The sequence below is a fragment of the Microvirga pakistanensis genome (assembly GCF_004458765.1).
GTDB classification, from domain to species: Bacteria; Pseudomonadota; Alphaproteobacteria; order Rhizobiales; family Beijerinckiaceae; genus Microvirga; species Microvirga pakistanensis.
The window spans coordinates 54,724-110,597 of sequence record NZ_SPJX01000186.1 but is presented as its reverse complement, the minus strand read 5'-3'; the positions used below and the strand labels follow the sequence as shown (position 1 = coordinate 110,597).

Genomic DNA, 55,874 nt, shown 5'->3' with positions numbered 1-55,874 from the left:
AAGCCGCCCCTGATCGACCAGGTCACGGACCGCCTCGACCATGTCCGTCGCAACCGTCAGATCGCCACGACGCACGGCATCGTACGGCAGGACAAGATCGATCTCGTTCGCGCCATCGGAGAGCGCCTCCTGCACGTCGTCGGTGACACGCTCCACATCCTCGCCGCCTGCGGGAAAGTTCACCACCGTGGCGATGCGCACGGGCGAGCCTCTCAAGGCCTCCTGCGCTTGCTTGACGAATTGCGGCCACACGCAGACGGCGGCGACCGGCCCACGCGGATCGAGCGCTTTCCTGCACAAGACATCGATCGCCTGATCGGTGCAATTGTCGCTCAGATCGGTGAGATCGAGACAACGCAAGGCATGCTGGGCAATCTGCGCATCGGACATATCTTAAAGCTCCGCAACGAAGGAACGGATGAGACGCTTGAACTTCTCGGAGGCTTCCGCCGCCGTATCCTTGGTTTCCTGGTGCGAGGGCGAGGCCCCCTCGATGCCCGCCGCCAGATTGGTGACGACCGAGATCGCGGCGACACGCAGGCCGTAATACCGCGCGAGAATCACCTCCGGCACGGTCGACATGCCGACGAGATCGCCGCCGAGAATCTGCACCATTCTGATCTCGGCAGGCGTCTCGAAGCTCGGGCCGGACAGCCAGGCGTAGACGCCCTCCGGCAGATCGATTCCGCTTATCTTCGCGGCCCGCTGCAGAACCTCGCGCAGTTCAGGATCGTAGGCGTCGGTCAACGAGACGAAGCGACCTTCCGTATGATCGCGGAGGAGCGGGTTTGCGCCGGAGAGATTGAGGTGATCGCTGATGGCGACCAGGCTGCCGGGGCGGATCGAGGCGCGCACGGAACCTGCCGCATTGGTGGCAACCAGCACCGGAATGCCGAGCTCCCTCACGAAGGCCACGGGAAGCCGCATGGCGCCCGCATCGCCGGTTTCGTAATAATGCGCGCGGCCCTGGAACAGGAGGACGCGCTTTCCTTCGAGCTGACCGGCAACGAGCTTGCCCGCATGTCCGGAGACGCCGCTTGTCGGAAAATGCGGAATGTCCGCATAGGCCAAGCTCACCGCGTCCTTCACCTCGTCGACCAGGGTGCCCAGACCCGTGCCGAGCACGAAGGCGGCATCGAAGCGGCCGTCGAAGCCGCGGGCGCGCACGAACTCGGCCGCCTGTTGAGCGTTCTGCTGCATGATCGCCTCTTATCTGTCGGTCAGATTGTCGGGCCCGAACGAGAAGGGCAACAGCTCATCCAGGGTAAAGCTCCTGCGGATGCCCTCCGGGCCCGCGATATGGATCCTGACATCGGGCGCGGCGAATTCGCGGATGCGCTGACGGCACCCGCCGCAGGGTGTCACGAGATGCTCGCCCTCCCCCATCACCACGATCTCGCCGATGCGGCTTGCACCGCCCGCGATCATCGCGGAGATCGCGCCGGCCTCCGCGCAGGACCCGACCGGATAGGCGGCATTCTCCACATTGCATCCGGTGAACACGCGACCCTCCGGCGTGGCGATGGCGGCCCCCACCTTGAAGCGCGAATAGGGCACATAGGCTTTCGCCTGAACAGCCCTGGCGGCCTCGAAGAGAGTTTCGAGAGAAGACATGTCAGCGCTCCTTCACGTAGGGCACGCCAGCCGCGCGCGGTGGAATGGCCTTGCCGATGACGCCCGCGAGCAGGATGACCGTCATCAGATAGGGCAATGCCTGTATGGCCTGCACCGGAACCTCGCCGATGCCCGGGATGAAGAGCCCCTGCAGCTGATTGGCGATGGCATCGAGCAGACCGAATAGGAAGCAGGCCCCGAGCGCCGGCCATGCCCGCCATTTGGCGAAGATGAGGGCCGCGAGCGCGATGAAGCCGCGTCCCGCCGTCATGTTCGGCAGGAAGCCCGCCGCCTGGCCGACCGAGAGATAGGTGCCGCCGATTCCGCAGAGGATCCCGCCGATGATCACGGCCGCGTAGCGCAGGCCCGTCACCGAGATTCCGGCGGTATCGACCGCGGCCGGGTTTTCGCCCACGGCCCGCAGACGCAGGCCGAAGCGCGTGCGGCCGAGCACGAACCAGGTGAGCGGCACCGCGAGCAGCACGATGTACACCAGAGCCGAGTGGCCGAGGAGAATGCCGTCGAACCGCTGCACGCCTTCCAGGGGAGGCGTGCGTCCGCCCTGCCCGTACCACGCATTGCCCACGATGGCGGTCAGTCCCGCCGCCAGCATGTTGATGGCGACGCCCGACACGATCTGGTTGCCGCGCTGGCTGATGGAAGCAAAGCCGTGAACGAGGCCGAACGCCACGGATGCGATGATCCCGGAGGCCAGGCCGATCCAGGCGGAGCCGAAGGCGTAAGCGGCAGCCGCGGCCGCAAAGGCAGAGACGAGCATCTTGCCCTCGAGGCCGATGTCCACCACGCCCGAGCGTTCCGACCAGAGGCCCGCCAGGCAGGCGGCGAGCAGCGGAATGGAGAGACGCAGCGCCGAATCGAGGACGGTTGCGATGATGCCGAGATCCATGCTCACGCTCCGGCCAGTTTGGGACGCGACAGCAGATGCGCGACGAGCCGCCGGAAGAGGCCGTCCAGCGCGCCCGCGAACAGAATGATGATGCCGCCGATCACCACCACCATGTCGCGGGTGATGTTGGGCTGCTCGAAGGCCAGCTCCGCGCCGCCCTGATAGAGAATGCCGAACAGGAGCGACGCAAGGATGATCCCCACCGGATGCGCGCGGCCCATGAGCGCGACGGCGATGCCCACGAAACCGTAGCCGGAGGTGAATTCCAGGAGCAGGCGGTGCTGGTAGCCCATGAGCTCGTTGACCGCGAGCCCGCCGGCGAGAGCGCCCGACAGCACCATGGCGATGACGGTGATGCGCGCCGGCGAAATGCCCGCATAGACCGCGGCCGCGGGGTTGGACCCGACCACCCGGATCGCATAGCCGAGGCGCGAGCGGTAGATGAGAAGCCAGATGAGATACGCGGAGACCAGCGCCAGGATCAGCGTGAGGTTGAGCTGCGAGGACGGAATCGCGATGCCGAACCAGGCGAACACCTCGTGCATGAACGGGATATGGGAGGCCTCGGGGAAGGCGCGGGTTTCCGGGTTCATGGATTGCGGCTCGCGCAGGACGTTCACGAGCAGATAGACGATCAGCACGCTGGCGAGCCAGTTGAACATGATCGTGGTGATCACGATGTGACTGCCGCGCTTGGCCTGCAGATAGCCCGGCACCGCGGCCCATGCGGCCCCGAATGCGGCGGCGGCCAATATGCCGACGGGAATGAGCAGGAAGCCCGGCAGGAAGGTGAGATTGTTGAGCGCAAGCGCGATCCCCAGCCCCGCCAGCGTGGCTTGTCCTTCACCGCCGATGTTGAACAGGCCCGCGTGGTAGGCCACCGCGACCGCGAGCCCCACGAAGATGAAGTCGGTGGCGTAGAACAGGGTGAAGCCGAGCCCCTCGCCCGTGCCGAGGCTTCCCTGCAGCAGGTAGCGGGTCGCCGTCAGCGGGTTCTCGCCGATGCTGAGCACCACGAGTCCGGCGATCAGAAAGGCTGCCACGACGGAGATGGCGGGCACGAGAATCGTGTCGGCCCATTTGGGCATTTCGATGGGAGCGCTCACGTCGGATGGTCCGTCAGGAACAGGTCACCCTGTTCGTCGAGAGGGAGGAAGGGTTTCCGGGCCGGCTCCCACGGGTGCCTGTCGGGATCCGCGTCATAGCCCGAGAAGCTCAAGGTGACGAGCGACGATCGCGGCTGCATCAGGCGGCCTCGTCGGTGACGCCGGCCATGAGCAGGCCCAGATCCTGCTCGCTCGTCTCGTCGGGCTTGCGCTCGCCCGTGATCCTGCCGCCGCACATGGTGAGGATGCGGTCGGAGAGATGCATGATCTCGTCGAGTTCCACCGACACCAGAAGGATGCCCACGCCCGCATCGCGCAGGCCGATGAGGCGGCGGTGGATGAACTCGATGGCGCCGATATCCACGCCGCGCGTCGGCTGCCCGACGAGCAGCACTTTCGGGTTGCGTTCGATCTCGCGCGCCAGCACGATCTTCTGCTGATTGCCGCCGGAGAAGTTCGACGTCTTCAGGCGCGGCGCGGGCGGGCGCACGTCGTATTGCTCCATCTTCTTCGCCAAATCCGCGATGAGGCGGTCGTGATCGAGAAGCGGTCCGGGGCCGAGATGCGGCTCGTCGCTGAATCCGAGGATCGCGCTCTCGAACGCCGAAAAAGCCGGAACGAGCCCCATGCGCAGGCGATCCTCCGGCACATGGAGAAGGCCAAGCTCGCGCATGCGGTGCGGATTGTGCTGGGACAATGGGATGTCGCGCCCCCCGAGGCGGATGGAGCCGAGCGAGAGCGGACGCATTCCGGCAATCGCTTCGAGCAGTTCGCTCTGCCCGTTGCCCGCTACGCCGGCGACGCCCACGATCTCGCCCGCATGGACGGTGAACGTGGCATCGGCCACGCGCCGCACGCCGCGCGTATCCACGACGGAAAGGTTTCGCACGTCGAGCACGGGCGCGCCGGGCGCCCTGGCGGTTTTCTCCACGCGCAGCAGCACGCGGCGCCCCACCATCAGCTCCGCGAGTTCCGGCGGCGAGGTGTCCGCCGTCTCGACCGTCGCCACCATCTCGCCGCGCCGCATGACGGAGACGCGATCCGTGACCGCCATGATCTCCCGCAGCTTGTGGGTGATGAGAATGACGGTCTTGCCCTGTGCTTTCAGCGAGCGGAGCAGTTCGAACAGGGCATCCGCCTCGGCAGGCGTGAGCACGGCCGTCGGCTCGTCGAGAATGAGGATATCGGCGCCGCGATAGAGGGCTTTCAAGATCTCGACGCGCTGCTGGAGACCGACGGAGAGATCCCCGACGGTGGCGTCCACATCGATATCGAGGCCGTAATCCTGCGCCAGCCGCGCGAGTTCCTTGCGAACCTTGGCCTCGCCTGCGCGCAGCATGGCGCCGCCCTCGGCGCCGAGCATGACGTTCTCGACCACGGTGAGCGGCTCGACCAGCATGAAATGCTGGTGAACCATGCCGATGCCCGCCTGGATCGCATCGTTGGAGGAGCGGATCCGGACAGGCGCGCCATTCACGCGGATCTCGCCGGAATCGGCTTCGTAGAAGCCGTAGAGGATCGACATGAGGGTCGACTTGCCGGCGCCGTTCTCCCCGACGATGCCGTGGATGGTGCCGCGCTCGACGCGGAGGTTCACGTCCCTGTTGGCATGAACGGTGCCGAAGCTCTTGTTGATGGCGATGAGTTCAATGGCGGGGGACATCGGCCTCTCGGGTTGTCCGGCGAGGAAAAGCGGGCGGATCTTATCGGAAAACGCACGAACCTAAAAACGGATACGGCCGCAGGCCTCCTGTCAGAGAGCCTGCGGCCGGATCGGAGCCTCAGCTTACATCGGGCACTTGGAATCCGACATGTAGTCGTGGACCTTGATGGCGCCCGACTTGATGTCGGCGGCGGCCTTGTCGGCGGCGGCCTTCATGTCGTCCGTGATCAGCGACTTGTTGTGGTCGTCGAGAGCCCAGGCCACGCCGTCCTCGGCGAGGCCGAGAGCCTGCATGCCGGCCTTGAAGGTGCCCTTCTTGGCCTGGTCGAAGGCGTTGTAGGTGGCCACGTCCACGCGCTTGACCATGGAGGTCAGCACCTTGCCCGGATGCAGGTTGTTCTGGTTGGAATCGACCCCGATGCCGAGCTTGCCCGCGTCGGCGGCCGCGCGCAGCACGCCCACGCCGGTGCCGCCGGCCGCATGGTAGATCACGTCTGCGCCGCGGCTGATCTGGCCCTTGGCGAGTTCGCCGCCCTTCACCGGATCGTTCCAGGCCGCACCCGTGGTGCCGGTCATGTTCTGGAACACCTCGGCATCCTTGCTGGCGTATTTGACGCCCTGGACATAGCCGCAGGCGAACTTGCGGATGAGCGGGATGTCCATGCCGCCCACGAAACCGACCTTGCCGGTCTTCGAGGCCTTGGCGGCGAGAAGGCCCACCAGGAACGAGCCCTCATGCTCCTTGAACACGACGGACTGCACGTTCGGCTTGTCGATCACGGCGTCGATGATGGCGAACTTGATGTTCGGGAATTCCTCGGCAACCTTCTTCAAGGCCGTCTCCTGGCTGAAGCCGACCGCCACGATCGGCGAATAGCCGTCCCGAGCGAAGCGGCGCAGCGCCTGCTCGCGCTGAGCATCGTTCTGAGGCTCGAAGTCGCGGTATTCGACGCCCGTGTCCTTCTTGAAATTCTCGGCGCCCATATGGACGCCCTCGTTGAAGGATTTGTCGAACTTGCCGCCCAGATCGTAGACGATGGCGGGCTTGAAATCCGCCTGCTGCGCGAAGGCAGCCGAAGCGGAGAAGGCGAGGCCCGCGAGCGCGAGGCCGAACTTGGTTACTGTCATCGGCATTGTTCCCTGTCTGTCGCCGGATTTTTAGTGTCCGGTTGCCCGTTGACGATGGCACGGGAAGGGTCACGACGCCAAGGTCTCTGTCAAGCCATGACGTTACTGCCCCTCACGGAAAGGTTGATCGGCGAAGCCTTGGCGTTAAGGTTGCCCCTATGCCCCTGACATCCGATGAAATCGACCGCTATGCCCGCCACCTGGTCCTGAGGGACGTGGGCGGGCCGGGACAGGCGAAGCTCAAGGGTGCCCGCGTGCTCGTCGTCGGCGCCGGGGGCCTGGGTGCTCCGCTGATCCAGTACCTTGCGGCAGCGGGCGTCGGCACCATCGGCCTCGTGGATCACGACACGGTGTCCCTCTCCAACCTGCAGCGGCAGGTCGTCCATGGAACCCCGGATGTCGGCTCCCTGAAGGTGGAGAGCGCGGCCCGGGCCATCCTGCGGCTGAACCCCCACGTGGCGACGGAACCGAGTGCCGTGCAGGTGACCCCCGGGAATGCCCGCGAACTCGTGCGCCCCTATGACATCGTCGCCGACGGCACGGACAATTTCGACACCCGCTATGCGGTGTCGGATGCCTGCTTCTTCGAGCGGAAACCTTTGGTCACGGCGGCGCTGGGCCAGTTCGACGGCTCGCTGACGACGATCCGGGCCCATGAAACCGGCCCCGACGGGAGGCCGAACCCGACCTATCGCTGCCTGTTCCCCTCCCCGCCCCCGCCGGGCTCCATCCCGACCTGCGCCGAGGCCGGTGTGCTCGGAGCCCTGGCGGGCGTGATGGGGAGCCTGATGGCCATGGAGGTGATCCGCGAGATCGTCGGCTTCGGGGAGAGCCTCGTGGGGCGTCTCCTGATGGTCGACGCGCGCTCCATGCGCTTCGATACGATCCGCTACGGGTGGGACGAGACGAACCCGCTCAGCGGAACCAGATCTGCGCCATCAGCGGACCCGGCCCTGTGATCCACGTCCCGGCCCCACGCCGTTCCTGAGGACGCGAATGCCCGGCACAGGGCCGGGCATGACGGATCGGGATCAGGACCGCAGCACCGCGCCGGTCTTCTTGGAAACCTCGGCGACGATCTTGGCCGAGACGGCCTCGATCTCCACGTCGGTCAGCGTCTTTTCGGTGGGCTGCAGGGTGACGGCAATGGCCACGGACTTCTTGTCCGGGTCGATGCCGGTGCCCTCGTACACGTCGAACACGTCGACTCCCACGATGAGCTGACGCTCGGCTCCTTGAGCCGCCTTCACGATGTCGGCCGCCGCCACGCTGCGGCCGACCACGAAGGCGAAGTCGCGGGTGAGCGGCTGGAAATCGGGCAGGCTCAGCTTCGGCTTCATCTTGGTGGGCTTCGCCTTCGGGGGCACGAGCGCATCGAGATTGAGCTCGAAGGCCACCATCGGACCCTTCAGGTCGAGAGCCTTCAGGATCTTCGGGTGGACCTCGCCGAAGGCGCCGACCACGTTCTTCGGGCCGAACTGGAGCGTGCCCGAGCGGCCCGGATGGAACCAGGCCGGGCCGCCGGCGACGATCTGAAGACCGCCGGCCGGAATGCCGAGCGCCGCGAGCAGGGCCAGCACGTCCGCCTTGGCGTCGAAGGCATCGACGTTCTGGGCACCACCGTCCCAATGACGCCCGACGCCTTCCGCGCGCGCCGTGCCGCGCCGCACGGCGGCCGCCTTGATCGACTGGCCTTCGGGCTCGTCCGACGCGAAGGTCTGGCCGACCTCGAAGAGCGCCACATCGCCGAAGCCCCGATCCGCGTTGCGCTGGGCGGCCTTGAGCAGACCCGGCAGCAGGCTCGGACGCATGTCGGAGAGCTCCGCCGCGATCGGGTTGGCGAGCGCCAGGCGCGCATCGCCGCCGCCGAAGAGCTCGGCCTCCTGGCGGGAGATGAAGGACCACGTGATGGCCTCCACCAACCCGCGCACGGCAAGCGCCCGGCGCGCGAGACGGGTGCGCTTCTGGATCAGCGTGAGGATCGGCTTGGCGACGGCGGCCTCGAGGCGCGGCAGCGGCTGCGGCTCGATGCGGTCGACGCCGGCGATGCGGATCACCTCCTCGACGAGATCCGCCTTGCCCTCGATGTCCGGGCGCCAGGACGGGGGCGTGACGTTCACGCGCTCGCCCGAGCCTTCGACCCGGAAGCCGAGCTTCTTCAGGATCTCTTCGGACTCGGCGGGTTTCACGTCGAGCCCCGACAGGCGCGGCACTTCCGACCATGGGAATGCGATGACGCGCGCGGTGTCGGGCACCTGGCCAGCAACGACGGCCTCGGTCGGCTCACCGCCGCAGAGGTCGATGACCATCTTCGTCGCGAGATCGAGACCGGGCACCGTGAAGGCCGGATCGACACCACGTTCGAAGCGGTAGCGGGCGTCAGTGATGATCCCGAGCTTTCGGCCCGACTGCGCGATGTTCAGCGGATCCCAGAGCGCGGATTCAATCAGCACGTCGGTGGTGCCCTCGTCCGAACCGGAATGCTCGCCGCCCATGATGCCGGCGATGGATTCGACGCCGCTCTCGTCGGCGATCACCACGGTGCCGGAATCGAGCGTGTAGGTACGCCCGTCGAGCGCCAGCACCTCCTCGCCGTCCCGGGCGCGCCGAACGGTGAGGTTCCCCTTCACCTTCTTGAGATCGAACACGTGCAGAGGACGGCCCCGGTCGAAGGTCACGTAATTGGTGATGTCCACGAGCGCGTTGATCGGGCGAAGGCCGATGGCGAGCAGGCGGCGCTGCATCCATTCCGGCGACGGGCCGTTCTTCACGCCGCGCACGAGGCGCAGCGCGAAGGCGGGGCAGAGTTTCGCATCCTCGGGCGAGAGGTCGAGGGTCACCGACACGGGGCACGCACCCTTGCCGGCAACGGAAGGAACGTCGCCGCCCTTCAGCGTGCCGAGACCGGCGGCCGCGAGATCGCGGGCGATGCCGAAGATCGAGGTGCAGTCGGGACGGTTCGGCGTGAGGTTGATCTCGATCACCGGATCGTCGAGGCCGGCATAGGCGGCGTAGGCGGTGCCGACCGGTGCAGTCTCCGGCAGCTCGATGATGCCGTCGTGATCGTCGGAGATTTCGAGCTCGGCCGCCGAGCACAGCATGCCCGCGCTCTCGACGCCGCGAATGGTGCCGACGCCGAGCGTGATGTTCTTGCCCGGGATGTAGGTGCCCGGAGGCGCGAACACGCTCTTCATGCCGGTGCGGGCGTTCGGCGCGCCGCAGACGACCTGGATCGGGCGGCCTTCGCCGGTATCGACCATGCACACGCGAAGCCTATCGGCATTCGGATGCTGCTCGGCGGAGATCACATGGGCGATCATGTAGGGCGCCAGCGTCTTCGCCTTGTCCTCGACGCCTTCGACCTCGAGGCCGATGCGCGTGAGCGTCTCGACGATCTCGTCGAGAGAGGCCGTGGTGTCGAGGTGATCCTTGAGCCAGGAGAGAGTGAATTTCATCGCTAATCTCGTGCGCCTTGAAAGGCTTGTTCAGCTATCCGGCAATGACCCGGACGTAACGGGAATGGATCCAGCCGGCATTACAGGGGCCTGTATAGGGCTGGCGGATAGTCCATGGCGTACTGACGCCGCAGGTACCATCGGAGGATGCTCCATACACAACGGCAAGCCAGGGTCCCTTGTCGCCGCAGATGAACACCTGGTTGCCATTGTAGAGCCGATCAATCTCGCGATACGGCTTGCCGCCAGGCCCGCTGCGAACCGACAGGAAGCCGTCACCTTTCGGATCAAGGCCGACGATCTGCCCCACCGACGAGCACGCATCGAAGTTACGGTCTCCCCCAACAATGACGGGGACGTCGATCCTACGCTCACGTGCCTGTGCGCCGGGGAGAACGAGCAGCGATCCTGCAAGAATGATCGGGAGGTGCCGCATGGACGATCCTTCTTAGCTCGTCAGCCCACTGACGAGGGACGGAATGTCGAGCGGGCGGAAGCCGTAATGGTTCAGCCAGCGCATATCGGCCTCGAAGAAGGGTCGCAGATCCGGCATGCCGTATTTCAGCATGGCGATGCGGTCGATGCCCATGCCCCAGGCAAAGCCCTGGACCTCATCGGGATCGAGGCCGCAGTTCCGCAGCACGTTCGGGTGCACCATGCCGCAGCCGAGGATCTCGAGCCAGTCGTTGCCCTCGCCGAAGCGGATCTCGCCACCTTTTCGCGAGCACTGAATGTCGACTTCCGCCGACGGCTCGGTGAAGGGGAAGAAGGACGGGCGGAAGCGCATCTTCACCCGCTCGACCTCGAAGAAGGCCTTGCAGAACTCCTCGAGGATCCACTTCATGTGCGCGATGTTGGCCGACTTGTCGATGACGAGGCCTTCCACCTGATGGAACATCGGCGTGTGGGTCTGGTCCGAGTCGTGCCGATAGGTGCGGCCGGGAATGATCACCCGGATCGGCGGCGCCTTCGAGGTCATCGTGCGCACCTGCACGGGCGAGGTGTGGGTGCGCAGCACCTTGCGCTCGCCCTTCTCGTCGGGGGCGAGGAAGAAGGTGTCGTGCATCTCGCGGGCCGGATGGCCTTCGGGGAAGTTGAGCGCCGTGAAGTTGAGATAATCCGTCTCGATATCCGGCCCCTCGGCCACGGAGAAGCCCATATCGGCGAAGATCGCCGTCAGCTCCTCGATCACCTGGCTGATCGGGTGGATGCGGCCGCGGGCTTCCGGCGCTTCCGGCACGGGCAGCGTCACGTCGATGCGCTCGGCGGCAAGACGGGCCTCGAGCGCCGCCTCGGCAAGGGTCTCCTTCTTGGCGGCGATCGCGCCCTGCACCTTGTCGCGCAGGCCGTTGATGAGGGGGCCGCGCTCCTTGCGCTCCTCCGGCGTCATCGCGCCGAGGGTTTTCAGGAGATCAGACACGGAGCCCTTCTTGCCGAGGGCGGACACGCGCACGGATTCCAGGGCCGCTTCGTCGCCGGCGGCTTCGACCTGGGAAAGCAGGTCACGTTCGAGTTGGTTGAGATCGGTCATCGGTCCCTAGCCAGATGCTAAGCGCTTCAAGTGAGGCGCGGCGCGGGAACCGTGAAGTCGTCCGAGCCGCGTGGTCGCAACCGACAGCGATCAGCCGTCAGCGCGGATGGTCTCGGAGAAGGGGGAGTAAGGCGGTGCGGCTGAACGAGCCAGCCGCACCGAAAGCTGGTCTATCCGATTAAGCGGCCTGCTGAGGCAGGGCGGCCTTGGCGCGCTCCACGTAGGCGGCGAAAGCCGCCGGCTCGTGGATGGCCAGCTCGGACAGGACCTTGCGATCGACCTCGATCCCAGCCTTGCCGAGACCGTCGATAAATCGGGAATAGGTCAGGCCATGCAGGCGGACCGCAGCGTTGAGGCGCTGGATCCAGAGAGCGCGGAAGGTGCGCTTCTTGTTGCGACGGTCGCGAGTAGCATATTGCATGCTCTTCTCGACCGCCTGCTTGGCGATGCGGATGGTGTTCTTGCGGCGGCCGTAGAAACCTTTGGCGGCCTTGAAAACCTTCTTGTGCTTGGCGTGGGCGGTAACGCCCCGTTTGACGCGGGCCATGGGTAAACTCCTTCAAAATCCGGGATGAGTGGAAGACCGCCTTAGCCGTTCGGCAGGAAGTACTTCTTCACGTTGTAGGCGTCGCCCTCGAACAGCGTCGTGGTGCCGCGCAGGTTGCGGATCTGCTTGTTGCTCCGCTTGATCATCCCGTGGCGCTTGCCGGCCTGGGCGTAAACGACCTTGCCGGTGCCAGTGATCTTGAAGCGCTTCTTCGCGCCCGATTTCGTCTTCAGCTTGGGCATTTGGCTCTCCTTTGGTCAGGCGTCCGGAGCGGCTTGAACCGCCCTTTCAGCCCATTCATTGCTGCTGTGAGCAAAACGAACCGCCACGGCAGCCCTAACGGCCGGGCGGTTCGATGAAGGGCGGCTTATGGCAGAAGCCGCCCGAAAAGGCAATGGCCGCCGGGGTTCCGACGGCCATGATTTTCGCCTGCAACCGGAATCCCTTAACGGGGCGCCAGCACCATCACGACCTGGCGGCCCTCGAAGTTGGGCTCCTGCTCGACCTTGGCGAGATCGCCCACATCGGCCTTCACGCGATCGAGCACTTTGAGGCCCAGATCCTGGTGCGCCATCTCGCGGCCGCGGAAGCGCAGGGTGATCTTCACCTTGTTGCCTTCCTCGAAGAAGCTCTTCATGGCCTTCATCTTGACGTCGTAATCGTGATCGTCGATGCCCGGGCGCAACTTGATTTCCTTGACCTCGACGGTCTTCTGCTTCTTGCGCGCCTCGGCGGCCTTCTTCTGCTCGAGGAAGCGGAATTTGCCGTAATCGAGGATCTTGCAGACAGGAGGAGTCGCGTTCGGCGAGATCTCTACGAGGTCGAGCCCAGCATCCTCGGCAATCCGCAGGGCATCGAAGAAGGGCATCACGCCCCGGTTCTGCCCGGCATCATCGATCAGCTGTACTTCGCGAACACCGCGAATGTCTCGGTTGGCGCGCGGTCCTTCTTTCTGCGGCACCGGCAGGGGTCTCATGGGACGACGAATGGCTCTTATCTCCTGTTTGAGGGCTCAGTCGAGGGGTGGAGACCTTTGATCAAAAGCCTCTGCAGCATGCTCAACGTTGCCGAGAATGAACTGACATTTCGCGCAAAATGGCGGGAAGTCAACTTGTTCTGTGGGCTGACCAGCTCTCCAGAAGCGCGGAATACACATTGAGGGTGCTCGAAACCATGCGTTCGAGCGAGAAGTGGCGCTCCACATGGGCTCTCGCCCGGGTGCCCAGGGCGATTCTTGCGCTGGCGCCCAGGCTCAGGGCGGCCCCGACCGCTTCCGCGAGAGCATCGGCATCGCCGGCCGGAACCCGCCAGCCCGTGCGCTCCTGCGGCGGAACGGCGGGCGGCGCGAGCACCGTCTCCGGCACGGCTCCGAGGTCGGAGACCACCACCGGCGTGCCCATGGCCTGCGCCTCCACCGCCGAGCGGCCGAAGGCCTCGGGCTCCGTCGAGGGCACGGTCACCACGGCCGCCGCCAGGAAAGCCGCCGGCATATCGGTGCAATGTCCGACCCGGCGCACGATCTTCTTGAGCTTCCTGGCCGCGATCAGGCTGTCCAGTTCCTTCACGTAGGATTCCCGCCCCTGGGGATCGCCCGCCAGGATATAGGCCACATCCGTCACGCCCTTGTCGCGCAGCTTGGCGGCCGCCTCGACGAGAACCTTCTGACCCTTCCAGCCGGTCAGCCGGGCGGCGAGAAGCACCACCCGTTCGTGGGGCGCCACGTCCCAGGCCGTTCTCAAGGCCTCGATTCGCTCGGGCGCCACCGCGGAGGGGGAAAACCTCAGAAAGTCCGTTCCCCGGTAGATCACGCCGATCCGGTCGGCGGCCTGGGGGTAGTGAGAACGGATCAGGTTGCTCGTGTACTGCGAGTTCGCGATGACCACGTCGCCCCGGGCCATGACCGAGTTGTAGAGCACCTTCACCGAGGAGCGGCCGGAATAGCTGCCGTGATAGGTGGTCACGAACGGAATGTTGAGGCTGCGCGCCGCGCCCAGGGCCACCCAGGCCGGAGCCCGGGAGCGGGCATGGACGAGCGACACCCCTTCCCTGTGGCAGATCCCGGCGAGCCTGCGCACGTTGAGCAGCATGGAAAAGGGGTTCTTCGACGCCGCCGGGAACGGAATCCAGACGCCGCCCTTGGCCTGGAGCTCACCCACGAGCCGCCCGCCCTCGGTCGCCACCAGCGCCCGGGCGCCCGCATGGACGAGGCCTTCGGCGATGTCCACGGTGGTGCGCTCCGCCCCGCCGGCCTCAAGCTCCGGAATGACCTGCAGGACGGTCCGGCCAGCGAGGGGATGAATATGGGACGACGGGAAAGATGCTCCTCCGCCGGGTCGCGCTGAAAAACTCACCGATGTAAGAGCCTTCTCGAAAGAAATGACAGAATCGCTTCAAACCCTTGCTTCAAAGCAGTTGAGGACAGGTTAACCATGCAGCAAAGCGTCACAGTCGGGTCGGGTTCCGACGAACGCCGGATCGCCGTGCTCCATCGGGAGGGCAAGGGGCCGCCGGTGGTCTGGATCGGCGGCTTCAAGTCCGACATGCGCGCCACGAAGGCGAGCGCCATCGATTCCTGGGCCGAGCGCAAGGGCCGCGCCTTCCTGCGCTTCGATTACAGCGGCCACGGCGAGTCGGGCGGCGATTTCGAGAAGGGCACCATTTCCCGATGGCTGGAGGAGGCGCTTGCCGTCATGGAACGGTTCCTCGAGGAGCGCCCCATTCTCGTCGGGTCCTCCATGGGGGGCTGGATCTCCCTTCTCGCCGCGCGCCATCTGAGGGACGGCCGCCCGGCCCTCGCGCCCGCCGGAATCGTCCTCATCGCGCCCGCCACCGACATGACCGAAAAGCTGATGTGGGACCGTTTTCCGGACGAGCTGAGGCGCACACTCGAGGAGACCGGCGTCTATTACCGCCCGTCCGCGTATTCGGAAGAGCCCTACCCCATCACGAAGAGGCTGATCGAAGACGGACGCCGCCACCTTCTCCTGGGCAAGCCCATCCAGACCGGCTGCCCCGTCCATATCCTCCAGGGCATGGAGGACCCGGACGTGCCGTGGGAGCACGCGCTGGAACTGGTGGAGCACCTGCCGGGAGACAGCGTCTCGCTCACGCTCATCAACGACGGAGACCACCGCCTGTCCCGGGACGAGGACCTGGAGCGCCTGATCGGAGCCATCGAGGCGATTGCGTGAAAAGCTGAGCTTGGGCGGGCCGGCCCTCCGGCCCGCGCTCAGGACGATCGCTAATGCAGGCTCACCGTGGTGAGATCGTGGGCCCAGGCATTGGCCACCGCCGCATCGCGGCTGTCGGTCAGCAGGATGGGCTGGCCGCTGGCGGACAGGAGCGCGAAGAGCTCCATACCCGGCTGGAGCTTGGGAGCCTGCGGGAACAGGCGCGCCACCTCGTCGGAACGCAGCGGCTTGACATAGGCCATCTCGCCGAGGCCAAGGGTCGCCAGCTCAGCCACTTCCAAAGGCCGACCGGCTGGAGTGTTGATGTTGTGGTTCATGGCCATCTCCTTGATGCGGCCCTGCCGTCACACCTTGTCCGAAGCGCTGATGCTGATCTTGCGGATGATCCGCTCCGGCTCGGGCCGGACGAGATCGATCGACAACAGGCCATTGGACAGATCGGCGCCCAGAACCTCCATGCCGTCGACAAGAAGGAAGGTGCGCTGAAACTGACGGGCGGCAATGCCGCGATGAAGGAAGTGCCTGGTCTTGTCGTCGGACTGACGTCCCCGGATGACGAGTTGGTTCTCCTCCAGGGTCACCTCGAGCTGGTCCTGGGTGAAACCAGCGACAGCCAGGGTGATGCGCAGACGCTCCGGAGCATGCTCCGTACGGGGCAAGCGCTCGATGTTGTAGGGCGGATAGCCGTCCCCGGCTGCTTTCGCGACCCGGTCGAGCGCCTGCTCGATCTCGTCGAAGCCCAACAGAAACGGATGCCCAAACGGCGACTGACGCGACATGTTCGAAGCCCAAGGTTGAGAGGCACTTCGGTTGATCGTGAGCCCGCTCATGCGGCACTCACACGGCCCTTGGTTGAGCCGCTGACGGCAATATGGATATGGTTGCCGGCCCGATCAAGACCCAGGCCACGCCTCACCGGAGGGGAACCCGGACAGGGTAAACGCGCCCTGTTCCGTACCCCGCAAGAGTTGTCTGTCGCCATCCGGGCCTGGCGTATGATCGCGCATCGCCTCACGGGAGCGATGGCATGGCCGGGAACCTTCAGCCCCGCTGGGCCAGCGGGGATCTCTACGAATCCTATGTCGGACGCTGGAGCCGTCTGGTGGCCCCGGAATTCCTCGACTGGTTGAACGCGCCCTCCGGCCTGGAATGGCTCGATGTGGGCTGCGGCACGGGCGTCCTCACGGGCGCGATCGCCGAACGATGCGCGCCCGAACGCCTGGCCGGGATCGACCCGTCCGAAGGGTTTCTCGAGGTCGCCCGTCGCCGCCTGGCGGGCAAAGCCGTCGAATTGCGGCCGGGCGATGCGCAGAGTCTGCCCTTCGCCGCCTCGGAATTCGACCGGATCGTCTCCGGCCTCGTGCTGAACTTCGTTCCCGACAAGGAGCGCGCCGCAGCCGAGATGGCGCGCGTGGTCCGGCCGGGCGGGGAAGTGGCGCTCTATGTCTGGGACTACACGGGCGGGATGGAGATGATGCGCCGGTTCTGGGATGCGGCGGCGGACCTGGACCCGCACGCACGGGATCTCCAGGACATCTGGCACGCGGCCTTCTGTCAGCCGGAGCCGCTCCACCGGCTTCTGGAGACGGTGGGGCTCGCCGGCATCGAGGTTCGCGCCATCGATGTGCCGACCGTCTTCCGCGATTTCGACGATTATTGGACCCCGTTCTTGGGAGGGCAATCCCCGGCGCCCGCCTATTGTATGAGCCTGAGCGAGGAAGACCGCGCCGCCCTTCGCGAGCGGCTGCGCGGGACGCTCCCCACGCGACCGGACGGCAGCATCCCTCTGACGGCCCGCGCCTGGGCGGTCAGAGGCCGCAGGCGCTAGATCCCGCTCAGACCTGACCGCGCCACCAGGCGACCTGCTCGGCCACCCGGACGGGCGAGGTGCCGCCGAAGCTCGTGCGGGAGCGCACGGAATTCTCGACCCCCAGCACGTCGTAGATGCCCTTGTGGATGCGCGGCTCCACGGCCTGCATGACCTCCAGCGGCAGCTCCTCGAGGCTGCAGCCGCGGCTCTCCGCCTCCGAGACGATACGGCCCGTCACATGATGGGCATCGCGGAACGGGATGTTGAGGCTGCGCACGAGCCAATCGGCCAGATCCGTCGCCGTGGAGAACCCGGCTCCCGCCACCGCCGCCATGCGCTCCGGCACGGGCTCCAGGTCCTGGATCATGCCCGTGGTGGCGGCGAGCACGATTTCGAGGGTATCGGCCGCGTCGAAGAGCGGCTCCTTGTCCTCCTGGGTATCCTTGGCATAGGCGAGCGGCAGGCCCTTCATGACGGTGAGCAGCGAGACCAGGGAGCCGATCACGCGGCCGGTCTTGCCGCGCACGAGCTCCGCCGCGTCGGGATTGCGCTTCTGCGGCATCATGCTGGAGCCGGTGGTCCAGCGGTCGGGGAGCTTCACGAAGCCGAAAGGGGCCGACATCCAGATGATGATCTCTTCCGCCAGACGCGAGAGGTGCATGGCGCAGATGGAGGCGGCCGCCATGAATTCCAGCAGGCTGTCACGATCGGATACCGTGTCGAGGGAGTTGCGGGTCGGCCCGTCGAAGCCCAGCGCCTGGGCGGTCATGTGCCGGTCGATGGGGAAGGACGTGCCGGCCAGCGCGCCCGCGCCGAGCGGGCATTCGTTGAGGCGCCTGCGGGAATCGCGGAAGCGGCTGCGGTCGCGGCCGAACATTTCCACATAGGCCATGAGATGGTGCCCGAACGTCACCGGCTGGGCGCTCTGCAGATGCGTGAAGCCCGGCATCACGGTGGCCACATGAGCCTCGGCCTTGTCGAGCAGCGCCGTGATGAGACGGGTGAGCTGCTCGTCCGTCCGGTCGTGGGCCTCGCGCACCCAGAGGCGGGTGTCGGTGGCCACCTGGTCGTTGCGGCTGCGGGCCGTGTGCAGGCGCGCCGCCGGGTCGCCGACGATGTCGCGCAGGCGGCTCTCGACGTTCATGTGAATGTCTTCCAGCGCCGTCGAGAAAGTGAAGCTCCCGGCCTCGATCTCGCCCAGAACCTGCTGCAGGCCCTGGTGAATGGCGTCCCGGTCGCTCTCGGCGATGATGCCCTGCCGGGCCAGCATGGCGCTGTGGGCGATGGAGCCCTGGATGTCCTGGGCATAGAGGCGCTTGTCGAAATCGATCGAGGCGTTGATGGCCTCCATGAGCGCGCTCGGGGAGGACGAGAACCGTCCGCCCCACATGGTGTTGGCTCCAGACTTCTTGGCTTCTTCAGACACTGTGTTTCACCCGGCTGCAAGTTCGGTTAAGCCTTTGCCACAGGTCGGCGGCGGAGGCAAAGCCGCACCAGGGCTGCCTATGCCTTAAGCACGTCGCGCAATGTTTGCCAGCTTAAAACCGGTCCCTGGACTCGACAGCGTCTATGTGATTTGCATTCATACGGTCGCACAGGAGCGCACCCCGCGCGCAAGGGAACTGGCCCATGAAAAGACTACCGAAATTCCTCCTATCCGCCGCGATGATCGCCACGATGGCGACCTCGTTCAATGCCGTCCAGGCGGCCACGCCCCCGGACACCCTGGTCCATGCCTGGCAGATCGACGACATCATTTCGCTCGACCCGGCTGAGATCTTCGAGTTCAGCAGCTCCGAGATCGCCGGCAACACCTACGAGCGCCTGATCAACTACGACGTCAAGGACGTCTCCAAGATCTACGGCGAGGTGGCGGAGTCCTGGACCGTCTCCGACGACGGCAAGACCTATACCTTCAAGATCCGCCAGAACAAGAAGTTCGCCTCCGGCAATCCGCTGACCGCCGAGGACGTGGTGTTCTCGCTTCAGCGCGCGGTCATTCTCGACAAGTCGCCGGCCTTCATTCTCGGCCAGTTCGGCTTCGACAAGAACAACGTGAAGGACAAGATCAAGCAGACCGGTCCCTACGAGCTCACGATCGAAGTCGATAAGCCCTATGCTCCGACCTTCGTTCTCTACTGCCTGACCTCGACCGTTGCATCCGTCGTCGACAAGAAGCTCGTGACGCAGAACGAGAAGGACGGCGACCTGGGCTACAACTGGCTCAAGACGCATTATGCCGGGTCGGGCCCGTTCACGATCCGCGACTGGAAGGCGAACGAAGTCGTCGTTCTGGAGCGCAACCCGAACTTCGAGAAGAAGGCGCCTCTCGCCCGCGTGATCTACCGCCACATCAAGGAGACCGCGACGCAGCGCCTCCTGCTCGAGAAGGGCGACGTCGACATCGCCCGCAACCTGAACCCGGAAGAGATCGCGGCCGTGTCCAAGAACCCGGACATCAAGGTCGATTCCGCCCCCAAGGGAACGGTCTGGTATCTCGGCCTCAACCAGAAGAACCCGAACCTCGCCAAGCCCGAGGTCCGCAAGGCCTTGAAGTATCTCGTCGATTATGCGGCCATCGCCGACACCATCATGAAGAGCAAGGGCGAGGTCCATCAGGCGTTCCTGCCCAGGGGTTATCTGGGCGCGATCAACGACACCCCCTACAAGCTCGACGTCGCCAAGGCGAAGGAACTCCTGGCCCAGGCCGGCCTGAAGGACGGCTTCAGCGTGACGATGGACACGACCTCCCGGCCCGAGACCACCGGCATCGCCCAGGCGATCCAGTCGACCTTCGCCCAGGCCGGCGTGAAGCTGGAACTCATTCCCGGCGACAACAAGCAGACCCTGACCAAGTACCGCGCCCGCCAGCACGACATCTATATCGGCGAATGGGGCTCGGACTATCAGGACCCGAACTCCAACGCCGACACCTTCGCGGCGAACGACGACAACTCGGATAATGCGAAGTCCAAGCCGCTCGCATGGCGCAACTCGTGGGATCCGGGCCCGCTGACCGCCAAGACCCGCGCCGCCGTGATGGAGCGCGATGCCGAGAAGCGCGCGCAGATGTACAAGGAGCTTCAGCAGGCCGTCCTGGACGACGGCCCGTTCGTGGTGTTCCTGCAGAAAATCGAAGTCGCTGCGGAGCGCAAGAACGTCGATGGTTTCGTCATGGGACCGTCCTTCGACACCAACAGCGTGGCACAGGCCAAGAAGAACTAAACTTTCGATGGCATCATCAATCGCGAATGGAGGCGGAGGGCACAGCGCCCTCCGCTTCTATCTTACAAAGACCGCTCAATTCGTCCTCGTGCTGGCGACGACCCTCCTCGGGCTTGTTGCCGTCACCTTCTTCATCGGCCGCATCGTTCCCGTCGACCCGGTCCTCGCCATCGTCGGCGACCGCGCGCCTCCGCAGGTCTACGCCCGCGTCCGAGAGGAGCTCGGCCTGGATCTGCCCCTCATCCAGCAGTTCTGGGTCTATCTGAAGAAGGCCGTCACCGGCGATTTCGGCAACTCGGTTCTCACCACCAATCCCGTGATGACCGATATCGCCAATACGTTCCCCGCAACCTTCGAGCTTGCGACGCTCGGCACCCTCATCGGCTCGATCATAGGCATTCCCCTTGGCGTTCTCGCCGCCGTGAAGCGCGGCAGCCTGATCGATCAGGTGGTGCGTTTCATCGGGCTCGCCGGCTACTCGATTCCGATTTTCTGGCTCGGCCTGATGGGCCTGCTGCTCTTTTACGCCAAGCTCGGCTGGGTCGCAGGGCCCGGACGCATCGACGTGACCTATTCCTATCTCTACACGCCCGTGACAGGCATCGTGCTGATCGATACCGCCATGCAGGGGCAATGGGATGCCTTCTGGGATGCGGTGTCGCACATCATCCTGCCGGCCTGCCTGCTCGGCTATTTCTCCCTTGCCTATATCAGCCGCATGACGCGCTCCTTCATGCTCAACGAGCTGGCGCAGGAATACGTGATTGCGGCGCGCGTGAAGGGATTGTCGGAAATGCGCGTGATCTGGCGCCATGCCCTGCGCAATGCCGCCGTGCCGCTCGTGACCGTGATCGCGCTGTCCTATGCCAACCTGCTCGAGGGTTCAGTTCTCACCGAAACCGTCTTCGCATGGCCCGGGCTCGGCCAGTACATCACCAATTCCCTGCAGAACGCCGACATGAACGCCGTGCTCGGCGGAACCCTCGTGATCGGCGCGGCCTTCGTGCTGCTCAATCTCGTCTCCGACCTGCTCTACCGCCTGCTTGATCCGAGGACCCGCTGATGGCTGGCTCCCCTACCCTTTCACAACCCACCGGCCTGCGAGCGTGGCTTTTGTCGCCGGAACCGCATTCCCGATGGCAGGCCCGTCTCGGCCGCCTCTATCTCGGCTGGCGTTCGTTCAGCCGCAATCCCCTCGCGGTGCTGGGTCTCGGGATCATCCTGCTGCTGATCATCGTCGCGATCTTCGCGGATTTGATCGCACCCTATTCGCCCATCGTCGGCGGAGACCTGCGCACGCAGCGCCTGCTGCCGCCGAGCGAAACCTACTGGCTCGGCACGGACGACCAGGCGCGCGACATCTTCTCGCGCATCGTCTACGGCTCGCGCATCACCTTGTTCGTCGTCGTGCTGGTGTCGATCATCGCGACACCCATCGGGCTGATCGTGGGCACCATCTCCGGCTATCTCGGCGGCTGGGTCGATACGGTGCTCATGCGCATCACGGACATCTTCCTCGCCTTCCCGCGTCTGGTCCTCGCCCTCGCCTTCGTGGCGGCCCTGGGTCCTGGTATCGAGAATGCCGTCATCGCGATCGCGATCACCTCATGGCCTCCCTATGCGCGCATTGCCCGTGCTGAAACGCTGATGATCCGCAACAGCGACTTCATCGCGGCCGTGAAGCTCCAGGGCGCGTCCACCCCGCGCATCATTCTCGGCCATGTGATGCCGTTGTGCATCTCCTCCGTCATCGTGCGCGTGACCCTCGACATGGCAGGCATCATCCTCACCGCCGCGGGCCTCGGCTTCCTCGGCCTCGGCGCGCAGCCGCCGTCACCGGAATGGGGCGCGATGATCGCAACGGGCCGCAACTATCTCATCGATCAATGGTGGGTCGCCGCCATGCCCGGTCTTGCGATCTTCGTGGTGAGCCTGGGCTTCAACCTGCTGGGCGACGGCCTGCGCGACGTTCTCGATCCGAAGGCCGCCAAATGACCAAGCCGCTTCTCGAAGTCGACGACCTCCGCGTCCGCTTTCACCTGCGCACGGGCATTGTCGAGGCGGTGCGCGGCGTGTCGTTCCAGCTTGGCCGCGAGCGGCTCGGCATCGTCGGCGAATCCGGTTCGGGCAAGTCGCAGACGGGCCGCGCCATCCTCGGGCTCACGCCACCTCCCGGCGAGGTGACGGCCAAGCGCCTCGCCTTCGATGGAATCGACCTTCAGACCGCCTCGAAGCGTACGCTGCGCCATTTGCGCGGCGGGCGCATCAGCATGGTGATGCAGGACCCGAAATACTCGCTGAACCCGGTCATGACCATCGGCGAGCAGATCATCGAAGCCTACCGGGCGCATGCCAGGGCGAGCCGCGCGGAAGCCCGTGACAAGGCGTTGGCCATGCTCGAAGCGGTGAAGATGCGCGATCCCGGCCGCGTCTTCTCGCTCTATCCGCACGAAGTCTCGGGCGGCATGGGCCAGCGCGCCATGATCGCCATGATGCTCGTCACCGACCCGGACCTGCTCATCGCCGACGAGCCGACCTCCGCGCTCGACGTGACGGTATCCATGGAAGTGCTCCGCATCCTCGACGAGCTCGTCGCCGAGCGCGGCATGGGCCTCATCTTCATCTCCCATGACCTGAAGCTCGTCTCCTCGTTCTGCGACCGCGTGCTCGTGATGTATGCGGGCCGCGTGGTGGAGGAGCTGGAAGCCAGGAACCTGCGCGAGGCGAAGCATCCCTACACGCAAGGACTCATGCGCTGCCTGCCGACCTTGGCCGACGATGTCCGTCCGCTCCCGACCTTGAACCGCGATCCCTCCTGGGCGCTCTGATCATGCTCGATATTCAGAACCTCAACGTCGTCTTCGGCACGGGCCGCCTCAGGGTCGAGGCGGTCAAGAACGTGAGCTTTTCCGTCGATGCAGGCGAGTCCTACGGCCTCGTGGGCGAGTCCGGCTCCGGCAAATCGACGGTGCTGCGCGCCATCTGCGGCCTCGCGCCGATCACGGGCGGGAATGTGCGCGTGGACGGCAAGGAAGTGACCACACCGCGCAGCAGGGACTTCTATCGCACGGTGCAGATGGTCTTCCAGGACCCCTATGCGTCGCTCCATCCGCGCCATACGGTGGACCGCACGCTCTCGGAGCCGCTCGCCATTCATGGAGAGAAGGACGCGGAGACGCGCATTCTTCAAGCGCTGAAGGAAGTGGGCCTCGGCCCCTCGTTCCGCTTCCGCTATCCGCACCAGCTCTCGGGCGGCCAGCGTCAGCGCATCGCCATCGCGCGCGCCCTCATCCTGCGCCCGAAGGTTCTTCTCCTCGACGAACCCACATCGGCTCTCGATGCCTCCGTGCAGGCGGAGATCCTGAACCTTCTGGACGACCTGCGCCGCCGCATGGGCCTCACCTATATTCTGGTCAGCCATGATCTCGCCGTGGTCGCGCATTTGTGCGAGCGCCTGCTCGTCATGCGGCACGGCGAGGCCGTGGAGGAAACGGCGTCGAATGCGCTACGCTCCGGCAAGGCCATGAGCGAATATACCCAGTCCCTGATCCAGGCGAGTCAGGGCTTCACGCGCCACCCCTCGCAGCCGGCCCACGCCCCCATCGTCTGAGACGCTTTCATTTCGTAGGATCGTTCGAACCATGTCCCGCCCTTCCCTGATGCCTGTCTTCGATGGCCACAACGACGTTCTCCTGCGCCTCATGCGCGGCCGGCTTCAGCCCGAAAAGGCTTTCCTGGAGGGTGACAATATCGGGCACCTCGATTGGCCGCGCATGAGGCAGGGCGGATTCTTCGGCGGGTTCTTCGCCGTCTACGTGCCCTCCGAGGAATTGGGCGTCGATGTCGATACGCTCATGACCCGTTCGGAATACGACGTGCCGCTGCCGCCCGTCCTGGATCTCGGCCCCAGTCAGCGGGTGACGGTGCAGATGGCCTCGATCCTCATCCGCATCGAGCGCGCCTCCAAGGGCGAGGTGAAGATCTGCCGCTCGGCGGCCGATATCCGTTACTGTCTGGACAACGGCAAGCTCGCCGCGATCCTGCATATCGAAGGCGCGGAAGGCATCGACCCCGATCTCGCCATGCTCGACGTGCTCTACGAAAGCGGTCTGCGCTCCATCGGCCCGGTCTGGAGCCGCCCGAACATCTTCGGACACGGCGTGCCGTTCCGCTATCCCTCCACCCCGGACACGGGCCCCGGCCTGACCGAGCGTGGACGCGAACTCGTGAGGGCCTGCAACCGCCTCAAGATCATGGTCGACCTCTCCCACCTCAACGAGAAGGGTTTCTGGGATGTCGCCCGGCTGTCGGATGCGCCTCTCGTGGCCACGCATTCGAACGCCCACGCGGTGTGCCCGCACTCGCGCAACCTGACCGACAAGCAGCTCGCTGCCATCCGCGAGAGCCGCGGCATGGTCGGCGTGAACTTTGCGACCTCGTTCATCCGCCCAGACGGCCAGCGCAGCGACGACACGCCGCTCGAGGAGATGATCCGCCACATGGACCATCTCATCGAACACGTGGGCGTCGATGGCGTCGGCCTCGGCTCCGACTTCGACGGCGCGACCATTCCCGCCGAGATCGGCGACGTGCGCGGCTTGCCACGCCTCGTCGAGGCGATGCGCAGGCACGGCTATGACGAGGCGACCCTGCGCAAACTGTGCTACGAGAACTGGATCAACGTTCTCGAGCGCACCTGGGGGCGGTGAAGCCGTCTGCTTCCCGCAATTCTCACCGGAGTTGTTGCTCTCTCCGGTCGTGGCCGGGCGTGTCCGGCCATCCCGTTCTGAAAAGATCAGCTCCTCCCATGTTCGCAATCGCCGGCCAGGACCGGTGACGACATGGGAGATGGCTTACCGCTCCGCCTTCGCGGTCAGGGCGAAGATGCTCGCGACGCCGCCGACGCCCAGCATCAGCAGGAGGCTCACGGCGTTGATCGCCGGGGTCGCTCCCTCGCGCATCTGACCGTACATGGTGATCGGCAGAGGAGGCTCGGAGCCCACGAGCATCAATGTCGTGTTGAAGTTCTCGAACGACATGAGCAGCGCCACCAGACCCGCGCCGATGAGCGCGGGGCTCAGGAAAGGCAGCGTCACCGTGCGCAGAACCCGCGCACGGCTCGCCCCGAGGTCGAAAGCCGCCTCTTCCAGCGAACGGTCGAACTTGCGCAGGCGCGCGGCGATGATGAGGGTGGAAATCGTCAGGATGAACGAGAGCTGGCCCAGCACCACCAGCGGCAAGCCGGGACGCAGGAAATCGAGATCGGTCTGAAGCCACTCCTCCATTCCATTCGCCAGCCGGGAGAAGAACGCGAGGATCGAGATGCCGAGCACCACGCCGGGGATGACGAGGGGCCAGAGCATCATCATCGACAGGAACGTCTTGCCGGGAAACTCGGCCCGTTCCAGCACCCAGGCATTCACGGTGCCGACCACAACGGCGAGCAGCGCCACGGGCACCGCGACCTTGAAGCTGTTGGCGATGGTGTCGAGCCAGATCGGATCGATCAGCACGCCTGGCTTTCCGAAGGTGCCGCCCGAGCCGATGAACCAGTCGAGCGTAAAGCCCTTCCATGGAGGAGACGGGAACGGGCTCGCATTGAAGGCGAAGATCGCCACCACGAGAAGCGGCGCGAACAGGAAGAGGTAGAACGCCGCGATATAAAGCTTCCAGGGCAGTGACGGACGATTCATGGCATCATGCCTGCTTCAAGGTGGTGCCGAGGCTCTGCCCGGTGAGGCGAAGCCCTGCCCAGACGATCGCCGAGGACAGCAGGAGGAGGAGCATGCCGAAGGCTGCGCCCTGCGGCCAGTTGAACCGCGTGATGAACTGCGCGTAGATCTGCTCCGTGAACCACAGGCCGTTCTTGCCGCCGAGCAGCACCGGCGTGGCGAAATTGCCGACAGTGAGCATGAACACGATGATCGAGCCCGCCACGATGCCGGGCATCGCATGGGGAACGACGATGCGCCGCAGCACCGTCCAGCGGCTGCCGCCGAGATCGAAGCCCGCTTCGACCACGGCAGGCTCCAGGCTCTCCAGGGCGTTGGCGAGCGGCACGATCATGAAGAGCAATCCGCCGTACACGAGACCGAGGATCACGGCGCCGTCATTGTAGAGGAACTCGATCCGCTGCTCGGTCAATCCCGTCGCCTGGAGCAGGTATGAAACCACGCCGGTTTCGCGCAGCAGCATCATCCAGCCGAGCGTCCGCACGAGTTCGGACACCCAGAACGGGAGAAGACAGAGCAGCAGCAGCATGGCCTTCACACGCCCCTGCGCCACGCGCGCGATGTAGAGCGCGATGGGAAAGGCGAGCACGAGCGTCAGCGCCGTCACCAGGATCGACATGATCGCCGTGCGCGCGAAGGTGCGCCAGTAGAGCGGCTCCGTGAAGAACTCGAGGTAATTGCCGAAACCGAATGCATAGACCCGTGGAGCCACCCTCTCGCTGAAGGAGAGAACGAGGATCTCCACATGGGGCAGCACGATGAGCAGGCCCAGCCAGAGAACGGCCGGAGCCAGGAGTAGAAAGAGCGTGAAACGAATGCCCGGTTTCCTGCTCATGTGGCGAAGACCTTCATGGCATCCGCAGTCCAGCCCACATGGATCGGCGCTCCCACCTGAATGCCCGCGAGCGGACCGGCCTGCGGCAGCACCGCGCGAACAGGCTCGCCGAAACCCGCCGTTTCGATGAGCAGGCTCGAATTCGCGCCGTCGAAGAGCACGGCCGAGACGCGGCCTTCGAACCGGTTGGGCAACCCGCCGAGGGCGGACGGATCCTGTGCAAGCGCGATGGCTTCGGGACGGACGAAGGCGAGCGATGCCTTGTCGGCGGCCCTGCCCTGCCCATGGATTACCGTGCCGGAAGGCAGCCGCACGGAGACCCCGCCCTGGGGCGCAGCGGCCGCTTCCCCCTGCCACCGGTTCGTCTCGCCGACGAAGCTCGCCACGAAGGGCGTTGCAGGATGATGGTAGAGCTCGCGCGGGCTTCCCACCTGCTCGAAGCGGCCTTGGTTCATCACCGCGATGCGGTCGGACATGACCAGCGCTTCCGACTGATCGTGGGTGATATAGGCGAAGGTGGTGTTGAAGGTGGCCTGAAGCTGCTTGAGTTCGATCTTCATGTGCTCGCGCAGCTTGAGGTCGAGGGCGCCGAGCGGCTCGTCGAGAAGCACAAGCGTCGGCTCCAGCACGAGGCAACGGGCGATGGCCACGCGCTGGCGCTGGCCTCCGGACAAAGCCGTTACGCGGCGCTCGCCGAAACCTTTCAGGCCCACACGCTCGAGCATGCGGCTGGCGCGCTCCCCCGCCTCGGCGCGGGAGACGCCACGGCAGGAAAGGCCATAGGCCACGTTCTCGCCCACGCTCATCATCGGGAACAGGGCGAGGCTCTGGAACACCATGTTCACGGGGCGCTTGTTGGCCGGAACGCCGATCATCGACGTTCCGCGGATGCGGATGTCGCCGGAGGTCGGATTCTCGAAGCCTGCGATCATGCGCATCAGCGTGGTCTTGCCGCAGCCGGACGGCCCAAGAATGGAGAAGAACTCGCCGGGAGCCACGCTGAAGCTCACGTCATCGACGGCCGCGTGGGAGCCGAAACGCTTGGTGACGTTGACGAGATCGAGATCGGTGGACTGAGTCATGGACGCGCCGGAAATGGTCATCCCCCGGACGAGCCGGGGGATGATGTCAATCGAACTGGAGACTTACGAACCGGCCTTCAGGCGGTCGAGAACCTTGCCCTCGATCTCCTCGATGCCGGCCGGCACGGCCGGGTACCACCTGATGTTGTCAATCGCGGCTTTCGGGAAGCTCTCGGCGAACTGATCCTTCAGCTTGCCCTGCATGAGCTTGTCGGCACCGTTGGAAGCGGTGAAGTTGCCGGCGGAAGCAGCCACCTTCGCGGCGATCTCAGGCCGCATGTTGAAGTTGATCCACTTGTAGGCGGCATCGTCGTTGCGGCCCTTGGCCGGAATGGCAAAAGTGTCGACCCAGCCCAAGGCACCGGACTTCGGCGCGATGAACTTGATGTCCGCGTTTTCGGAGTTCAGCTTCCATCCTCCCGTGTCCCACGCCATTGCGGCGACGACCTCGCCGGAGCGCAGCGCATTGAGGAGCTGATCCTTGCCGTCCCAGAAGAACTTCACGCTCTTCTTGCACTCGGCGAGTTTGGCGCCGACCTTCTCCATCATGGCGGTGTAGGCCTTGGCATCGCCGTAGGACGCGAAGGGATCCATGCCGTTGGCGAACGCGAAGGCGATGAGCGCCGGACGCTTGGACCGGAAGCTCGTCTTGCCTGCGAGCGCCGGATCGCACAGGTCGTTGTAATCCACCACCTTCGGAGCAGCCTTGGTGTTCACGATGAGGCCATCGGTGCCCCAGATGTGGGGAACGCCGTAGACCTTGCCGTCGACGGTCGTGTTCTTCTTCGTGGCCTCGAGCATGGAGGCGATGAACTGATCGGACTTGAGCTTCGACAGATCCAGGGGCTTGTAGATGCCGAACTCGGTCTGCGGGCCGGCGATGCGGTCCTGGCTCGGCTGAACGAGATCGAAGCCTGAACCTTGAGTCGCGCGCAGCTTGGAGATCATCTCCTCATTGTTCGAAAGCGTGATCTCGACTTCGATGCCGGTTTCCTTCGTGAACTGATCCACAACATCCTTCGGGGCGTAATCCGCCCAGGTCAGGAGCCGCAGCTTCTCGGCCGCCTGGGCCGTCCCGGCGATCATCAGTGCGGCGAGAGCCGTGGCCAGTTTGAGACCGGCGCGCTTGGTCAACATTGTCGTCCTCCAGTGTGGTCGGGCTTTTACCCGTGTTCCCCAGTTGCAAAGTTATATGACACGGAGACGACGCGCCAGAGGGATCGGGAGCCGGCTCAGGAATCCTTCCGACAGGTGACAGGCCGCGGCACGAGGGATATGGAAAGGCTCAGTTTCCGGAGCTTTTCGAGCCATGCGCAGTCTCTACCCCGAAATAGAACCCTACGATCACGGCCTGCTCGATGTGGGTGACGGGCACCGGGTTTATTGGGAATTGTGCGGCAATCCAAAAGGAAAGCCCGTGGTTTTCCTCCATGGCGGACCCGGAGGCGGCTGCGCGCCGAGCGCGCGATGCCTGTTCGACCCGGACAAGTACAGGATCCTGCTCTTCGACCAGCGCGGATGCGGGCGCTCGACGCCCTATGCCAGCCTGGAGGCCAACACCACGTGGCATCTCGTGGCCGATATCGAGCGCCTGCGCGAGATGATTGGTGTGGACAAGTGGATGGTGTTCGGCGGCTCCTGGGGCTCGACCCTCGCCCTCGCCTATGCGCAGACTCATCCCGAGCGCGTGACGGAACTCGTGCTGCGCGGCATCTTCACGCTCCGCCGCGCGGAGCTGCTCTGGTATTATCAGGAAGGCGCATCCTGGATCTTCCCGGACAAGTGGGAGGCCTTTCTCGCTCCGATCCCGCCGGAGGAGCGCGGCGACCTGATGGCGGCCTATCGCAAGCGCCTGACCCACCCGGACCCGGCCATTCAGCGGCAGGCCGCGAGGGCCTGGAGCCTCTGGGAGGGCGAGACCATCACCCTCCTGCACAATCAGGGCTTCAGCGACCAGTTCGGCGACGAACACTACGCGATCGCGTTCGCGCGCATCGAGAACCACTACTTCGTCAACGAGGGGTGGCTCGAAGAAGGGCAGCTGATCCGCGACGCCCACAAGCTGAAGGGCATTCCCGGCGTGATCATCCAAGGGCGCTACGACGTCGCCACGCCGCCCAAGACGGCGTGGGACCTGCACAGAGCCTGGCCCGAGGCCAAGTTCATCATGGTACCGGATGCGGGCCACGCGGTGAGCGAGCCCGGCATCCTGCATCACCTGATCGAGGCGACGGACGCCTTCGCGAAGGGCTGACGCCCTGGAGCATCGGACCCAAAAATGGACTCCACTTTTGGGTCCGATGCTCGACTTTTGAACGGCGCATCGTTCGGGCGTAAAACCGGGTCCACTTTTCCGCACGATGCGCTCGATGGACGCGACTTACTTCGCGGTCCAGCCGCCATCCATGGAGAGATTGGCGCCCGACATCTGGCTCGCCGCATCCGAGCACAGGAACACGGCGAGCGCTGCCACCTGCTCCACGGTCACGAATTGCTTGGTGGGCTGCGCCTCGAGCAGGACATCGTTGATCACCTGCTCCTTGCTCATGTTGCGGGCCTTCATCGTGTCGGGGATCTGCTTCTCCACGAGAGGCGTCCAGACATAGCCGGGGCTGATGCAGTTCACCGTGATGCCATGGGTCGCCACCTCCAGCGCCACGGTTTTCGTCAGACCGGCGATGCCGTGCTTGGCGGCCACATAGGCCGACTTGAAGGGCGAGGCGACAAGGGAATGGGCCGAAGCCGTGTTGATGATGCGGCCCCATTTGCGGGCCTTCATGCCCGGCACCGCGGCGCGGATCGCGTGGAAGGCGGAGGAGAGATTGATCGCGATGATCTGATCCCACTTCTCGACCGGGAATTCCTCGACCGGAGAGACGAACTGGATGCCCGCGTTGTTGACCAGGACATCGACGCTGCCGAGCGATCTTTCGGCGTGATGGATCATGTCGGCGATCTCATCGCTCTTGAGCATGTTGGCGGGGTGGTAGAGGGCCCTCACACCGAACTCACTCTCGATGGCGGCGCGGGTCTTCTCGATCTCACCCTCGTCGCCGAGGCCGTTGATGACCACGTTCGCGCCTTCCTTCGCGAGCGCCCGGGCGATGGCGAGCCCGATCCCGCTGGTGGAGCCGGTAACGACGGCATTCTTGGATTTCAAAGTCATGATCCTCTCCGCATGGGCCTTCAGCCCCAGGGCTATCAAGTAACGCTCACATAGCATGAAGGGGGAAGAAGACGTGAGCCTAGCAAAAAGGAGCATCCGGCCCGCCCATCCGGCAGATTCCCCTGCTCCCAGCGCATAACGCAAGGCCAGCCCTCGCCATTGTCCCCCGTGGGCCGATATGAGACAGATCTGGGGCAACGATTTGATGGGTGAATGGTGCTGACACCTCGTTTTCTGCCCTGCGGGGATTCCGCCCTGACGGTCGAGTTCGGGAGCGCCATCGATCCCGACCTCAACGGCAAGGTCCTGGCGCTCGACGCTCTGCTGCGGGCGAGCCCGCCCGCGGGCCTGATCGAGACCGTTCCCACCTATCGCTCCCTGACCCTGCAATTCGATCCCACGGTCACGGATTATGACGCGCTCACCCGCCTGCTCGAGGGAGCGTCCAACGGCCTGCAGCCGGAGAACGCGACGGGGACCCGCTGGCGCGTTCCGGTGGTCTATGGCGGCGAATTCGGAATCGATCTGGAGGATGTGGCGGAGCGCCATGGGCTGACCCCGTCCCAGCTCGTGGAGATTCATGCGAGCGCCGTCTACCGGATCTACATGATCGGCTTCCTGCCGGGCTTCGCCTATCTCGGAGGCCTCGATCCACGGATCGCTACGTCGCGGCGCACCCAGCCGCGGCTGAAGGTTCCGAGCGGATCGATCATGATCGGCGGCGAGCAAGCCGGAATCGTCCCCATGGAGATGCCGAGCGGCTGGCATCTTCTGGGGCGCACACCGGTGCTGAGCTATGCTCCGGAGCGCGATCCGGTCTTTCTCTTCGCCGCCGGGGACGAAATCGTGTTCGAACCCATCGATGCCGCGCGCTGGACCACGCTCGAACGGGCGGCGCTGGCAGGCGAACCGGTTGCGGAGCGGGTGCGCGCATGACGAACCTTGTGGTGAAGAACTGCGGGCCGATGACCAGCCTGCAGGATTGGGGTCGCATCGGCTATCAGCGTTTCGGCGTCTCTCCGTCCGGCGCCATGGATCGTCGCTGCCTTGCCATGGCGAATGCGCTCGTCGGCAATGCGCCCGAGGTGGCGGCGATCGAGTTCATGAATCTCGGCGGCAGCTTCACCTGCGAAGGCGGAGACCTGCATGTCGCCCTGGTCGGCGCCGGCTGCACGGCCACCCTCAACGATTCACCCGCCGCAGCCAACACCACCATCGTTCTGAAGGATGGCGACACGCTGCAGGTCGGTCATGCCCGCACCGGCACGTTCGCCTATCTCGCGGTAGCCGGCGGCTTTCGGATCGAGCCGCAGCTCGGCAGCCTGTCCTTCCACCCGCGCTCGCGCCTCGGCGGGTTGAACAACGCGCCGTTGAAGGCGGGAGACCGCCTGCCCTGCCGACAGGATGCGCCGCAGGGAGCGCCGATGCATCTGCCGGTCGAGCCCCCCGGAGAGCAGGGCCCGATCCGCGTGATCATGGGGCCGCAGGACGATTACTTCACACCAGAGGCGATCGACACGTTCCTGAGCGCCGAATTCACCATCAGCCCTCAGGCCGATCGCATGGGCTTTCAGCTGAACGGACCTCAGCTCCACCACGCGAAGGGCTTCAACATCGTGTCCGACGGCATCGTGGACGGGCACATCCAGGTCCCCGGCAGCGGCCTTCCGATCGTGCTCATGCGCGACCGCCAGACGGCAGGCGGCTATCCGAAGATTGCCACGATCATCAGCGCCGATCTCGGGCGGTTCGCACAGATGCGCCCAGGCGCGCCGGTGCGCTTTCGCGCCGTGTCCCGCGACGAGGCCGTGGCGGCCGCACGCCAGATGAAGGAATGGATGGCGGAGCTTCCATCCGCGCTCGTGCCGCTGCGCTTCGACCTCACGACCGAGCATCTTCTCAGCACGAACCTGATCGGCGGCATGGTGGATGCGCTCGCTCCCAAAGCCCCCGATCATACCACCTGAAAAGGATGGGGCGCCGAAACATCAGCGCCCCGTTCCGTCTCACCTGGTCCTGACGCCGCTCTCGTCCGAGCGGTCGGCAGCACCCGCGGCCTTCGCCTCGCGGCGACGCTCGTGGAGGATCCACTCCGTGTAACCATTGGGCTGCGCGGCTCCCTTGAAGACGAGGTCGCAGGCCGCCTGGAAGGCCGGGCCGTCGAAGGCCGGCGCCATGGGCCTGTAGAGCGGGTCGCCCGCATTCTGCCGGTCCACGACCTCCGCCATGCGGCGCAGGGTCTGCATCACCTGTGCCTCCGTGACGATGCCGTGGCGCAGCCAGTTCGCGATATGCTGGCTCGAGATGCGCAGCGTCGCGCGATCCTCCATCAGGCCCACATCGTGAATGTCGGGCACCTTGGAGCAGCCGACACCCTGGTCGACCCAGCGCACCACGTAACCGAGAATGCCCTGGCAGTTGTTGTCGAGCTCCTGCTGCACCGCATCCGGCGCCCAGTTCGACTGCGACACGGGAATGGTCAGGATATCGGAGAGCTTCGCCCGCGGGCGCGTCCTCAATTCGGCCTGGCGCGCCGGCACGCTCACCTGATGGTAGTGCAGGGAATGGAGCGTCGCGGCGGTCGGCGACGGCACCCAGGCCGTGTTCGCGCCGGCCTGCGGATGGCCGATCTTCTGGGCCATCATGTCCGCCATCTTGTCGGGCGCAGCCCACATGCCCTTGCCGATCTGCGCATGGCCCGGCAGGCCGCAGAGCATCCCCACATCCACGTTGTTGTCCTCGTAGGCCCTGATCCACGCGGTCGACTTCATGTCGTTCTTGCGGATCATGGGGCCCGCTTCCATCGAGGTATGAATCTCGTCCCCCGTGCGGTCGAGGAAGCCCGTGTTGATGAACACGATGCGCTCGGAAGCTGCCCTGATGCAGGCCTTGAGGTTCACCGTCGTGCGGCGCTCCTCGTCCATGATGCCCATCTTGAGCGTATTGCGGGAAAGCCCCAGCATGTCCTCCACGGCGGCGAAGAGATCGTTCGCGAAGGCCACCTCGTCGGGCCCATGCATCTTGGGCTTCACGATATAGACCGAGCCCACGCGGCTGTTGCGGAGCGCGCCCGTGCCCTTCAGGTCGTGGATCGCGATCAGCGCGGTGACGGCCGCGTCGAGGATCGTCTCAGGGATCTCGCCTCCCGCCTCGTCGAGCACCGCGTCGGTGAACATGTGATGACCCACATTGCGCACCAGCATGAGGCTGCGGCCATGGAGGCGCACCTCGCCGCCGTTCGGCGCGGTGTAGACGCGATCCGGGTTGAGCTTGCGCTCGACGGTGCGCCCACCCTTCTCGAAGCGCTCGACGAGGTCGCCCCTCATGAGGCCGAGCCAGGTGCGATAGACCTGCACCTTGTCGTCCGCGTCCACGGCGGCGACGCTGTCCTCCAGATCCATGATGGTGGACACGGCCGATTCGATCACGAGATCGGCGACGCCGGCGGGATCCTCGGCTCCGATCGGGTTCGAGCGGTCGATCCTGATCTCGATATGCAGATTGTTGTGGGACAGCAGGATTGCGGACGGATTCGCCGCATCGCCCTGATAGCCGACGAGCTGCCTCGGATCCTTCAGCTCCGTCTCGCTGCCGTCCTGCAGCTTGATCGCGAGGGCGCCGTTGCGCAGGCCATAGGCCGTAACATCCCTGTGGCTGCCTCGAGCGAGGGGAGCCGCCTGATCGAGCAGCTCGCGGGCGCGGGCCACCACCTTGGCGCCGCGCGCCTTGTTGTACCCGCCGGAGCGCGTGGCGCCGTCCTCCTCGGGGATCGCGTCCGTGCCGTAGAGAGCGTCATAGAGGCTGCCCCAGCGGGCATTGGCGGCATTGAGCGCATAGCGTGCGTTTGAGACCGGCACCACGAGCTGAGGCCCGGCGATGCGGGCGATCTCGTCGTCCACGTTCTGCGTTCTGATCGAGAAATCCTCGGGCTCCGGCAGCACATAGCCAATATCGCGGAGGAACCGCTCGTACGCGGCCTGGTCGAAGGCCTGTCCGGCGCGGGCGCGGTGATACTCGTCGATCTGGGCCTGGATCTTGTCGCGGACGGCCAGGAGCTCACGGTCGCGCGGGCCGAATTCCCTGACCAGGCCGGCCAGGCCTTTCCAGAAGGCCTCGGCGGATACGCCGGTGCCATTCAGGGCTTCCCGCTCGATGAAATCGTGAAGGACCGGGGCGACCTGGAGGCCGTTCGTCTGGACGCGCGTCATTGTTCCCGCTTTCGTGGAGTGGACATTCCAAGCCTTAGCTTAAGGCGGCACGACTAAAAATGAAGATGGAGGCCCTTGCCATGAGACAAAGGGCGGATGCACGGCGCGGATCGTCCCTGCGCAACAAAAAGCCGCCCGAAGGCGGCTCTTTTTGAGGATTTGGTGGAGCCAGGCGGGATCGAACCGCCGACCTCTTGCATGCCATGCAAGCGCTCTCCCAGCTGAGCTATGGCCCCTTTGATCCGCGGTGTTTGGGGCACCGCGGCGTCTCTATAATCGGCTCGGACGCGAGGTTCAAGCCTCTTCGTCGTCTTCCAGATCACTATCGATCAGATCCGACACGTCGTCGTCGCCTTCCTCCTCGTCCTCGAGGAAGGTGTCGTCGGTGTCGTCATCGACCACGTCGATGTCGTCATCGACCGGGATGTCCTTCTCGTTCTCGCCAGCCTCGACCTCATCGAGGGAGACCATCTCCGGACCGGCCGTCTCCAGCTCGGTATCCTCGTCCTCAGCGGTGGAGCGGGCGACTGCGGGAGCAGCGGCGCGGCTCAGGGCCACAGCCTGGAAGACGGTGCCGCATTTCGGGCAGACCGCTGGGTCCCTGTTGAGATCGTAGAATTTTGCGCCGCAGCTCATGCACTGGCGCTTCAAGCCGAGTTCCGGTTTGGCCACGGGTGATTGCCTTCATGGAAGTGAATGGTTGGGAAGGCACCCGTTAAGTCATGAGGGAAAGGCTTGTCAAATGGGAAATTGCGTCGAGCGCTCCATGCCTTGCACCTTGCGCGTGACGTCGCGGGGCACCCGTGCTAGAGCCCGCCTCCATCGAGAAGGCTCAAGGAAGACGAGACATGTCCCACGCCCATGGCCCTGCCGCCCCCGTGTCCAGCAGGTCTGGAAATGCCCTGAAGGGCCGAATCCGCGTTCCCGGCGACAAGTCCATTTCCCACCGCTCCATGATCTTCGGGCTTCTCTCCATCGGCGAAACCCGCGTCGAGGGGCTCCTGGAAGGCGACGACGTCCTGCGGACGGCGGAAGCCTGCCGGGCGCTGGGCGCCACCATCACCCGTGAGGCCCCCGGCCGCTGGCGGGTCAAGGGCGTGGGCATCGGCGGCCTGGTGGAGCCCAAGGGCGTCCTCGACTTCGGCAATGCGGGCACCGGGTCCCGCCTCATGATGGGCGTGGCCGGAAGCCACCCGATCACCAGCACGTTCGACGGCGACGCTTCGCTGCGCAAGCGCCCCATGCGCCGTATCCTGGATCCCCTGTCGCAGATGGGCGTGACCGTCGTCAGCGAGGCGGAAGGCGGCCGCGTGCCCCTGACCCTGCGTGGACCCAAGGAAACGCTGCCCATCACCTATGAGACCCCGGCCGCCTCGGCCCAGATCAAGTCGGCAATCCTGCTCGCGGGCCTCAACTCCCCGGGCCGCACCACCGTGATCGAGCGCGAGGCAACCCGCGACCACACGGAGCGGATGCTGCGCCATTTCGGCGCATCGGTCGAGGTCGCAGCTCACGGGACAGACGGGCGCGCCATCACCCTCCAGGGACAGCCCGAGCTTCGCGGCACGGATATCGTGGTGCCAACCGATCCCTCCTCTGCCGCCTTCCCCCTGGTGGCGGCCTTGATCACCCCCGGCTCCGAGGTGGTGATCGAGGGCGTGATGATGAATCCGCTCCGCACGGGCCTGATCACCACGCTCCTGGAGATGGGCGCCTCCATCGAGCGCCTGAACGAGCGCGACGAGGGCGGCGAGACGGTGGCCGACCTGCGCGTGCGGCACAGCAGGCTGACCGGCGTGACGGTTCCCCATGGCCGCGCCCCGGCCATGATCGACGAATACCCGGTCCTCGCGGTCGCGGCCTCCTTCGCCGAGGGCACCACCCGCATGCAGGGCCTCCATGAGCTGCGCGTGAAGGAGTCGGACCGCCTGGCCGCCGTGGCGGCGGGGCTCGCGGAGGCAGGCGTCGACCATGAGATTCAGGGTGACGACCTGGTCGTGCATGGCTCCCGGACGGTGCGCGGCGGCGGCAGGCCGGTCGCGACCCATCTCGATCACCGCATCGCCATGTCCTTCCTCGTCATGGGTCTGGCGACGCAGGAGCCTATGACCGTGGACGACGGAGCGATGATCATGACGAGCTTCCCCTCCTTCATCCCGCTCATGCGCGAACTCGGCGCCACGATTCAGGACTGACCCGGCCATGATCATCGCGATTGACGGCCCCGCCGCATCGGGCAAGGGAACCTTGGGCAAGCGGCTCTCGGAGCATTTCGGCTTCGCCCATCTCGACACTGGCCTGCTCTACAGGGCGGTCGCCCGGGTAATGCTGGACCGGGGCACCGACCTCACCAACCGGGATGCGGCCCATGAAGTGGCGCTCAACCTCGACGTGACCCATCTGGACGATCCGCGCCTGCGCGGAGCCGAGATGGGAGAGGCCGCCTCAGTGATTTCGGGCTTTCAGCCCGTTCGCGACGCCCTCCTGGCCTTCCAGCGCCAGTTCGCCGGACAGGCTCCTGGAGCCGTCCTCGACGGACGGGACATCGGCACCGTGGTCTGCCCCGACGCGGATGTGAAGCTCTTCATCACGGCCGCTCCGGAGGAGCGCGCCCGCCGCCGGCATCTCGAGCTGCAGAAAAGAGGCGAGGCGCCCGTCTACGAGACCATCCTGGCGGACATCCGCCGCCGGGACGAGCGCGACATGAACCGCAGCTCGGCGCCCCTGAAGCCTGCGGCCGACGCGCTCACCCTCGACACGACGGATCTTGATGCCGACGCGGCGTTCCAGGCCGCTCTCGATCTCGTCAAAGCCAAGCTCGCCCCATCCTAACGTGATCTTGCGTCACGCCCAGAAGCTGGCACACTGAGCGAACCAGTCCGCCTCCCCTCCGAGGAGAATACGATGGTCCGCTCAGCGCTCTTCCATCTGGCCGCAGGACTATCCCTGCTGTGGACGTGCCTCGCCCAGCCGGCCTATGCGCAGAGCGAAACCGAGGTCGACCTGGCGCTCGTGCTCGCCGTCGACATCTCCTTCTCCATGGACACGGACGAGCAGGCCCTGCAGCGGGAAGGTTTCGCCCAGGCTTTCCGCTCCCAGCAGGTCCATGATGCGATCAGGAGCGGATTGATCGGCAGGATCGCGGTCACCTACATGGAATGGGCCGGCTCGCCGGATCAGAAGGTGATCGTTCCCTGGACGATCCTCGACAACCCCGAGAGCCTGATGTCGTTCGCGGACAAGATCGCCTCGACGCCCCTGCGCCGGGCCCAGCGCACCTCGATCTCCAGCGCCATCGATTTCAGTGTGCGGCTCCTCGAGGAGAGCGGCGTCGAAGCCCTGCGGCAGGTGATCGATGTGTCGGGCGACGGTCCCAACAACCAGGGACGCGGCGTGGTGCAGGCGCGCGACGAGGCGCTGGCCAGGGGGATTACCATCAACGGGCTGCCGATCATGCTGCGCAAGCCGGGCTATCTCGACATCCCCGAACTCGACATCTATTACAAGGATTGCGTGATCGGCGGCCAAGGAGCCTTCACGGTTCCCGTCCGTGAGCGCGATCAGTTCATCGAGGCCATCAAGACCAAGATCCTGCTTGAGATCGCCAACCTCATGCCCGAAGAGCCTCCCTTCATCAAACGCATTCAGAGCGCACCCGCCACGAACTGCCTGGCCGGCGAGATGCAATGGCGCGATCGCTGGAGCAACTGAGCCTTTCTCATGAAGAAGCTGACTTTGGCGCTCGTGGCTCACGACGCCAAGAAGGACGACATGGCCGAATTCGTCACCATGTTCGAGAACGAGATTCGCCCCTTCAACCTGTTTGCCACCGGCACCACAGGGGGACGGGTGATGGAGCGCTGCCCCACTCTGTCCGTCACGCGCCTGAAGAGCGGACCGCTCGGCGGCGACCAGCAGATCGGCGCGATGATCGCGGAAGGCAGGATCGACGCCCTGTTCTTCTTCGTCGATCCGCTCTCGCCGCATCCGCACGACGTGGACGTGAAGGCGCTGATGCGCTTGGCCCTCGTCTACAACATTCCGATGGCGCTCAACCGTGCCACGGCGGAGCGGCTCATCGCCTCCTTCAAAGGTTAAGTCCCACGTGGCTTCGCGCGCCGCGTCGGCGGCGCCGTGAGCGGGTCGTCCGGCCAGGGATGCTTGGGATATTGCCCGCGCATGTCAGCCCGCACCGCCGCCCATGAGCCGCGCCAGAAGCCCGGGAGATCGCGCGTGATCTGGATCGGGCGCTGCGCCGGCGACAGCAGATGCAGGATGAGCGGCACCCGTCCCGCCGCGATCGTGGGATGTTGATCGAGGCCGAACAGCTCCTGCACGCGCACGGCCAGGACCGGCCCTTCCTGCGCGCCGTAATCGATCGGGATCTGCGAGCCCGTCGGCACCTCGATGTGGGTTGGCGCCTCGGCGTCGAGACGCCGCTGGAGATTCCACGGCAGAAGACCGCGCAAGGCCTCGCTCAGGAGATCGGGGCCGATCTCGCCAAGACCGCTCTTTCCCAGGAGATGGGGCGCAAGCCATTCATCCGCCGTCACGGTCAGCGTCTCGTCGGAGAGGTCCGGCCATTCGTCGCCTTCAGCCTTGCGCAGAAACATCACGCGCTCCCGCCATTGCGCCAGCGCCTTCGACCAGGGCAGCGCATCGAGACCCAAGGACACGAGCCCTTTGGCCAGGGCCCGCGCGGCATTCTCCGTCGTCGGGACCTTCAACGGACGCTCGCTGAACACGAGGGCTCCGAGACGGCGCACGCTCCGCGCGCGAAGCGCCCTCGCTTGGCGATCGAAGGTGACTTCGTCGCTCTGCTCGATCCTGTCCGCGAACGCCGTCTCGATCTCGTCCATGGCGATCGGGGCGGCTGCGAGGATACGGGCGGAGGCCGCACCGCCCGCGATTTCGGCGATGGCGAGAGTGGGCTCCTTCGCCAGGCGCTCGTGAGCCTCCAGCGAGGCGCCGCGTCCATTCGCCATGAGATATTCGCCCGGCTTGCCCCGCGCCTTGGCAAGACGGTCGGGATAGGCGAGCGTGAGCAGCGCACCGAAGGAGCGGGTCTCACCTCTGGCGGGGCCGGCCTGGCTCTTCGCCCAAGTATCGGCCATGCGCCGCATGTCCTCCGCGCGGCGCGAGCGGTCGCGGCGGAAGCGCTCGACGCGCTCGGTCAGGTCCACCGCATCGCCGCCGAGCCCGCGCTCCACGAGAACGGCGGCGAGATCCGCCGCGTCTCGGGCCTGCCCGGTCTCGCCTGCGCTCAGGACCATCCGGGCGAGACGCGGCGGCAGCGGCAGATCGCGCAGGCGCCGCCCCGTGTCCGTGATGCGCCCCTCGCCGTCGAGAGCATCGAGCTGCTGAAGAAGCGCCCGCGCCTCCTTCACGGCCGGAGGGGGCGGCGGATCGAGAAAGGCGAGCGCGGACGGGTCCGTGACGCCCCAGGCGGCGCAATCGAGAAGCAGCGGCGCGAGATCGGCCGCGAGGATCTCGGGGCGCATGAAGGGTTCGAGCGCGCCGGTCGCGGCCTCTTCCCACAGCCGATAGCACATGCCGGGCTCCGTTCGCCCGGCGCGGCCGCGGCGCTGATCGGCGGCCGCGCGCGAGACGCGCACGGTCTCAAGGCGCGTCAGGCCGATATTCGGCTCATAGACGGGCACGCGAGCGAGCCCCGAATCGACGACCACGCGCACGCCCTCGATGGTGAGCGACGTTTCAGCGATGGAGGTGGCGAGAACGACCTTGCGTCTGCCGGGCCTGGCGGGGCTCACCGCCAGATCCTGCTCGCCGCGGTCGAGCGCGCCATAGAGCGGCGCGATGTCGACCGCCGGGTCGGCAATACGCTCGCGCAGCTGGGTCTCGACGCGGCGGATCTCCCCCTGCCCCGGCAGGAACACCAGGATCGATCCGCTCTCCGCGCGCAGGGCGCGGGTGACGGCATCCGCCACCTGATCCTCGATCCGCCTGCCCGGATCGCGCCCGAGATAACGGGTTTCCACCGGATAGGCGCGGCCTTCGGACTCGATCACCGGAGCCTCGCCCAGAAGCCTCGCCACCCGTGCGCCGTCGAGCGTTGCCGACATGACGAGCAGGCGCAGGTCCTCCCGCAGGCCGCCCTGCGCATCGAGGGCGAGCGCAAGGCCGAGATCGGCATCGAGGGAACGCTCGTGGAACTCGTCGAAGAGCACGGCCGCTATGCCGTCGAGGGTGGGATCGTCGAGGATCATGCGGGCGAAGACGCCCTCGGTCACCACCTCGATCCGTGTCCTGCGGCTCACCTTGGAGCCCAGGCGCACGCGAAGGCCGACCGTTTCCCCCACGGGCTCGCCCAGGGTCTGCGCCATGCGGTCAGCCGCAGCGCGGGCCGCCAGGCGGCGGGGCTCCAGCACGATGATCTTTCCGCCCTCCACCCAGGGCTCGTCCAGCAGCACCAGCGGCACGCGTGTGGTCTTGCCCGCACCCGGCGGGGCGACCAGCACAGCGTTGGCGCGGCTGCGCAGGCTCGCCGTGAGGCTGGCCAGCACCGCATCGATGGGCAGGGAGGTGTCGAAAGCGCGCATGCCGCCTGATGGCTCAAGCGGGCCTGAAGAGCAAGCCTGCCTCAGACCGGAAAGCCATAGCGCCGCAGCTCGGCCGCCAGATCGACCTGTTCGTCGGGATAATGGATCGCATGCATGCCCACCGCGCGGGCCGTTTCGATATTGGCACGGGAATCGTCGATGAACACGCAATCGGCGGCATCCAGCCCGTAGCGGTCGAGCAGGCGATGGTAGATCGCGGGATCGGGCTTCAGAAGCCGCTCGTCGCCCGAGACGATCACCCCGTCGAATCCAGCCAGGAACGGGAAGAGCTCCTTCGCCTGCGAAAACTTGGGGCCCGAGAAATTGGTAATGGAGTAGTTCGGCACTCCCGCTTCGCGCAATCGCAGGAGCAGGGCCACGTTCTGCTCGTACGTCCCGGACACGGTTTCCGGCCAGCGCTCGTGGAAGGCGCGGATCGCACTCTCGTGTTGGGGATGATCGGTCACAAGAAGAGCGACCGCCTCGTCCCAGTCGCGGCCCCTGTCCTGCTCCACGTTCCAAGCCGGGGTGCAGACATTTCCCAGGAACCACTCCATCTCGGCCTCGTCCTCGAAGATGGTGCGGTAGAGATGGCGCGGATCCCAGCGCAGCAGGACATTGCCGATATCGAAGACGACACTGGTGGGTTGGCGAGTGCTCACGGTTGCCCCTCTCGTTTGATCGTTAGGCTTTTATCCCTTGATGCGCCGTTTGGCCACCGTCAGCGTGGCACGACAGCCGCGAGGAGTCCCACGCTCTCGCTGATCGTGCGACTGGAGAGGCCGGTGCCGACCGGCGGGGAGAGCCTCTCCCCGCCTCTCACATCTTGCAGGTGCCCTGAAGGCGATCAGCCGCCGATGTTGTAGGCCGCCAGGGCCGCCATGTTGACGATGTCGTTGTCGGTGGCGCCGAGCGAAACGATCTGCACCGGCTTGTCGAGGCCCACCACGAGGGGTCCCATGACCATCGCGCCGCCGAGCTCCTGCAGCATCTTCGTCGAAATCGACGCGGAGTGGAATGCAGGCATGACGAGCACATTCGCCGGTCCGGTCAGGCGGCTGAAGGGATATTGCGCCATCAGATCGCGGTTGAGCGCCACATCCGCCGCCATCTCGCCATCGTATTCGAAGTCGACGCGCATATCGTCGAGGATCTGCACGGCTTCCTGGATCTTTTCGGCGCGCTCCGCGCGCGGATGCCCGAAGGTCGAGAACGACAGCAGCGCCACGCGCGGCTCGTAACCGAGACGACGGGCCACGCCTGCGGACTCGATGGCGATTTCTGCCAGCTCCTGCGCGGTCGGCATCTCGTGGATCGCCGTATCCGCCACGAGAACCGTGTGACCGCGCGCGAGGCAGAGCGAGACGCCGATGACGCGGTGGCCCGGCTTGGCATCGATCACGTGCCGCACATCGGCGAGCGCCGTCGAGTAGTTGCGGGTCGCCCCCGTCACCATGGCGTCCGCATCGCCGAGCGCAACCATCGAAGCCGCGAAATGATTGCGGTCCTGGTTGATCAGGCGCTGGCAGTCACGGAACAGGTATCCCTTGCGCTGCAGGCGTTCGTAGAGGAACTGGGCATAGGTGCTGTTGCGGCGGGAGAGGCGCGCATTGTGGATCTCGATGCCCTCCCGGCCTTCGATGTCGATGCCGGCCTGGGCCGCCGTCTCGAAGATCCGCTCCTCGCGCCCCACGAGGATGGCGCGGCCCAGCCCCTGATTGACGAAGGACAGGGCGGCGCGGATGACCTTCTCCTCCTCGCCCTCGGCGAAGACCACCCGTTTGGGCATCTTGCGCACCCGCTCGAAGATGCGGTTGAGCGTGCCGGCGACGGGATCGCGCCGTGCGGACAGCTGCGCCTTGTAGGCCTTCATGTCCACGATGGGGCGGCGGGCGACGCCCGTGTCGATCGCCGCCTGGGCCACCGCCATCGGAATGGTGTGGATCAGGCGCGGATCGAACGGGACGGGAATGATGTAGTCGCGGCCGAAGCGCGGCCGTGCGCCCTGGTACGCGGCGGCCACCTCGTCCGGCACGTCCTCGCGGGCGAGTTCGGCGAGCGCCTGCGCGGCCGCGATCTTCATCTCCATGTTGATGGTCGTGGCCTGCACATCGAGCGCACCGCGGAAGATGTAGGGGAATCCCAGGACGTTGTTGACCTGGTTAGGATAATCCGAGCGGCCGGTGGCGATGATCACGTCGTTGCGGATGCGCGCCACTTCCTCGGGCGTGATCTCCGGATCGGGGTTGGCCATGGCGAAGATGATCGGATTGGGCGCCATGGACCGAATCATGTCGTCCGTGAAGGCCCCCTTCGCGGAAAGGCCGAAAACGGCATCCGCCCCGTTCAGCGCATCGGCCAGCGTTCGCGCATCCGTCTCGGCGGCGTGTGCGGATTTCCACTGATTCATGCCTTCGGTGCGGCCCTTGTAGATGACCCCCTTCGTGTCGCAGAGGATCACGTTGTTGGGCGCGAAGCCCATGGCCTTCAGAAGCTCGGTGCAGGCGATGCCGGCGGCGCCTGCGCCGTTCACCACGAGCCGGGTCTCGGCCATGTCGCGTCCGGTGAGATGCAGCGCGTTGATGAGGCCTGCGGCGGCGATGATGGCCGTGCCGTGCTGGTCGTCATGGAAGACGGGAATGTCCATGAGTTCCCGCAGGCGCTCCTCGATGATGAAGCATTCGGGCGCCTTGATGTCCTCGAGATTGATGCCGCCGAAGGAGGGCCCCAGATAGCGTACGCAGTTGATGAAGGCATCGGCGTCCTCGGTATCGACTTCGAGGTCGATGGAATCCACGTCCGCGAAGCGCTTGAAGAGAACGGACTTGCCCTCCATCACGGGCTTCGAGGCCAGGGCCCCGAGATTGCCGAGCCCCAGGATCGCCGTGCCGTTGGAGATCACCGCCACCATGTTTGAGCGCGTGGTGTAGTCGAAGGCGCATGCCGGGTTCTCGGCGATCGCCAGCACCGGAACCGCAACGCCCGGCGAATAGGCCAGGGACAGGTCCCGCTGGGTCGCCATCGGCTTCGTGGGCACGACCTCGAGCTTGCCGGGCCTGCCCTGGGAGTGGAATTGCAGCGCCTCCTGGTCCGTGAAGGTGGGGCGTTTGCGGCGGGTCGAGGGCGTTTCTTCGGTCATGGGACTTTCGTGCTTTTGGCCACAAGGCGCGTGTTCGAAGGGGGCTGCGACCATAAGGCCTGGGGCAGCTTGTCTCAAGACTTGTGCACACCCCTCGCCCGACAGCCAGGATACGGATGAAAGGGAGAGCAGGCTTTGCTACATAGGGCGGATGTCGTCCCAAGCCCTGTACCGATCCTCCGAAAGAACCGATCAGACCGATCCCGCCGGCCAGAAGCCCGGGCAGGACGCTCGCGTCACGCCCATGATGGCGCAATACATCGAGATCAAGGCCGCCAACCCGGACAGCCTGCTGTTCTACCGGATGGGGGATTTCTACGAGCTGTTCTTCGAGGATGCGGAAATCGCCAGCCAGGCGCTCGGGATCGTGCTCACCAAGCGGGGCAAGCATCTGGGGCAGGACATCCCCATGTGCGGCGTGCCCGTGGACAGGGCGGACGATTACCTTCAGCGGCTCATCGGCCTCGGCCACCGGGTGGCCGTCTGCGAGCAGACCGAGGACCCGGCCGAGGCCAAGAAGCGCGGATCCAAATCCGTGGTGCGCAGGGACGTGGTGCGCCTCGTCACCCCGGGCACCATCACCGAGGAGCGCCTGCTGGAGCCGGGCCGCGCCAACTTCCTGCTGGGCCTGGCCCGCCGCCGTGTTTCCGATACGCAATGGTGCTACGGCCTTGCGGCCGTGGACATCTCCACGGGCCACTTCGTGGTGAGCGAGACCGATGCCTCGGGGCTGGCAGCGGAAATCGCCCGCTTCGAGCCCAGCGAGATCCTGGTGCCCGACGTCATCCACGACGATCCGGAACTCTCCGGCTTCTGGCGGGAGACCCGGGCGGCGATCACGCCGCTTTCCCGGGACGGCCTCGATCCGGCCTCTGCCGAGCGGCGGCTGAAGGAGTATTTCGGCGTCGCGACGCTCGACGCCTTCGGGTCCTTCGGCCCGGCCGAGATCACCGCGGCCGGCGGCGTGCTGTTCTATATCGAGAAGACGCAGATCGACAGTCGCCCGGTCCTCAACCCTCCTTCCCGCGAGACCGCGGGCGCGGCGCTTGCCATCGACGCGGCGACCCGCGCCAATCTCGAAATCACGCGTACGCTGTCCGGCGAGCGCGCCGGCAGCCTGCTTGCCACGATCGACTGCACGGTGACCCCGGGCGGTGCGCGCTGCCTCGCGGAGCGGCTGGCGGGCCCCCTCACCGATGCCGGCCTGATCCGCGAGCGGCAGGACGCGGTGGCTTTCCTGATCGAGAACGGGGATCTGCGCGAGCGCCTGCGACGCATTCTCAAGCGATCGCCGGATCTGGCGCGGGCCCTGTCCCGCCTGAGCCTCGGGCGCGGCGGGCCGCGCGACCTGGCCTGCGTGCGCGACGGATTGTTCGCCGCGCGCGAACTGGGGCTCGAGCTCGCCATCGCGCCCAATCTGCCGAGGGAGCTGCTGGCCAATGCGCAGCAGCTTCAATCCCTGCGCACGGATGTGGCGGACAGGCTCGCGGCGGCGCTCGCGGATGAACTGCCGCTGCTCAAGCGCGACGGCGGTTTCGTTCGCGCCGGATACGATTCCGGTCTCGACGAACTGCGCGAGCTTCAGCAGGATTCCCGCCGCTTCATCGCGGCGCTTCAGGCACGATACGCGAACGACACGGGCTGCCGCACCCTGCGCGTGAAGCACAACCACATGATCGGCTATTTCGTCGAAGTGCCGCAGAACGTGGGCGAGGACCTGCTGAAGGAGCCTTTCAAGGACACCTTCATCCACCGCCAGACCATGGCGGGCGCCATGCGCTTCTCCACGCAGGAACTGGGCGAGCTGGAATCGAAGATCGCGTCCGCGGCCGATCGTGCCTTGAAGATCGAGCTCGGCCTCTTCGACGAGATGACGCAGGAACTTCTCGCTCTTTCGGGCGAAGTCGCCTCGGCCGCCGAGGCGATCGCCGTGATCGATGTGACGGCCGCCCTCGCCGATCTCGCCGTGCGCCTCAACTGGACCCGCCCCACCATCGACACGAGCCTTGCCTTCACGGTGAAGGGCGGCCGCCATCCGGTCGTGGAGGCCGCCCTGAAACGGGAGGGAACCGCCTTCATCGCCAACGACGCCGACCTTTCGGGCACGGATGCGGGCTGCATCCTGCTGATCACCGGACCGAACATGGGCGGCAAATCCACGTATCTGCGCCAGAATGCGCTCATCGTGGTCCTGGCGCAGATGGGATCCTTCGTCCCCGCGCAGGAGGCGCATATCGGAGTCGTCGACCGCCTCTTCTCCCGCGTGGGCGCCGCCGACGATCTCGCCCGCGGCCGCTCGACCTTCATGGTCGAGATGGTGGAGACGGCGGCCATCCTCAATCAGGCCACCGCCCGCTCCCTCGTCATCCTCGACGAGATCGGGCGCGGCACGTCCACCTTCGACGGCCTGTCCATCGCCTGGGCCGCCATCGAGCACCTGCACGAGGCCAATCGCTGCCGCGCGCTCTTCGCCACGCATTTCCACGAGCTGACGGCCCTTGCCGAGCGGCTGCCGCGCATCTCCAACGCAACCCTGAAGGTCACGGAGTGGAACGGAGACGTGGTGTTCCTCCACGAAGTGGTGCCCGGCGCCGCCGACCGCTCCTACGGACTGCAGGTGGCGCGCCTTGCGGGCCTTCCATCCGCCGTGGTCGAAAGGGCCAAGATCATCCTGAGCGAGTTGGAGCGTTCGAATCGGGAGGCCCCGAAGCGGGCACTCGTCGACGACCTGCCCCTGTTTGCCGTGCCGGCCCGCTCCGAGCCGCCCCCTGCCCCACAACGGGATATTCTGCGCGAGAGCCTCGCAGCTCTCGATCCCGACCAGATGACTCCGCGTGAAGCGCTTGAAGCGCTTTACCGCCTGAAGGCTCAACGATAGAGGAAAGGTCTCAGGACCGCTTGGAGCTGCTGTCGCCGCGGCTCTTCGCGTCGAAGGGGATGAACGTCATCCGGTCCGTGCCGCCCGCTTCCTGCTCCTGCTCGGCGGTGACATAGGCCAGAGCCTCCCTCACGCCACGCTCGGTATAGGGCTTCGCGATCACGCCGCGGGCTCCGGCGAAATCCTCAGGAATGCGCTTGGCATTGGCGGTCATGAACAGCACGGTCACATGATGCTGGTCCGAGAGGCTGCGGGCGACGTCGATCCCGGTCAGGCCATCGGCCAGATGGATGTCCACGAATGCGAGATCGGGCGCGAGTTGCTGGCCGAGAGCGATGGCTTCATGGGACGAGGCGGCGATTCCGACCACATCGTGTCCCGCATCCTGAAGGAGACTCTCGAGTTCCAGCGCAATCAGGAACTCGTCCTCGACGATGAGGATGCGCAAAGGCTTCACGTTACTCAACCCGTGCCTCCTTGGCATCCTGCAGCATGAGAGATCCAATAAACTCAGCTGTTTTACCTGGCTTTCGCGCGTACCAAGTCAACTGGTTCCCGGGCTGTTGATTATGCATATCGTCAAAGATGGTTTGCTTCGATGCCGTTGGATGGCGACCACGATACGTATCGCGCTGCTGCCGCACCGGAAGGACGGTTACCTTGCAGGACAGCGCCGGTCGAGAGGGCATGGCTGTCCGGTTCATGCGCTCGGGAGCCCTGCCGGCTCGCGCGCTTGGAATGGAGCCGCCCCCGCATCGGGTCCGGCCATCATCGCTTCTCTTGTCACGGAACAATCCCCCTTGAATGGGCTTGGCCCATTTCCCCGGCACAGTGTGACTTAACGCCATAAGGTCCAGAGGGTTCCGCCTGTTTCACAAGGCTTTTCGCAGTCAGGCTCGATCAGTTGAAACACTATTCAGTTTCGGACGCTCGCGCTAGAGTTGCCATGGCTTGCTGGGAGTTCGAGTCGGATGGTCACGCGCGTTTCCACGGTTGCGTTCGAGGGAATCGAAGCGCGCACGGTTGACGTTCAGGTGCAGATTTCCTCGGGCACGGTGGCCTTCACGGTCGTTGGCCTGCCCGACAAGGCCGTGGCGGAATCCCGTGAGCGGGTGCGCTCGGCCCTCCTCGCCTCGGGGCTGGCGCTTCCGGCCAAGCGCATCACCGTCAATCTCGCTCCGGCCGACCTTCCCAAGGAAGGCAGCCACTATGATCTCCCCATTGCTCTGGGGGTCATGGCGGCCATCGGAGCCATCCCGGAAGATGCCCTTGGGGGCTTCACGGTCCTCTGGGAGCTGGCCCTCGACGGCTCCATCACCTCGGTGGCCGGCGTTCTGCCCGCCGCCATGGCCGCCGTGGAGCAGCGGCACGGACTCGTTTGTCCGGAACCCTGCGGCCCCGAAGCGGCCTGGGCCAGCAGCGAGCTCGAGATCCTCGCGCCGCGCTCTCTGATCCAGCTCGCGAACCATTTCAAGGGCACGCAGGTGATGCGCCGGCCGGAGCCCGCCATCATGCCGGCCACCCATGCCCTGCCGGATCTTCGCGACATCAAGGGCCAGGAAAGCGCCAAGCGAACCCTCGAGATCGCGGCTGCCGGAGGGCACAACCTGCTGATGAGCGGACCTCCCGGCGCGGGCAAGTCCATGCTGGCCCAGCGCCTGCCCTCGATCCTGCCGCCGCTCTCGCCCCGCGAGCTCCTGGAGATCTCCATGATCCAGTCGGTGGCGGGCCTCCTGGCGAACGGCGCGCTCTCGAACCGGCGGCCTTTCAGGGCCCCGCATCATTCCGCCTCCATGGCGGCCCTCGTCGGCGGTGGGCTCAACGCCAGACCCGGCGAGGCATCGCTTGCCCACCATGGCGTGCTCTTCCTCGACGAATTGCCCGAGTTCCAGCCACAGGTGCTCGATTCCCTGCGCCAGCCCCTGGAGACGGGGGAGATCCTGATCGCACGGGCGAATCACCGGGTGACCTATCCGGCGCGGTTCCAGCTCGTCGCCGCCATGAATCCCTGCCGCTGCGGACAGGGAACGGAGCCCGGCTATGTCTGCCGGCGCCAGCCGAACGAGCGGTGCATCGCCCAATACCAGGCGCGTCTCTCCGGACCCCTTCTCGACCGCATCGATCTGGCCATCGATGTGCCCGCGGTGACCGCAACCGACCTCATTCTGCCACCCCCGAAAGAGGGCTCGGCCCAAATCGCCGCCCGGGTGGCGGCGGCGCGCGAACGCCAGGAGAAGCGCTATTCCGCTCTGAAAGCGACCGGCGTCATGACCAATGCCGCCTGCCCGCCGGGTCTTCTGGAAGACGTGGCGCAGCCGGATCCGGACGGGCTCTCCCTGATCCGCGATGCCGCCAATGCCATGCGCCTCTCGGCGCGCGGCTTCCACCGGGTTCTGAAAGTCAGCCGGACGCTCGCCGATCTCGATGGAGAAGAGCACGTCCGACGCATCCATGTGGCCGAGGCCCTGTCCTACCGAGCCCATGCGGACCGCCGCTCTGCGGCGTGACCCCTGGGATCAACGAGGCATTCTTGTGAAATCCCACTTCGATTGTGATAGATTGCGTCACATAACGGTATGAAAAGATGGCTATGTCACCGCGCAAGACCGGCACAACCACCGACCGACCGGCCCACGAGAGCGCGATGACGACTTTCCTGCGGAATGGAATGGCAGCGTCCATGAAACCCACGCTGGCTCCCGCTTTGAAGAGCTTGCGGACGATGGTGAGGAGGACCCTCCGCAGCTATGGCGACCTCGACCCCGTGCTCGGCCGGATCGGCTCCCTGGAAGTGCGTCTCGCGACGACGGTCCGGGAGATTCGCCAGGCGCAAAAATTGCGATTCAAGGTCTTCTACGAGGAGATGTCGGCCGTGCCCAAGGGAACGGCCTTGCTCTTGCGCCGAGATGTGGATGAATACGATGCCGTCTGCGACCATCTTCTCGTTCTCGACCATGACGGGAAGGCGGGACCTCTGCGGCGCGCCAAGCCGAAAGTGGTCGGCACCTATCGCCTCCTGCGCCAGGATGTGGCGGAACGCCATCAGGGCTTCTACACCCGCGGCGAATACGACATCGCTCCGCTGCTGAAGGCGCATGCTTCATTGCGATTTCTCGAACTCGGCCGCTCCTGCGTGCTCGAGCCCTACCGCAACAAGCGCACGGTCGAACTGCTGTGGCACGGGATTTGGACCTACGTGCTCCATCACAAGATCGACGTGATGATCGGCTGCGCGAGCCTGGAAGGCACGAACCCGCAGGACCTCGCCCTCCCCCTGAGCTTCCTCCATCACTACGCGGCGGCGCCCCCCGAGTGGCAGGCCAGGGCCTTGCCCGAGCGTTTCACGCGGATGGACGTTCTCCCGAAGGAGGCCGTCGACCCCAAAGCCGCCCTGCATGCCTTGCCGCCGCTGGTCAAGGGATATCTACGCCTTGGCGCCACCTTCGGAACAGGTGCCGTGATCGACCCGCAATTCGGCACCACGGACGTGCTCGTCGTTCTCCCCGTCTCGGCGATCAATCCGCGCTACATCGACCATTTCGGCCCCAACGCGAACCGCCACGCGGCGTGAGCGCAGGCGCAGACGTCGATGTCCCGGCGAGAAGCAGCCTCACGCAGCCGCCTCTTCCGGCAATGCAAGCACCCGGCTCCATTCCTCGCGCACATCCGCATCGCTCTCGTGCTCGAAGCGGCCCGCCCCGAGCGACGCGGCGGCTTCTCGCGGAAGCAGACGGCCGATGGCCCAGACCGCCATGGCCCGCACGAGGGGCGAGGGATCGTCGAGAAGGCGCACGGCCTCATCGGCCAGAGCGGCATCGCCTGAATTGCCGATCGCGATAAGGACGTTTCGGAGAAAGCGGTCGCGCCCGGTGCGCTTGACGGGCGTGCCGGAGAAGCGGGCGCGGAAGGCGGCATCGTCGAGCCGCGCCAATTCCGCGAGCGGCAGGGCCACGAGATCGTCCCGCTGCATCAGCTTCGCCTCGCGGCTTGCCCGCGCGAACTTGTTCCATGGGCAGACGGCTAGGCAATCGTCGCAGCCGAAGATGCGGTTGCCGATGCCGGGGCGCAGTTCCTCCGGAATATGTCCCTTGTGCTCGATCGTGAGATACGACACGCAGCGCCGCGCATCGAGCTGGAACGGGGCCGGAAAGGCGTTCGTCGGGCAGATGTCGAGGCAGCGGCGGCACGAACCGCAATGGTTGCGCTCCGGCTCGTCGACGGGCAGCTCCGCCGTGGTGAAGATCGCGCCCAGGAAGAGCCAGTTGCCGAACTCGCGCGAGACGATGACCGTGTGCTTGCCCTGGAATCCGAGGCCGGCCGCTTCGGCCAGGGGCTTTTCCATGACCGGCGCCGTATCCACGAACACCTTCACGTCGGAGGATGCCTTTGACGCGAGGAAGCCCGCGATCTCCTTGAGCTTCCCCTTGATCACGTCGTGATAGTCACGGTTGCGCGCATAGATCGAGATCGATCCGTGATCCCTCTTCGCGAGCGTCTCCAGCGGATCGCCGGTCGGACCGTAATTGACCCCCAGCAGAATGACGCTGCGCACGTCGGGCCAGAGCGCGCGCGGATCCGCGCGACGCTCGGCGGTGTCCTCCATCCAGTCCATGGAGCCGTGATGGCCGGCCTCCAGCCATGCCTTCAGGCGCTCCGGCGCGAGCGGGATGGCATCCGGGGCTGTGATGCGGATCGTGTCGAAGCCGATCCGCTTGGCGCGCTCCACGAAGGCGCGCTTCAAGGCTTCGCCGTTCAAAAGTCCAGATCGTCGTAGTGTTCCGCCGGCGCCATCCCCGGGACCCGGTCGGCCAGGAGCGCGCGAAAGGACGGCCGGGACTTCACCCGGGCGTACCAGTATTTCGCCGTCTCGTTCTCGTCCCATGGCACGTCGCCGAGATAATCCACCACCGAGAGATGGGCAGCCGCCGCCAGATCCGCATAGGTCATCTGGTCGCCGGCCAGCCAATTCCGCTTGGAAATCAGAAAACCGATATATTTCAAGTGATATCGCACATTGGTCCGCGCCGCGCGAATCGCCCCCATATCGGGGGGACCGCCGCCGAGTTCGGCCGGCATGAACCGCTTGTAGATCTTTTCTGTGGCAAGATACTCCGAGACCTCCTCGTGGAACTTGCCCAGGAACCAGTCGAGCAGGCGCCGAACCTCCACCCTTTGCTCGAGCCCCTGCGGCAGAAGCCTGCGGTCGCTCAGCATGTCCCCCCGAACATCATCGAGGTAATCCGCAATTCCCCGTGCCCCGGGCACGGCCAGGCCACTGTCATCCACCAGCAGAGGGAGATTCCCGGCAGGGTTCACCTCCAGAAGAGGAATGCGCCGCTCCCACGGCTTCTCCTCGACGAGGTCCGCCGCCAGACCCGTTTCCGCTAGGATCAGGCGCGCAAACCGCGAATGCGGGCAAAAGGGATAGGAATGCAGGGTGGCCATGAACTATGTGAGCGCGAAACAGGCGGCGAGAATAAGGCCGCGTCCTGTTAACGGGCGGTAAGGAATTTTGGTGAATCTCATGTTCCAGACGCATGAAGACGGCCTTGGCGGTGCAATGCTTTCTTGACACGTCCGGGAGCGCCCCTGCATCTGGCGCCGTTTCAAGGAATTTCAACGATGACGAACATCATCGAGGCGCTCTTCCTGGGCCTCATCGAAGGGCTGACCGAGTTCCTGCCCGTCTCCTCCACCGGCCACCTGCTTCTCGTCGGGCACTTCCTGGGGTTCGAATCCACCGGAAAGACCTTCGAGGTGCTGGTCCAGCTCGGCGCGATCCTGGCGATCCTCTCGGTCTATTTCAACAAGCTCTGGACCATCGCCAAGGCCCTGCCGCACGATCCGGACGCGCGGCGCTTCGTGGTGGGCGTCGTGATCGCCTTCCTGCCGGCCGCGCTCATCGGCGCGGTGCTGCACGGCTTCATCAAGGAGGTGCTCTTCGACCCCTGGATCGTGTGCATGACCCTGATCGCGGGCGGCTTCGTGCTCCTCCTGGTCGACCGCATGCCCCTCAACGCCACCCGGGACGACGCCACCCGCTTTCCCCTGTCGATGTATCTCAAGATCGGCATTCTCCAATGCCTCGCGATGATCCCCGGCGTGTCCCGCTCGGGCGCCACCATCGTGGGCGCCATGCTGATGGGGGCCTCGAAGCGGGCCGCGGCGGAATTCTCGTTCTTCCTGGCCATGCCCACCATGGCCGGAGCCTTCACCTACGATCTCCTGAAGAACTACAAGATCCTGACGGCCAACGACGCCGTCACCATCGTGGCGGGCTTCATCGCGGCCTTCATCGCCGCCGTCGTCGTGGTGAAGACCCTGCTCGATTATGTCTCCCGCCACGGCTTCACGCCGTTCGCCTACTGGCGGATCATCCTCGGGGCGGCAGGGCTTGCCGGCCTCATCGCCTTCGGGTGAACCGTGCCCCAACGTGACGAAGCCCTCGCCGTCTCGCTCGCCATCCTGGCGGCCCTGGTCATGACGGTGCTGGCGGTGCTCGTAGCCGTCCTCGGGACTCCGGACCAGGACCGACGGACTGGGCCCGAGCCTGCCTGCTCCGAGTGGACCGACGGCTGCATCGTCTGCGCCCGCACCCTGCAGGGACTTGCCTGCTCGACGCCCGGCATCGCCTGCGTGCCGGGCGCTCCGCGCTGTCTCAGGCCTTAACCCACCTTGTCATTCCCGGCCGGAGAGGGCGAAGCCCTCGCAGGGGAAGGGAATCCAAAGCGCTGTGCATGGGAGTGGATCCCCTTCTCGGCTGGTGCGCAGCCGCCGGGGATGAGGCTGACCGTCAAGGAATGGTCTTGTCCGGATAGCGGCACAGATCGTTGACCGGGCAGCGCCAGCACTCGGGCCTGCGCGCCTTGCAGATGTAGCGCCCGTGCAGAATGAGCCAGTGATGGGCGTGGAGCCGGTACTCGTCCGGGATCAGCTTCTCCAACGCTTCCTGCGTATCGAGCGGCGTCTTGGTGACGGCGAGAGGCAGCCGGTTCGTGACCCGGAAAATATGCGTATCCACCGCCACCCGCGGATCGCCGAAGGCGATGTTGACCACCACGCTGGCGGTCTTGCGGCCCACGCCCGGCAGGGTCTCCAGGATCTCGACGGAATGGGGCACCTCGCCGCCGAACTCCTCCACGAGGCGCCGGGACAGGGCGATGACGTTCTTCGCCTTGGTGTTGAAGAAGTTCAGCGTCTTGATGTGCTGACGAAGCCCCTCCTCGCCGAGGGCCAGCATCTTTTCCGGCGTATCGACAATGGCAAACAGTCCCTTCGTCGCCTTGTTGACGCCCACATCCGTGGCTTGGGCGGAAAGCGCCACGGCCACGAGCAGCGTATAGGGGTTGGTGTAATCCAGTTCGCCCTTGGGCTCGGGGTTCGCCTCCTTGAGGCGGCGGAAGATTTCGATCATGGTGGCCCGGTCGACGGGCTTGGGCGCCCGCAGGCGCAAGGCTTTCCCGACGGCCTTCGCGGGCACGGCGGGCTTCGACGGAGGCTTGCGACGGCTGGGCTGCTTCAGATCGGACATTCCCGCGTTATATCTGGACCATGGCAGGCAGCAAGGCGACATTTGAGGACGAAGCCGACCGGTTCGAAAAACCGGTGTTCACGGCCGTCATCCGCCCGCACCGGTCCTTGAGCCCGCAGGGATTCAGGATCCTGATGATTCTGGTCTGCCTGATTTCCGTGGTTGCCAGCCTGCCCTTCGTGATCATGGGCTTCTGGCCCGTCGCCGGCTTCTTCGGCCTGGACTTTCTCGGCCTCTTCATCGCCTTCCGCATCAGCTACCGGCAAGGCCGGGCCTTCGAGCTCCTGGAGCTGACGCCGATCCGGCTCCTGCTGCGCAAGGTCAGCGACCGGGGGGAAACGCATGAATGGCAGTTCAACCCCCTCTGGACCCGGCTCGACCGCGAGGTCGACGACGAGTTCGGCCTGCAGAAGCTGGCGCTCACGTCCCGCAACCAGCGCGTGGTGATCGCCCGCGATCTCTCGCCGGAGGAACGGGAAACCTTCGCCGACGCCTTCGGCCGGGCGCTCTCGGACGTGAAGCGCGGCTATTGAGGCCTGGACTTTCCCCAACGCCGCAGGAATCGG

The 55,874-nt window shown here is 65.6% G+C and carries 54 protein-coding genes and 1 tRNA gene (1 of these 55 running past the window's edge); 22 read left to right on the top strand and 33 right to left on the bottom strand.

The annotated features are described in order from the left end of the window. From deoC to E4K09_RS11355, 8 genes are all read right to left on the bottom strand, one after another. Window positions 1–390 carry the 5' portion of a deoxyribose-phosphate aldolase gene (gene deoC, locus E4K09_RS11385; protein WP_134497022.1) on the bottom strand. The gene continues 372 nt to the left of window position 1, outside the view, so 390 of the gene's 762 nt are visible here — the first part of the coding sequence; the start codon lies at window positions 388–390; its stop codon lies beyond the left edge, outside the window. Between the two features lie 3 nt (window positions 391–393). Next, the gene (locus tag E4K09_RS11380) at window positions 394–1,200 is read right to left on the bottom strand and encodes a purine-nucleoside phosphorylase (RefSeq protein ID WP_134497020.1); all 807 of its coding nucleotides are present in this window, start codon (window positions 1,198–1,200) and stop codon (window positions 394–396) included. Window positions 1,201–1,209: 9 nt separating this feature from the next. Next, on the bottom strand, window positions 1,210–1,614 hold the full coding sequence (locus tag E4K09_RS11375; protein WP_134497018.1) for a cytidine deaminase: 405 nt from the start codon (window positions 1,612–1,614) through the stop codon (window positions 1,210–1,212). 1 nt (window position 1,615) lies between these two features. Then, complete coding sequence (locus E4K09_RS11370) at window positions 1,616–2,521, bottom strand: ABC transporter permease (protein WP_134497016.1); 906 nt, start codon at window positions 2,519–2,521, stop codon at window positions 1,616–1,618. A 2-nt stretch (window positions 2,522–2,523) separates the two neighbouring features. Continuing rightward, window positions 2,524–3,609 carry an ABC transporter permease gene (locus tag E4K09_RS11365; RefSeq protein ID WP_204985718.1) on the bottom strand — a complete coding sequence of 362 codons (1,086 nt, stop codon included), beginning with the start codon at window positions 3,607–3,609 and terminating at the stop codon, window positions 2,524–2,526. Window positions 3,610–3,623: 14 nt separating this feature from the next. Beyond that, on the bottom strand, window positions 3,624–3,767 hold the full coding sequence (locus E4K09_RS29005; RefSeq protein ID WP_166802268.1) for a hypothetical protein: 144 nt from the start codon (window positions 3,765–3,767) through the stop codon (window positions 3,624–3,626). Beyond that, window positions 3,767–5,290: an ABC transporter ATP-binding protein gene (locus tag E4K09_RS11360; RefSeq protein WP_134497012.1), complete on the bottom strand. Its 1,524-nt coding sequence runs from the start codon at window positions 5,288–5,290 to the stop codon at window positions 3,767–3,769. Before E4K09_RS11360 ends, E4K09_RS29005 begins: the two co-directional genes overlap by 1 nt. A gap of 123 nt (window positions 5,291–5,413) precedes the next feature. Beyond that, complete coding sequence (locus E4K09_RS11355) at window positions 5,414–6,418, bottom strand: BMP family lipoprotein (RefSeq protein WP_134497010.1); 1,005 nt, start codon at window positions 6,416–6,418, stop codon at window positions 5,414–5,416. Window positions 6,419–6,576: 158 nt separating this feature from the next. Here E4K09_RS11355 and E4K09_RS11350 point away from each other — a divergent pair, with 158 nt between their 5' ends. Then, entirely contained in the window at window positions 6,577–7,377 is an 801-nt protein-coding gene (locus E4K09_RS11350) for a HesA/MoeB/ThiF family protein (protein WP_134497008.1), read from the top strand. A gap of 72 nt (window positions 7,378–7,449) precedes the next feature. Here the strand turns inward: E4K09_RS11350 and pheT are convergent, their stop codons facing one another. From pheT to E4K09_RS11315, 7 genes are all read right to left on the bottom strand, one after another. Beyond that, the gene (gene pheT, locus E4K09_RS11345) at window positions 7,450–9,873 is read right to left on the bottom strand and encodes a phenylalanine--tRNA ligase subunit beta (protein ID WP_134497006.1); all 2,424 of its coding nucleotides are present in this window, start codon (window positions 9,871–9,873) and stop codon (window positions 7,450–7,452) included. 34 nt (window positions 9,874–9,907) lie between these two features. Then, entirely contained in the window at window positions 9,908–10,309 is a 402-nt protein-coding gene (locus tag E4K09_RS11340; protein WP_244610451.1) for an integron, read from the bottom strand. Between the two features lie 12 nt (window positions 10,310–10,321). Next, window positions 10,322–11,404 (bottom strand): phenylalanine--tRNA ligase subunit alpha, encoded by a 1,083-nt coding sequence (pheS, locus tag E4K09_RS11335; protein ID WP_134497004.1) that lies wholly within the window; start codon window positions 11,402–11,404, stop codon window positions 10,322–10,324. A gap of 178 nt (window positions 11,405–11,582) precedes the next feature. Continuing rightward, the gene (gene rplT / locus E4K09_RS11330) at window positions 11,583–11,951 is read right to left on the bottom strand and encodes a 50S ribosomal protein L20 (RefSeq protein WP_047187696.1); all 369 of its coding nucleotides are present in this window, start codon (window positions 11,949–11,951) and stop codon (window positions 11,583–11,585) included. A 41-nt stretch (window positions 11,952–11,992) separates the two neighbouring features. Further along, window positions 11,993–12,193, bottom strand: a complete 201-nt coding sequence (rpmI, locus tag E4K09_RS11325) for a 50S ribosomal protein L35 (RefSeq protein WP_047187697.1) — start codon at window positions 12,191–12,193, stop codon at window positions 11,993–11,995. Between the two features lie 203 nt (window positions 12,194–12,396). After that, window positions 12,397–12,927: a translation initiation factor IF-3 gene (gene infC, locus E4K09_RS11320; protein ID WP_134497002.1), complete on the bottom strand. Its 531-nt coding sequence runs from the start codon at window positions 12,925–12,927 to the stop codon at window positions 12,397–12,399. Between the two features lie 130 nt (window positions 12,928–13,057). Beyond that, window positions 13,058–14,302: a glycosyltransferase family 4 protein gene (locus E4K09_RS11315; RefSeq protein WP_134497000.1), complete on the bottom strand. Its 1,245-nt coding sequence runs from the start codon at window positions 14,300–14,302 to the stop codon at window positions 13,058–13,060. Window positions 14,303–14,380: 78 nt separating this feature from the next. Between E4K09_RS11315 and E4K09_RS11310 the strand changes: the two genes are divergently transcribed. Continuing rightward, window positions 14,381–15,142: an alpha/beta hydrolase gene (locus tag E4K09_RS11310; protein WP_134496998.1), complete on the top strand. Its 762-nt coding sequence runs from the start codon at window positions 14,381–14,383 to the stop codon at window positions 15,140–15,142. A gap of 50 nt (window positions 15,143–15,192) precedes the next feature. On the opposite strand, the gene E4K09_RS11305 is transcribed toward E4K09_RS11310, so the two are convergent. Continuing rightward, window positions 15,193–15,459 (bottom strand): BQ00720 family protein, encoded by a 267-nt coding sequence (locus E4K09_RS11305; protein ID WP_134496996.1) that lies wholly within the window; start codon window positions 15,457–15,459, stop codon window positions 15,193–15,195. 27 nt (window positions 15,460–15,486) lie between these two features. Beyond that, window positions 15,487–15,921, bottom strand: coding sequence for an Hsp20 family protein (locus tag E4K09_RS11300; protein WP_134496994.1), 435 nt, complete (start codon window positions 15,919–15,921; stop codon window positions 15,487–15,489). A 248-nt stretch (window positions 15,922–16,169) separates the two neighbouring features. Here E4K09_RS11300 and E4K09_RS11295 point away from each other — a divergent pair, with 248 nt between their 5' ends. Further along, on the top strand, window positions 16,170–16,970 hold the full coding sequence (locus E4K09_RS11295; RefSeq protein WP_134496992.1) for a class I SAM-dependent methyltransferase: 801 nt from the start codon (window positions 16,170–16,172) through the stop codon (window positions 16,968–16,970). 7 nt (window positions 16,971–16,977) lie between these two features. Here the strand turns inward: E4K09_RS11295 and argH are convergent, their stop codons facing one another. Continuing rightward, window positions 16,978–18,378 (bottom strand): argininosuccinate lyase, encoded by a 1,401-nt coding sequence (gene argH / locus E4K09_RS11290; RefSeq protein ID WP_425293839.1) that lies wholly within the window; start codon window positions 18,376–18,378, stop codon window positions 16,978–16,980. A gap of 203 nt (window positions 18,379–18,581) precedes the next feature. On the opposite strand from argH, the gene E4K09_RS11285 reads away from it, so the two are divergent. The 6 genes from E4K09_RS11285 to E4K09_RS11260 are packed head-to-tail and all read left to right on the top strand — an operon-like array spanning window position 18,582 to window position 24,886. Beyond that, window positions 18,582–20,177: an ABC transporter substrate-binding protein gene (locus tag E4K09_RS11285; protein ID WP_134496990.1), complete on the top strand. Its 1,596-nt coding sequence runs from the start codon at window positions 18,582–18,584 to the stop codon at window positions 20,175–20,177. A gap of 7 nt (window positions 20,178–20,184) precedes the next feature. Continuing rightward, a complete protein-coding gene (locus E4K09_RS11280) occupies window positions 20,185–21,240 on the top strand; it encodes an ABC transporter permease (RefSeq protein ID WP_134496988.1) in 1,056 nt (351 codons plus the stop codon). Further along, window positions 21,240–22,172 carry a nickel transporter permease gene (gene nikC, locus E4K09_RS11275; protein WP_134496986.1) on the top strand — a complete coding sequence of 311 codons (933 nt, stop codon included), beginning with the start codon at window positions 21,240–21,242 and terminating at the stop codon, window positions 22,170–22,172. The genes E4K09_RS11280 and nikC overlap by 1 nt, the downstream gene beginning before the upstream one ends. Beyond that, window positions 22,169–23,005: an ABC transporter ATP-binding protein gene (locus E4K09_RS11270; RefSeq protein WP_134496984.1), complete on the top strand. Its 837-nt coding sequence runs from the start codon at window positions 22,169–22,171 to the stop codon at window positions 23,003–23,005. The genes nikC and E4K09_RS11270 overlap by 4 nt, the downstream gene beginning before the upstream one ends. A 2-nt stretch (window positions 23,006–23,007) precedes the next feature. Further along, on the top strand, window positions 23,008–23,787 hold the full coding sequence (locus E4K09_RS11265) for an ABC transporter ATP-binding protein (RefSeq protein WP_134496982.1): 780 nt from the start codon (window positions 23,008–23,010) through the stop codon (window positions 23,785–23,787). Between the two features lie 31 nt (window positions 23,788–23,818). After that, entirely contained in the window at window positions 23,819–24,886 is a 1,068-nt protein-coding gene (locus tag E4K09_RS11260; protein ID WP_134496980.1) for a dipeptidase, read from the top strand. A 144-nt stretch (window positions 24,887–25,030) separates the two neighbouring features. Here E4K09_RS11260 and E4K09_RS11255 read toward each other — a convergent pair whose 3' ends face one another. The 4 genes from E4K09_RS11255 to E4K09_RS11240 all read right to left on the bottom strand — a co-directional run bounded on the left by E4K09_RS11255 (window position 25,031) and on the right by E4K09_RS11240 (window position 28,963). Further along, complete coding sequence (locus E4K09_RS11255; protein WP_134496978.1) at window positions 25,031–25,870, bottom strand: ABC transporter permease; 840 nt, start codon at window positions 25,868–25,870, stop codon at window positions 25,031–25,033. A 4-nt stretch (window positions 25,871–25,874) separates the two neighbouring features. Beyond that, window positions 25,875–26,744: an ABC transporter permease gene (locus E4K09_RS11250; protein WP_134496976.1), complete on the bottom strand. Its 870-nt coding sequence runs from the start codon at window positions 26,742–26,744 to the stop codon at window positions 25,875–25,877. Beyond that, entirely contained in the window at window positions 26,741–27,826 is a 1,086-nt protein-coding gene (locus E4K09_RS11245; RefSeq protein WP_134496974.1) for an ABC transporter ATP-binding protein, read from the bottom strand. The genes E4K09_RS11250 and E4K09_RS11245 overlap by 4 nt, the downstream gene beginning before the upstream one ends. A 63-nt stretch (window positions 27,827–27,889) precedes the next feature. Next, the gene (locus E4K09_RS11240; protein ID WP_134496972.1) at window positions 27,890–28,963 is read right to left on the bottom strand and encodes an extracellular solute-binding protein; all 1,074 of its coding nucleotides are present in this window, start codon (window positions 28,961–28,963) and stop codon (window positions 27,890–27,892) included. Window positions 28,964–29,135: 172 nt separating this feature from the next. Here E4K09_RS11240 and pip point away from each other — a divergent pair, with 172 nt between their 5' ends. Then, window positions 29,136–30,080, top strand: a complete 945-nt coding sequence (pip, locus tag E4K09_RS11235) for a prolyl aminopeptidase (protein WP_134496970.1) — start codon at window positions 29,136–29,138, stop codon at window positions 30,078–30,080. A gap of 126 nt (window positions 30,081–30,206) precedes the next feature. Here pip and E4K09_RS11230 read toward each other — a convergent pair whose 3' ends face one another. After that, window positions 30,207–30,992, bottom strand: coding sequence for a 3-hydroxybutyrate dehydrogenase (locus tag E4K09_RS11230; protein ID WP_134496968.1), 786 nt, complete (start codon window positions 30,990–30,992; stop codon window positions 30,207–30,209). Between the two features lie 213 nt (window positions 30,993–31,205). On the opposite strand from E4K09_RS11230, the gene pxpB reads away from it, so the two are divergent. Both pxpB and E4K09_RS11220 read left to right on the top strand, forming a co-directional pair. Next, window positions 31,206–31,928, top strand: a complete 723-nt coding sequence (gene pxpB, locus E4K09_RS11225; protein ID WP_134496966.1) for a 5-oxoprolinase subunit PxpB — start codon at window positions 31,206–31,208, stop codon at window positions 31,926–31,928. Further along, window positions 31,925–32,959, top strand: coding sequence for a 5-oxoprolinase subunit C family protein (locus tag E4K09_RS11220; protein WP_134496964.1), 1,035 nt, complete (start codon window positions 31,925–31,927; stop codon window positions 32,957–32,959). The genes pxpB and E4K09_RS11220 overlap by 4 nt, the downstream gene beginning before the upstream one ends. Before the next feature lie 39 nt (window positions 32,960–32,998). Here the strand turns inward: E4K09_RS11220 and E4K09_RS11215 are convergent, their stop codons facing one another. From E4K09_RS11215 to E4K09_RS11205, 3 genes are all read right to left on the bottom strand, one after another. Continuing rightward, the gene (locus tag E4K09_RS11215; protein ID WP_134496962.1) at window positions 32,999–35,200 is read right to left on the bottom strand and encodes a malate synthase G; all 2,202 of its coding nucleotides are present in this window, start codon (window positions 35,198–35,200) and stop codon (window positions 32,999–33,001) included. A gap of 160 nt (window positions 35,201–35,360) precedes the next feature. Beyond that, window positions 35,361–35,436, bottom strand: a tRNA-Ala gene (locus E4K09_RS11210). Window positions 35,437–35,494: 58 nt separating this feature from the next. Next, the gene (locus E4K09_RS11205; RefSeq protein WP_134496960.1) at window positions 35,495–35,872 is read right to left on the bottom strand and encodes a TIGR02300 family protein; all 378 of its coding nucleotides are present in this window, start codon (window positions 35,870–35,872) and stop codon (window positions 35,495–35,497) included. A 176-nt stretch (window positions 35,873–36,048) separates the two neighbouring features. Between E4K09_RS11205 and aroA the strand changes: the two genes are divergently transcribed. The 4 genes from aroA to E4K09_RS11185 all read left to right on the top strand — a co-directional run bounded on the left by aroA (window position 36,049) and on the right by E4K09_RS11185 (window position 39,298). Next, on the top strand, window positions 36,049–37,395 hold the full coding sequence (gene aroA, locus E4K09_RS11200) for a 3-phosphoshikimate 1-carboxyvinyltransferase (RefSeq protein WP_134496957.1): 1,347 nt from the start codon (window positions 36,049–36,051) through the stop codon (window positions 37,393–37,395). Between the two features lie 7 nt (window positions 37,396–37,402). Next, entirely contained in the window at window positions 37,403–38,032 is a 630-nt protein-coding gene (gene cmk / locus E4K09_RS11195; protein ID WP_134496955.1) for a (d)CMP kinase, read from the top strand. 72 nt (window positions 38,033–38,104) lie between these two features. Continuing rightward, on the top strand, window positions 38,105–38,911 hold the full coding sequence (locus E4K09_RS11190; RefSeq protein ID WP_134496953.1) for a DUF1194 domain-containing protein: 807 nt from the start codon (window positions 38,105–38,107) through the stop codon (window positions 38,909–38,911). A gap of 9 nt (window positions 38,912–38,920) precedes the next feature. Beyond that, complete coding sequence (locus E4K09_RS11185) at window positions 38,921–39,298, top strand: methylglyoxal synthase (RefSeq protein WP_134496951.1); 378 nt, start codon at window positions 38,921–38,923, stop codon at window positions 39,296–39,298. On the opposite strand, the gene hrpB is transcribed toward E4K09_RS11185, so the two are convergent. The 3 genes from hrpB to E4K09_RS11170 form a co-directional block, all read right to left on the bottom strand. Continuing rightward, window positions 39,295–41,760, bottom strand: a complete 2,466-nt coding sequence (hrpB, locus tag E4K09_RS11180; protein WP_134496949.1) for an ATP-dependent helicase HrpB — start codon at window positions 41,758–41,760, stop codon at window positions 39,295–39,297. The genes E4K09_RS11185 and hrpB overlap by 4 nt on opposite strands. Window positions 41,761–41,801: 41 nt before the next feature. After that, window positions 41,802–42,422, bottom strand: coding sequence for an HAD family hydrolase (locus tag E4K09_RS11175; RefSeq protein WP_193557276.1), 621 nt, complete (start codon window positions 42,420–42,422; stop codon window positions 41,802–41,804). A 185-nt stretch (window positions 42,423–42,607) separates the two neighbouring features. After that, window positions 42,608–44,899: an NADP-dependent malic enzyme gene (locus E4K09_RS11170; protein WP_134496947.1), complete on the bottom strand. Its 2,292-nt coding sequence runs from the start codon at window positions 44,897–44,899 to the stop codon at window positions 42,608–42,610. Window positions 44,900–45,050: 151 nt separating this feature from the next. Between E4K09_RS11170 and mutS the strand changes: the two genes are divergently transcribed. Then, complete coding sequence (gene mutS, locus E4K09_RS11165) at window positions 45,051–47,777, top strand: DNA mismatch repair protein MutS (RefSeq protein WP_134496945.1); 2,727 nt, start codon at window positions 45,051–45,053, stop codon at window positions 47,775–47,777. 10 nt (window positions 47,778–47,787) lie between these two features. Here the strand turns inward: mutS and E4K09_RS11160 are convergent, their stop codons facing one another. After that, complete coding sequence (locus E4K09_RS11160) at window positions 47,788–48,261, bottom strand: response regulator (protein WP_134496943.1); 474 nt, start codon at window positions 48,259–48,261, stop codon at window positions 47,788–47,790. Between the two features lie 487 nt (window positions 48,262–48,748). Here E4K09_RS11160 and E4K09_RS11155 point away from each other — a divergent pair, with 487 nt between their 5' ends. Together E4K09_RS11155 and olsB are read left to right on the top strand one after the other, a co-directional pair. Then, window positions 48,749–50,284: a YifB family Mg chelatase-like AAA ATPase gene (locus E4K09_RS11155; RefSeq protein WP_134496941.1), complete on the top strand. Its 1,536-nt coding sequence runs from the start codon at window positions 48,749–48,751 to the stop codon at window positions 50,282–50,284. Between the two features lie 137 nt (window positions 50,285–50,421). After that, window positions 50,422–51,348, top strand: a complete 927-nt coding sequence (gene olsB / locus E4K09_RS11150) for a l-ornithine N(alpha)-acyltransferase (RefSeq protein ID WP_193557275.1) — start codon at window positions 50,422–50,424, stop codon at window positions 51,346–51,348. Window positions 51,349–51,387: 39 nt separating this feature from the next. Here the strand turns inward: olsB and queG are convergent, their stop codons facing one another. After that, entirely contained in the window at window positions 51,388–52,533 is a 1,146-nt protein-coding gene (queG, locus tag E4K09_RS11145; RefSeq protein ID WP_134496937.1) for a tRNA epoxyqueuosine(34) reductase QueG, read from the bottom strand. Further along, a complete protein-coding gene (locus E4K09_RS11140; RefSeq protein ID WP_134496935.1) occupies window positions 52,530–53,222 on the bottom strand; it encodes a glutathione S-transferase family protein in 693 nt (230 codons plus the stop codon). Before E4K09_RS11140 ends, queG begins: the two co-directional genes overlap by 4 nt. Before the next feature lie 177 nt (window positions 53,223–53,399). On the opposite strand from E4K09_RS11140, the gene E4K09_RS11135 reads away from it, so the two are divergent. Together E4K09_RS11135 and E4K09_RS11130 are read left to right on the top strand one after the other, a co-directional pair. Next, a complete protein-coding gene (locus E4K09_RS11135) occupies window positions 53,400–54,197 on the top strand; it encodes an undecaprenyl-diphosphate phosphatase (RefSeq protein ID WP_134496933.1) in 798 nt (265 codons plus the stop codon). Window positions 54,198–54,200: 3 nt separating this feature from the next. After that, window positions 54,201–54,446, top strand: a complete 246-nt coding sequence (locus E4K09_RS11130; protein WP_134496931.1) for a hypothetical protein — start codon at window positions 54,201–54,203, stop codon at window positions 54,444–54,446. Window positions 54,447–54,570: 124 nt separating this feature from the next. Here E4K09_RS11130 and nth read toward each other — a convergent pair whose 3' ends face one another. After that, window positions 54,571–55,308: an endonuclease III gene (gene nth, locus E4K09_RS11125; protein WP_134496929.1), complete on the bottom strand. Its 738-nt coding sequence runs from the start codon at window positions 55,306–55,308 to the stop codon at window positions 54,571–54,573. 20 nt (window positions 55,309–55,328) lie between these two features. Between nth and E4K09_RS11120 the strand changes: the two genes are divergently transcribed. Continuing rightward, a complete protein-coding gene (locus E4K09_RS11120; protein ID WP_134496927.1) occupies window positions 55,329–55,841 on the top strand; it encodes a DUF2244 domain-containing protein in 513 nt (170 codons plus the stop codon). Window positions 55,842–55,874: the final 33 nt, after the last annotated feature.

What these genes read in the sequence shown, in the direction of transcription:
- E4K09_RS11380 (WP_134497020.1), bottom strand. Translation starts at nt 1,200, where the DNA reads ATGCAGCAGAACGCTCAACAGGCGGCCGAGTTCGTGCGCGCCCGCGGC.
- E4K09_RS11375 (WP_134497018.1), bottom strand. Translation starts at nt 1,614, where the DNA reads ATGTCTTCTCTCGAAACTCTCTTCGAGGCCGCCAGGGCTGTTCAGGCG.
- E4K09_RS11370 (WP_134497016.1), bottom strand. Translation starts at nt 2,521, where the DNA reads ATGGATCTCGGCATCATCGCAACCGTCCTCGATTCGGCGCTGCGTCTC.
- E4K09_RS11365 (WP_204985718.1), bottom strand. Translation starts at nt 3,609, where the DNA reads ATGCCCAAATGGGCCGACACGATTCTCGTGCCCGCCATCTCCGTCGTG.
- E4K09_RS29005 (WP_166802268.1), bottom strand. Translation starts at nt 3,767, where the DNA reads ATGCAGCCGCGATCGTCGCTCGTCACCTTGAGCTTCTCGGGCTATGAC.
- E4K09_RS11360 (WP_134497012.1), bottom strand. Translation starts at nt 5,290, where the DNA reads ATGTCCCCCGCCATTGAACTCATCGCCATCAACAAGAGCTTCGGCACC.
- E4K09_RS11355 (WP_134497010.1), bottom strand. Translation starts at nt 6,418, where the DNA reads ATGACAGTAACCAAGTTCGGCCTCGCGCTCGCGGGCCTCGCCTTCTCC.
- E4K09_RS11350 (WP_134497008.1), top strand. Translation starts at nt 6,577, where the DNA reads ATGCCCCTGACATCCGATGAAATCGACCGCTATGCCCGCCACCTGGTC.
- pheT (WP_134497006.1), bottom strand. Translation starts at nt 9,873, where the DNA reads ATGAAATTCACTCTCTCCTGGCTCAAGGATCACCTCGACACCACGGCC.
- E4K09_RS11340 (WP_244610451.1), bottom strand. Translation starts at nt 10,309, where the DNA reads ATGCGGCACCTCCCGATCATTCTTGCAGGATCGCTGCTCGTTCTCCCC.
- pheS (WP_134497004.1), bottom strand. Translation starts at nt 11,404, where the DNA reads ATGACCGATCTCAACCAACTCGAACGTGACCTGCTTTCCCAGGTCGAA.
- rplT (WP_047187696.1), bottom strand. Translation starts at nt 11,951, where the DNA reads ATGGCCCGCGTCAAACGGGGCGTTACCGCCCACGCCAAGCACAAGAAG.
- rpmI (WP_047187697.1), bottom strand. Translation starts at nt 12,193, where the DNA reads ATGCCCAAGCTGAAGACGAAATCGGGCGCGAAGAAGCGCTTCAAGATC.
- infC (WP_134497002.1), bottom strand. Translation starts at nt 12,927, where the DNA reads ATGAGACCCCTGCCGGTGCCGCAGAAAGAAGGACCGCGCGCCAACCGA.
- E4K09_RS11310 (WP_134496998.1), top strand. Translation starts at nt 14,381, where the DNA reads ATGCAGCAAAGCGTCACAGTCGGGTCGGGTTCCGACGAACGCCGGATC.
- E4K09_RS11305 (WP_134496996.1), bottom strand. Translation starts at nt 15,459, where the DNA reads ATGAACCACAACATCAACACTCCAGCCGGTCGGCCTTTGGAAGTGGCT.
- E4K09_RS11300 (WP_134496994.1), bottom strand. Translation starts at nt 15,921, where the DNA reads ATGTCGCGTCAGTCGCCGTTTGGGCATCCGTTTCTGTTGGGCTTCGAC.
- E4K09_RS11295 (WP_134496992.1), top strand. Translation starts at nt 16,170, where the DNA reads ATGGCCGGGAACCTTCAGCCCCGCTGGGCCAGCGGGGATCTCTACGAA.
- E4K09_RS11285 (WP_134496990.1), top strand. Translation starts at nt 18,582, where the DNA reads ATGAAAAGACTACCGAAATTCCTCCTATCCGCCGCGATGATCGCCACG.
- E4K09_RS11280 (WP_134496988.1), top strand. Translation starts at nt 20,185, where the DNA reads ATGGCATCATCAATCGCGAATGGAGGCGGAGGGCACAGCGCCCTCCGC.
- nikC (WP_134496986.1), top strand. Translation starts at nt 21,240, where the DNA reads ATGGCTGGCTCCCCTACCCTTTCACAACCCACCGGCCTGCGAGCGTGG.
- E4K09_RS11270 (WP_134496984.1), top strand. Translation starts at nt 22,169, where the DNA reads ATGACCAAGCCGCTTCTCGAAGTCGACGACCTCCGCGTCCGCTTTCAC.
- E4K09_RS11265 (WP_134496982.1), top strand. Translation starts at nt 23,008, where the DNA reads ATGCTCGATATTCAGAACCTCAACGTCGTCTTCGGCACGGGCCGCCTC.
- E4K09_RS11260 (WP_134496980.1), top strand. Translation starts at nt 23,819, where the DNA reads ATGTCCCGCCCTTCCCTGATGCCTGTCTTCGATGGCCACAACGACGTT.
- E4K09_RS11255 (WP_134496978.1), bottom strand. Translation starts at nt 25,870, where the DNA reads ATGAATCGTCCGTCACTGCCCTGGAAGCTTTATATCGCGGCGTTCTAC.
- E4K09_RS11250 (WP_134496976.1), bottom strand. Translation starts at nt 26,744, where the DNA reads ATGAGCAGGAAACCGGGCATTCGTTTCACGCTCTTTCTACTCCTGGCT.
- E4K09_RS11245 (WP_134496974.1), bottom strand. Translation starts at nt 27,826, where the DNA reads ATGACTCAGTCCACCGATCTCGATCTCGTCAACGTCACCAAGCGTTTC.
- E4K09_RS11240 (WP_134496972.1), bottom strand. Translation starts at nt 28,963, where the DNA reads ATGTTGACCAAGCGCGCCGGTCTCAAACTGGCCACGGCTCTCGCCGCA.
- pip (WP_134496970.1), top strand. Translation starts at nt 29,136, where the DNA reads ATGCGCAGTCTCTACCCCGAAATAGAACCCTACGATCACGGCCTGCTC.
- E4K09_RS11230 (WP_134496968.1), bottom strand. Translation starts at nt 30,992, where the DNA reads ATGACTTTGAAATCCAAGAATGCCGTCGTTACCGGCTCCACCAGCGGG.
- pxpB (WP_134496966.1), top strand. Translation starts at nt 31,206, where the DNA reads ATGGTGCTGACACCTCGTTTTCTGCCCTGCGGGGATTCCGCCCTGACG.
- E4K09_RS11220 (WP_134496964.1), top strand. Translation starts at nt 31,925, where the DNA reads ATGACGAACCTTGTGGTGAAGAACTGCGGGCCGATGACCAGCCTGCAG.
- E4K09_RS11215 (WP_134496962.1), bottom strand. Translation starts at nt 35,200, where the DNA reads ATGACGCGCGTCCAGACGAACGGCCTCCAGGTCGCCCCGGTCCTTCAC.
- aroA (WP_134496957.1), top strand. Translation starts at nt 36,049, where the DNA reads ATGTCCCACGCCCATGGCCCTGCCGCCCCCGTGTCCAGCAGGTCTGGA.
- cmk (WP_134496955.1), top strand. Translation starts at nt 37,403, where the DNA reads ATGATCATCGCGATTGACGGCCCCGCCGCATCGGGCAAGGGAACCTTG.
- E4K09_RS11190 (WP_134496953.1), top strand. Translation starts at nt 38,105, where the DNA reads ATGGTCCGCTCAGCGCTCTTCCATCTGGCCGCAGGACTATCCCTGCTG.
- E4K09_RS11185 (WP_134496951.1), top strand. Translation starts at nt 38,921, where the DNA reads ATGAAGAAGCTGACTTTGGCGCTCGTGGCTCACGACGCCAAGAAGGAC.
- hrpB (WP_134496949.1), bottom strand. Translation starts at nt 41,760, where the DNA reads ATGCGCGCTTTCGACACCTCCCTGCCCATCGATGCGGTGCTGGCCAGC.
- E4K09_RS11170 (WP_134496947.1), bottom strand. Translation starts at nt 44,899, where the DNA reads ATGACCGAAGAAACGCCCTCGACCCGCCGCAAACGCCCCACCTTCACG.
- mutS (WP_134496945.1), top strand. Translation starts at nt 45,051, where the DNA reads ATGTCGTCCCAAGCCCTGTACCGATCCTCCGAAAGAACCGATCAGACC.
- E4K09_RS11160 (WP_134496943.1), bottom strand. Translation starts at nt 48,261, where the DNA reads ATGCCAAGGAGGCACGGGTTGAGTAACGTGAAGCCTTTGCGCATCCTC.
- E4K09_RS11155 (WP_134496941.1), top strand. Translation starts at nt 48,749, where the DNA reads ATGGTCACGCGCGTTTCCACGGTTGCGTTCGAGGGAATCGAAGCGCGC.
- olsB (WP_193557275.1), top strand. Translation starts at nt 50,422, where the DNA reads ATGACGACTTTCCTGCGGAATGGAATGGCAGCGTCCATGAAACCCACG.
- E4K09_RS11140 (WP_134496935.1), bottom strand. Translation starts at nt 53,222, where the DNA reads ATGGCCACCCTGCATTCCTATCCCTTTTGCCCGCATTCGCGGTTTGCG.
- E4K09_RS11135 (WP_134496933.1), top strand. Translation starts at nt 53,400, where the DNA reads ATGACGAACATCATCGAGGCGCTCTTCCTGGGCCTCATCGAAGGGCTG.
- nth (WP_134496929.1), bottom strand. Translation starts at nt 55,308, where the DNA reads ATGTCCGATCTGAAGCAGCCCAGCCGTCGCAAGCCTCCGTCGAAGCCC.
- E4K09_RS11120 (WP_134496927.1), top strand. Translation starts at nt 55,329, where the DNA reads ATGGCAGGCAGCAAGGCGACATTTGAGGACGAAGCCGACCGGTTCGAA.